Below are 54,928 nucleotides of genomic sequence, written 5' to 3' on the forward strand. Positions count from 1 at the left end.
CCGGCACTACCGATGATGGGCTGGCCTGCACCGGTATAATCGGGGCCTCTTCACTGCTGTGGCCGCCCCCCTTGAACGACACGCCCGAACCCGTCGTCTCCGAGCTGATCGATCTGCTCACGCTGGAGCGGCTGGAGGACAACCTGTTCCGCGGGCAGAGCCGCGACATCGGCACCAAGTACGTGTTCGGCGGGCAGGTGCTGGGCCAGGCGCTGGCCGCAGCGCAGGCCACGGTCGACAATGGCCGCCACGTGCACTCGCTGCATGCCTATTTCCTGCGCGCTGGCAACATCGACCACCCGATCGTCTACGACGTGGACCGCACCCGCGATGGCGGCAGCTTCTCGGTGCGCCGGGTCACCGCGATCCAGCACGGCAAGGTGATCTTCTTCTGCGCGGCCTCGTTCCAGCAGGCCGAGACCGGCGCCGAGCACCAGCACAAGATGCCCGAAGTGCCACAGCCGGAAGACATCGAGCCGAATCGTCCGCTGCCGGCGGAAGTGCTCGAACGCCTGCCGATCAAGGTGCAGCGCTGGCTGTCGCGCGGTGGCCCGTTCGAGTTCCGCCACGTGTACCCGCGCGACGAACTGAACCCGCCCAAGCGCCCGCCCTACCACCAGGTGTGGCTGCGCCTGAGCGAACCGGTGGGCGATGCGCCGGAGCTGCACCAGGCGCTGCTGGCCTACGCCTCCGACTTCCACCTGCTGGGCACGGCGACCTTCCCGCACGGTATCAGCTACTACCATCCGCACGTGCAGATGGCCTCGCTCGACCACGCGATCTGGTTCCACCGCCCGTTCCGTGCCGACGACTGGCTGCTGTATTCGCTGGACAGCCCCAGCGCGCAGGATTCGCGCGGCCTGGCCCGCGGCCAGTTCTTCACCCGCAATGGCGTGCTGGTGGCCAGCACCGCGCAGGAAGGCCTGATCCGCGTCGTTCCCGACCAGGCCGCGGCCGCTGCCGTGCCAGCCAAGGAGTAACCCCATGCGCCAGATCTTCAGCAGCCAGCGCGTGGAAACCGTCGAAGGCGTGGCCGAGCTCCTGCGCGAGCATGGCATCGACGTCAAGGTGACCAACGGGCGCTCGTACAAGACCCGCCGCCGCGGTCAGTTCAGCTATACCGACCTGGGCAACGCCAACGCCTATCCAGCGGTGTGGATCGTACGCGCCGACGATCAGCCGCGCGCGCGTGAAATCCTGCGCGAGGCGCGCCTGCTCGACACCACCCGTCGCGACCACCCGACCGCCGAGTTCGCCTTCCGCGACGCGCCGGAACCGGGCAGCGGCGGCGGCAGCTGGGCCTGGCGCATCCGCATCGCCCTGCTGGTGGTGATCGCCGGCGTGGCGTTGGTGATCGGCCTGCGCCATCGCGGTGCCCCGGCACCGGTCGCACCGGCCCCTGCGCCGCAGGCCCAGCCGCAGCAGGTACAGCCGGCACCGCAGGCCGCGCCGGAAGAGGAAGAAGAAGTCCGGGTCCGCATCCAGCCCTCAAAATGACGCACGGGTAGTGCCGGCCGCCGTCCGGCAGCCACAAAAAGGGGACGGAGGGGATTAAGTCGTTTGAGGCACAAACGACTTAATCCCCTCCGTCCCCTTTTTTGTCATGAGGATGGCGGCCAGCGGCCGGCACTACCGCACAGAAAGTCGGTCACATTGGGCGCGCGGCTCCGTCATGGGACACAATCCCAGCAGGAGAGCCGCCGCCATGACGACGTTCGCCGCATCGATCGACCAGACCCTGGAACGCGAACTGCCGGCCGCCGCCAGCGGTTGCCAGCACGCCTATGGCCGCATCGTGCTGGCTTGCCAGAACACGGTCACCGCCATCGCGCTGGCCATCACCCGCGACCGCCAGGCCAGCGAGGACATCGCCCAGGAAGCCTTCGTCAAGGGCTGGCAGCAGCTGCACCAGCTGCGCAGTTCGACCAGCTTCCTGCCCTGGCTTCGGCAGATCACCCGCAACCTGGCCCGCGATTGGCTGCGTGCACAACGTGGCCGGCCGCTGACCGGCGAGGCCGCCGAGGTGGCGATGGGCATGGCCGCCGACCCTTCACCGGGCGCGGCCGACCGCCTGCAGCGGGTGGAAGAAGAGGTCGCCGCCGAGGACATCATTTCAGCGTTGCCGGCCGACAGCCGCGAAGTCCTGCTGCTGTACTACCGCGAAGGGCAGCGCTCGCAACAGGTCGCCGATCTGCTCGGGCTCAGCGATGCGGCCGTGCGCAAGCGCCTGTCACGTGCACGTGCCCTGGTGCGCGACGGCCTGCTGCAGCGCTTCGGTGAGTTCGCGCGCAGCAGCGCGCCGAGCGCCGCATTCGCCACGGCGGTGGCTTCGATGGTACTGGTGGCCGCGCCCGGCACCGCCAGCGCCGCGATCCTGCTCGGCACCGGCGTCGGCGTGGGCGGCAGCAAGCTGGGCCTGGGCGGCGTCAGTGCCGCAGGCGGGGCTGCCATGGGTTCACTGACGGCCGCCGCCAGCCAGCTGCACCTGATTCCCGCCAGCGACTGGGCCACCGTTGCCGGTGGCGTCGTCGGCGGCATCATCGGCAGCTATCTGGGTGGCCGCTTCCTGCTGCGCTTCGCAGACACCCAGCAGGAACGAACAGCAGTGCGGCGCTTCGTGCACCTCAATACGTTCACCGCGATGGTCGTCTGCACCAGCCTGCTGATCTCGCAGATGCTGCAGGTGCCAATCTGGCTGCAACTTGCGATTCTCGTCATCGGCCTGGGTACGGTGAACTACCAGTGCCTGGTGCCGCTGCAGCGCGTGATGGCACCCATGATCGCGCGCGATTCAGCGCGGCGCGGCCGCAGCGGAACCAACTGGAAATATGAATCCGTGTACGGGCGCACCGGCATCATCGGGGCGAACGTATTCGTGATCGGCCTGGTGGTATATGCGCTGATGCGCAACGGAAACGTGTAACGGACAACGCCGGCAGTACGCCGGCGTTGTCATCAATCACTGCATTGAACCTCAGCGCTGCGGCTTCGGCGCAGCGCCATCACGCGGACCGCCATGGCGCGGGCCACCGTGCATCGGGCCCTTGGCAGCGTCGAACTCGGCCTTGCTCAGCTGGCCATCCTTGTTGGTGTCGGCGGCAGCGAACCAGGCATCACGATGCTGCTTCATGCGCAGCTCGCGGTCGGCCTTGTCCAGGTAGCCGTCCTTGTTCAGATCAAGCTGGTCGAAGCGCGCGGCCAGGCGCGGATCGGCCTTGGCTTCCTCGCGGCTGATGCGGCCGTCCTTGTTGACGTCCAGCTTGGCCCAGCGCTCACCGCCGTGGCCACGTCGCCCATGCTGCCAGCGCGGCAGCTCATCGCGCGAGAGCTTGCCGTCCTTGTTCTTGTCCAGCTCGTCGAACTTCGCGGCCAGGCGCGGGTTGGCGGCCGCCTCGCTGCGGTCGATGACGCCGTCGCCGTTGGTGTCCAGCCTGGCCGGGCGCGGCGCGGGCGTGGTCGGGGTGTCGGCGGCCAGCGCGATACCGGAAGCGGAGGTGCCCAGCAGCAGGGCCAGCAGCAGGGGGGTACGGATCATGAGGTCACTCCTGGGGATGGGAACAGCGTCGGGGTGATCACTTCACCCTCGGGGGACAACAACGCCCGGGCGCGACGTCGGTTGACGCTACTGCCGATTCCATTCATCCGCCGGACAGTCGCCGCCACTGCGACAACCTGGGGCTATGCTGTGCCCATGGCGATACATGGCGACAGAGACGACGAACTGCGACTTTTCCAGACCGGCGAGCACCCCTGCGGGTACTGGTCGGACCGGGTGGCACGCGACCTGGTGCTGGACCCGAACGACCGCCGCCTCGGTGCGCTCTATCCGCTGGCACTGAGCTGGGGCTTCCGCCGCAGCGGCGACTTGGTCTACCGGCCGCATTGCGCGCACTGCCAGGCCTGCGTGGCGGTGCGCATCCCGGTGGCGCGCTTCGCTCCGGACCGCAGCCAGCGCCGCTGCGCCGCCCGCAATGCCGACCTGGAGGTGCGGATCACCGCCGCCACCGCCCGCGACGACCTGTTCGCGCTGTATCACCGCTACCTCACCCACCGCCACGCCAACGGCGGCATGGACGACCATGGACCGCACGAGTTCGAGCAGTTCCTGATCGGCAGCTGGTCGCACACCCGCTTCATGGAAATGCGCCTGCCCGGCCACGACGGCCAGCCCAGCCAGCTGCTGGGGGTGGCGGTGACCGACGTCACCGAGCACGGGCTGTCGGCGGTCTACACCTTCTTCGACCCGGACCATGCCGCGCGCGGGCTGGGCACCTTCGCGATCCTGCAACAGATCGAATGGGCGCGCCGCGAGGGGCTGCCACACGTGTATCTGGGCTACTGGATCCGCGGCCACCAGAAGATGGACTACAAGCGTCGCTTCCATCCGCTGGAAGCCTACGATGGCCGCCGCTGGCACGATTTCGACAATGATCTGGACGGGCGCTGACAAACCGCTGACACCGGGCCGGGTGCACAATACGGCCCATGAACATGACCCGCCGCCCCCCCCTGATCCTCGCCCTGGCCCTGCTCTGCGGCGCCACCGCCCCTGCCTTCGCCACGTCCCCCGCGATGACCGAAAAGCCGTCCGCTGCGCTGCGCCTGGCCACCTACAACACCTCGCTGTACTCCGATGACGCCGGTGGCCTGATCAAGGAACTGGAAGGTGACAGCGAACACGCGCGCAAGATCGCCGCGGTGCTGCAGCAGGTGCGCCCGGACCTGGTACTGCTGAATGAGTTCGACTTCGACGACGCCCATCGCGCCGCCGACCTGTTCCAGAAGCGCTACCTGGAAGTGGCCCAGCCTGGCGGCGGCAAGCCGCTGCACTTCGCCTACCGCTACCTGGCACCGGTCAACACCGGCGTGCCCAGCGGGCTGGACCTGGACAACAACGGCGTGGTCGGTGGCGAAGGCCGCAGCCGCGGCAACGATGCATGGGGCTACGGCCTGCACCCGGGCCAGTACGGCATGCTGGTGCTGTCGCGCTACCCGATCGATGAAGCCAAGGTGCGCAGCTTCCAGCTGCTGAAGTGGAGCGCGATGCCCGGTGCGATCCGCCCGGTCGATCCGCGTACCGGCAAGAGCTTCTACAACGACCACGTGTGGTCGCAGCTGCGCCTGTCGTCGAAGTCGCATTGGGACGTGCCGGTGAAGACCCCGGCCGGCGTGGTGCATGCGCTGGTCTCGCATCCGACCCCGCCGGTGTTCGACGGTCCGGAGAAGCGCAACGCGGCGCGCAACCACGACGAACTGCGCCTGTGGCAGGAATACCTGTCCAAGGGTGACAAGCCGTGGCTGTGCGACGACAAGGGCCAGTGCGGCGGCCTGGCGCAGGACGCGCGCTTCGTGATCCTCGGCGACCTCAACAACGACCCGGTCGACGGCGACGGTCGCCATGAGGCGATCGTCGAGCTGATCGAGAACGCCCGCGTGCTGCGCTACCCCACCCCGCGCAGCGTCGGCGGCGAGCAGACCAGCCTGGCCTATGCGGCCAAGGGCATCGAGCGCAAGGGCGCACCGTTCCACGCCACCGGCGATTTCGGCCCGAAGTCCGGCACCATGCGCCTGGACTACGTGCTGCCCTCGACCGGTTTCGAATACGTCGGCAGCGGTATCTTCTGGCCGGCCAATGAAAGCCCGGAAGCGAAGATCGCCGACGGCAGCGACCATCATCTGGTGTGGGTGGACGTGCGGTAGAGCAGCGTACCGACCAACGGTCGGTACCCACCGGGTTTCGGTAGGCGACGACCGTTGGTCGTCGCTCCTTTTTCAGGGGCGCAGTTCGACGCCGATGGCTTCGGCGGCATCACGCGCGATGGCGCGTGCTTCGTCGATGGTTTCCGCGCGCGCCAGGGTCACGCCCACGCGACGATGACCGTGCACGCTCGGCTTGCCGAACAGGCGCACGGCGGTGTCCGGCACCTGCAGCGCGGCGGCGACGTTGTTGAAGTACGGCACGCCCTCGCCGTGTGCCAGCAATGCGCACGATGCCGACGGGCCGCTCTGGCGGATCACCGGAATCGGCAGGCCAAGGATGGCGCGCGCATGCAGCGCGAATTCGCTCAGTTCCTGCGATACCAGCGTCACCAGGCCGGTGTCGTGCGGGCGCGGCGACACTTCGCTGAACCACACCTCATCACCCTTCACGAACAGCTCGACGCCGAACAGGCCCCAGCCGCCAAGGTCGTCGGTGATCGCGCGCGAAATCTCTTCGGCACGCGCCAGCGCGGCGCTCGACATCGGCTGCGGCTGCCAGCTTTCGCGGTAATCACCATCCTTCTGCAGATGGCCGATCGGCGCGCAGAACGAGGTGCCGCCGGCATGGCGCACGGTCAGCAGGGTGATCTCGTAATCGAAATCGATGAAGCCTTCGACGATGCAGCGGCCGGCACCGGCACGGCCACCGGTCTGCGCGTACTCCCACGCCGGGGCGATGTCCGCCTCGCTGCGCAGGGTGCTCTGGCCCTTGCCCGAGGACGACATCACCGGCTTGACCACGCACGGCAGGCCGATGGCGGCCACGGCAGCACGGTATTCGGCCTCGGTATCGACGAAGCGGTACGGCGAGGTCGGCAGGCCCAGGGTCTCGGCGGCGAGGCGGCGGATGCCTTCGCGGTCCATGGTCAGGCGCGCAGCGCGCGCGGTCGGGATCACCCGCAGGCCCTGTTCCTGTTCCAGCTGGACCAGGGTTTCGGTGTGGATGGCCTCGATCTCCGGCACCACCAGGTGCGGCTGCTCCTGGGCGATCAGCGCACGCAGGGCCATCGCGTCGAGCATGTCGATCACGTGCGAGCGGTGCGCGACCTGCATGGCCGGCGCATCGGCATAGCGATCGGCGGCGATCACCTCCACGCCCAGCCGCTGCAGCTCGATGGCCACCTCCTTGCCGAGTTCGCCCGAGCCCAGCAGCAGCACGCGGGTGGCGGAGGGGGACAACGGAGTTCCAAGCTTGGCCATGGCGGTTCCAGCAGCGATGTGAAGGCGGGTGGGCATTCTAGCTGGCCGACCGCCCCGGCCACGGCATCCGACGAACGGTAGCCGACAAGTGATATCACTTTGATATCTTAATTCCGAACCCTCAAGGACGTACCGCCATGAAAGAGAAGTCGCTGTCTTCCCTCAACGGCCTCGGCACGCTGGCCGGCGCCCTGCTCGTCGCCCTCGCTGGCGCCGCCCTGTTCGTACTGGGAGTGGCAGCCAAGGCCAGTGCCGGCTCGCCCAACCTGTTGCTGATGCTGCTGGGCGCCCTGCTGGTGGCGCTGGGCGTGTTCATCCTGGCAGGCCTGTACACCATCCAGCCCAACCAGGCGGCCGTGCTGAGCCTGTTCGGCAAGTACGTGGGCACGGTCAAGGACAACGGCCTGCGCTGGAACAACCCCTTCTATGCCAAGCGCCGGGTCAGCCAGCGCGTGCGCAACTTCGAGAGCGGCAAGCTGAAGGTCAACGAGCTGGACGGCAGCCCCATCGAGATCGCCGCAGTGATCGTCTGGCAGGTGGTCGACGCCTCCGAAGCGGTCTACAACGTGGACGACTACGAGAGCTTCGTGCACATCCAGTCCGAATCCGCGCTGCGCGCGATGGCCACCAGCTATCCCTACGACCAGCACGAGGATGGCCAGCTGGCCCTGCGCAGCCACGCCAGCGAGATCTCCCAGCACCTGAAGAACGAGCTGGCCGAGCGTCTGGCCGACGCCGGCGTGCAGGTGATCGACGCACGCATCAGCCACCTGGCCTACGCCGCTGAAATTGCCCAGGCCATGCTGCAGCGTCAGCAGGCCAACGCGGTGATCGCCGCTCGCACGCGCATCGTGGCCGGTGCAGTCGGCATGGTCGAAATGGCCCTGGCCGAACTGCAGAAGAACGGCGTGGTTGAACTGGACGAGGAACGCAAGGCGCACATGGTCAGCAACCTGCTGACCGTGCTGTGCTCGGACCGCGGCACCCAACCGATCGTCAACGCCGGTTCGCTTTACTGAGCCATCCTCGCAACGGGGTGCCCCACCGCCCCGCCAGGAGTTTTCATGAGTGAGAAGAAAGCCTATCCGCTGCGCATCAATGCCGAGGTCCTGGCCGCGGCACAGCGCTGGGCTGACGACGAGCTGCGCAGCCTCAACGCGCAGATCGAATACGTACTGCGCGACGCCCTGCGCAAGGCAGGACGCCTGCCGAAACCCACGCCATCGCCGGAGGACAAGGAATGAGCAAGCGCTGGAGCTACCAGACCATCGAGGTCAAGACGTCCATGATGGGTGTACTCAAGCCCGAGGACGTGCAGGCCGAACTCAGCCGCCAGGGCCAACTGGGCTGGGAACTGGTCAACATCATCATCCCGGCGCCGATGCGCCCGGCGATGCTGGTGTTCAAGAAGGAGGCCTGAACCATGGGCGGCAGCGACCCGAAACCCTTTGACGTGGCCGAGAGCTCGCCGCTGCGCGTGCTCTGGATCGTGCTGCCGCTGCTGGCTGCCTTCGTGGCCTGCCTGTATGCGCAGCTGTACAAGGCACCGGCGAGCGCACCCTGGATCGAAGTAACGCTGTCGCCGCCCTGGTTCCGGATGGGCGGCAGTGCGGCATGGAGCCTGCTGGTGATTGCCCTGCTGGGCATTGGACTGGGCACGGCCTTCTTCCGCCGCCGGGTGGAACTGGCCGGCGATGTGCTGGACGTGCGTTCAACGATGTACCGGCGGCGGGTGCCGGTGGCGCAGTTGCGGCTGGACCAGGCCGAGGTGGTCGACCTGCAGCGTGACCGCCGCTACGGCATCCGTGTCAAAACCAATGGCTATTCAATGCCGGGCTTCTACTCGGGCCACTTTCGCCTGCAGGGAGGCGGCAAGGGCTTCGCCCTGGTCACCGACCGTGCGCGTGTGCTCGCCCTGCCGGTCAGTGATGGCAGCACGCTGCTGCTCAGTGTGGACCGGCCGCAGGCGCTGCTCGATGCGCTGCGCAAGGTGGCCGCGTCGGCGCCACGGCAGTAAGCTGCGGCGATGCAACGACGCGCCCCCCTGCTGATCAATACCGAGGCCATCGAATTGTGGCCCGCCGACTTGCTGCGCGCGCGCAGCAACCTGGACTCACGCCTGCTGTCACAGGCGCAGTGGGTGCTGCGGCGCAAGCGTGATGGCCGCTATCTGGCGGTGGTACTGGCGCAGGGTGTGCACGCCATGGTGCCGCGCCTGCCGCGCGAACCCGGGGTCGAGGAAGCATTGGCACTGCTGGATGCCGCAGCTGCACGGCCCTTCGGCGCCGGACTGGAAGATCAGTGGCTGCCGCTGGCCGGGTTGCAGCAGCGCCTGCAGCAGCTTGGCCTGGATGCACAGCGCTATGCCGACGACAGCGGCCTGCCGCTGGAATCCGAGCCGTGCCTGCTGCACTTCGCCGGTCGCGACCGCTTTGCACGCCCATTGTGGCTGCGCCGTGGCGCCGCGCAGGGCTGGCGGCGGATGCGACTGCACGCGGCACAGGATGGAATTGCGCTGGACGCCATCTCCGGCTTCCGCAGCCATGCCTACCAGTTGGGCATCTTCGAACGGAAGCTGGCGCGCGGCTTGAGCGTGGCCGAGATCCTGAAGGTGAATGCCGCACCGGGTTTCAGCGAACACCACAGCGGCCACGCGCTGGACATCGGCACACCGGGCGACGCCCCGGCCGAAGAATCATTCGAAACCACTGACGCGTTCGCGTGGCTGCAGGCGCATGCCGGCGGGCACGGCTTCCATCTGAGCTACCCGCGCGACAACCCGCACGGCATCGTCTACGAACCGTGGCATTGGTGCTGGAGACCGGCCAACGGCTGAGCCCCTCGTGGCGGCCGCAGGGCGAAATTCATGGAGCTGTCCGGGCGGATTCCGCGCGCGCCCTCCACGAGATGGAACAAGAAGGCAAAGACAGAAGCCGGTCGCTTCGCTCGAAGCCTCTATAAGGGATCAGCGCGCGGCTGTTGGGTCCGCCTTCAAGCGAGCCGAGCACCGCAGGTCCGGCGAGGGCGAAGAGGTGCGGGTGTCTGAGCGCAGCGAGTTCCCGCACCGCCCCTCGACGGGCCGAGGAGCGCAGGGGACCGGTGCACAGCACCGGCTCGCGGCCGGCGGCGCGTTTCTTTTGGTTACTTTTCTTTTCGCGCGAAAAGAAAAGTAACGCCCATGGACGGTGCAGATCGCATCAGCATGGATCGAAGAAACAACCTCGACTCAGTCACCGCCTCAACGCATTGATCGCCAGCAACACCCATCCGGCCATCATGCTGGTGCCCCCGATCGGCGCCATCCGCGTCGGCCACTGCCACAACGCACCACCCACCAGGCTGCCAGAAAACAGCAACACGCCCAGCAGCAGCACGTACAGCGCCAGGTGCGCGATCGCCCCCTGCGCACGCGGGCCAAGCGCCACCAGCACCGCGCCATGCGCGAACGCATACAGTGCCGCCATGTTCAGGTGCTGCTGTGCCAGCGGGTCGGCCACAGCGTGCGATGCGTAGGCGGACAGGCCGATCGAGGCCGCCGCCAGCAGCGCACCAAGACAGGCCAGCAGGGAAGGCTTACGTGCGCGACGTTCCAGGTTGAACATGGGGGCTCCTTGCACAGCGCCCTTTCCGGGCGCCAGATGAAAAAAAAACGCGCCGCAATGAGCGGCGCGTTTTCGTGTCCAACACTACATGGGTCAGCCGAGGCTTACTTGACGGCCCAGTAAATGTCGTAGGTACCTTCCGGGGTGAACGACTTGTCGATGCCATCCTTCCAGGTTTCGTACGGACGGTCGATCACTTCGTTGCCGGAGGTCACAGCCCAGGCGCGCAGGCCGTTGCGGGCAACGTCCAGACCCGCCATGTGGCCGGTGTAGGCCGCATGTGCCGAGCGGTGCGGAGCCACGTGCACATACTTCACCGGAGCGCCACCGTCGATCTTGACGGTCAGGGCTTCAGCGGTGGCACCTTCAGCACCCTTCTTCTTCACCGGCTGGGCGATGTCGAAGGCGTACTTCTCCTGGCCGAAGTCGGTGGTGATGATGCGGAACGGACCGGCGGCTTCAAGGCCATTGGCCTCCATCACGCGCTTGATCCACTCCTGGTTGTCCTTGATGGACTTGGTGATCGTGTCCTGACCGCGGTCCACGTTACCGGCGTTGACGACCAGCAGATCCTCAGCCGGCACATCGACGATGGCCAGATCGGTCAGCGGGGCTTCCGGCGTGCGGTAGTCGACGTTCGGGACGGTGGCCAGCATGTTGGCCATGCGCGACAGGCCCATCTTGATGTCGTCGCCGATCTGGCGGCTGACATACAGGCCTGCATAACGGCCGAACAGGTCGAAGCCGTACTTCACCGAGTAGTCCTGGGTGATCTTCACGTTGCGGCCACCCTTGCCGGTCGGCTCCAGGGTGAAGGTGGTGACCTTGTCGTGACCCTTGGTGGCGTCTTCGATGGCGATCGCAACGCGCTTGTTCTCTTCGGCGTCGGTGATCTTCCAGGAGCCGGTGCCCAGGTCCTTGGAGGTGAAGTCCAGGGTGGCACCCTTGCCGGAGGCCGGGCCGGACAGCTTCAGTTCAACGGCGGGATCGCGCAGTACCAGCGGGTTCCAGTCCTTGAAGCGGCGCAGGCTGCTGACCGTGTCGTACACGATCGTCATCTTGCGGTTGGTCTCGATGCTTTCGGTGATGTGACGCTCGCCCGGCAGACATACGCCAATGATGACGAACAGGCCAGCCACGATCCCCAAGGCGATCAGGAACTCGATAATACGGGTCATTCAGAGAGTCTCCGGGGCCGATCCCACGGCCGGGTTGATTGAAGCGAAGCGCCAATCCTAGCAGGCTTCGCGGGCATTGTTTATCGGGATTGGCGCACCGGTTTCCCTGCCGGCTGCGTATTTGTATGGACAAAGAATTCGAAGGGTAACGCATACCGCTGCCCGGCAAGTAGGGGGGCACCTTGGCCGGAACCCCCTGCCACCACCCAAGTCTTTGTACCGAAACGATTTTCCTCAGACCAGCTGGAGTTCGAACGCCTTCAGTACCGCGCGCGTACGGTCGCGCACACCCAGCTTGGAGAGGATGTTGGACACGTGGTTCTTGATGGTGCCCTCGGCCACGCCCAGCGAGTTGGCGATCTCCTTGTTGGAGAAGCCGCTGGCCATCAGCCGCAGGATCTCGGTCTCGCGGTCGGTCAGCGGGTCCGGGCGGTCCAGGCTGACGAACTCGTTGCGCATGTGCTCCAGGCCCGACAACAGGCGCTGGGTCACCGCCGGCTGTACCAGCGAACCACCCTCGGCCACGGTACGGATGGCACCGACCAGCTGTGCCAGGGTCACATCCTTGAGCAGGTAACCCTTGGCACCGGCCTTGAGGCCAGCCAGCACCAGCTGATCGTCATCGAAGGTGGTGAGGATGATGGTCGGCGGCAGCTGTTCCTGCCGCGACAGCACCTGCAGCGCTTCCAGTCCGGACATCACCGGCATGCGCATGTCCATCAGGACCACGTCGGGGCGCACCTGCGGGATCAGCTCGACCGCCTGCCGGCCATCGCCGGCCTCGGCCACCACCTCGATGCCATCGTCGAGCGCCAGCAGGGAGCGGATTCCCTGCCGCACCAGGGTTTGGTCATCGACCAGGCAGACGCGAATCATCAACGTACTCCTTCAGGAACCTTGGTAAGGGCGGCCACCAGCACCGTTGCCGGCACCGTTGCCCGCAGGCGGAAGCCTTCACCGGGACGGGTCTCGATCTGCAGCTGGCCACCACATTGTTGCAGGCGCTCGCGCATGCCGCGCAAGCCATTGCCCACATTGACCATGTCCGCGCCGACACCGTCGTCGCGGGCCTCCACCACCACCCGGTCCGGGGCTTCACGGTACACCTTGATCCACAGGTGGCGCGCACCGGCGTGGCGCACGGCGTTGGTGATGATCTCCTGCGTGCAGCGCAGCAGGACGTGGGCCCGCTGGGGATCTTCCACGTTCAGCGGATCCTCGATCTCCAGCTGGATGTCCAGCGAGGGCACGTTCTCGGTCAGCGGGCGCAGCGCCGCGGCCAGGTCGATCGCGCCGGTCTCGCGCAGCTGGCTGACCACCTCGCGCACGTTGCCCAGCAGCAGTTTGGCCAAGGTGTGGGAGCGCTTCACGTGCTCCAGCGCCTGCCCTTCGGCCAGGTGCCCGGCCACTTCCAGGTTCAGGGTCAGCGCGGTCAGCTGGTGGCCCAGCAGGTCATGCAGCTCGCGCGAGATGCGGGTGCGCTCATTGACGCGGGCACTCTCGGCAAGCAAGGCGCGGGTGGCACGCAGCTCTGAATTGAGCCGGCGCTGTTCGTCGCGCGCCTCGGTCTGCTGCCGGGCAACCAGGCTGGTCACGAAGATGAACATGGAAAAGCCGCCGTACAGCAGCGACTGCATCACCGCTTCGAACAACGGGAAGCGCAGCAGCAAGTAGTAGACCGGGGCCACCGCCAGTTGGCTGACCAGCAGCCACAGCACGCCCAGCCGCACCGACAGCATCCACGGGATGACCCCGGCGGCCACCATCATCAGGATGCTGCCCAGGCCCGAGCCGCTGAGGAAGCTGACGCCCAGCGCCGAAATCGTCAGCAACAGCAGCAGGCCGCGGTCCAGCCAGCTGGTGGGGCTGTCGCTGCGCAGGATGCGGGTCAGCCAGTAATAGGAGGTGCCGAAGGACAGGTAGGCGACGAACAGCAGGACCGCCCAGCCGCCCATGTCACCGCGGCTGTGCAGGTTCTCGAACTGCGAGTACGCCAGGGGCAGACCGACCATGACCCAGGTGAACAGGCCGGCCAGGCGAAGGACGCGGGTATGGCTGAGGACTCCCAACATGCCAGCACTCTACGGGCCCGGCCTGCACACCGCACCCCACGGAAGTCATGCCTGCCCGGTCGCCTGTTCATGCCGCAGCCCACCCCGGGCATGCAATAATCGTGCGCAGGGTCCCTTGATGGACCAACCGCGTTACCCCACGGAGTCACAATGTCGATTGTCATCCGCGACGTGCGCGAGCACGAGCTCGATTCCGTCCTGGCTTTGAACAACAACGCTGGCCTGGCCATCCTTCCCCTGGATGCGGCCCGCCTGCGCCTGTTCTATGAAACCGCTGAGTATTTCCGCGTCGCCGAGCGCGACGGCAACCTGGCCGGCTTCCTGATCGGCTTCGGCAGCGACAGCCAGCACGACAGCAGCAACTTCGCCTGGTTCAAGCAGCAGCTGGACACCCCCTTCTTCTACATCGACCGCATTGTGGTCGCCAGCCGCCGCCGCGGCGGTGGCGTCGGCCGTGCGTTCTATGCCGACGCGCAGAGCTTTGCCGAGCTGCGCTACCCGCAGATGACCTGCGAAGTCTTCCTCGACCACGGCGCCGATGCCGCCCTGCTCTTCCACGGCAGCTTCGGCTTCCGCGAGCTGGGCCAGAACACCATGGCCCAGGTCGATGTGCGTGCCAGCATGCTGGCCAAGGAACTGTGCAGCTACCCGTGGGTCCAGGAGACCTACGGCGGCAAGCTGCCGGATGTGGCATGGACACGCGCCCGGCAGCTGCCGGCGCAGGCACAGCGGCCGACGGGGACCTGAGCGTGGCGGTGAATTTCGATTACGAACAGGCCGGTGAACTGAAGATCGGCCAGGTGGGCATCGCCAACCTTCGCATCCGTACCCTTGATGTCGAACGCCTCGTGCAGGAAATGCGCGAGCGCGTGACCCGTGCGCCGAAGCTGTTCGGCCGCGCGGCGGTGATCCTCGATTTCGGCGGCCTGAGCCAGGTTCCGGACGTGGCCACCGCACAGGCGCTGGTCGATGGCCTGCGCAGCGCTGGCGTGCTGCCGGTGGCGCTGGCCTATGGCACCAGCGCGGTCGACCTGCTCTCGCAGCAGCTCGGCCTGCCGCTGCTGGCCAAGTTCCGCGCCCAGTACGAACGTGCCGAGGCCGAAGCGGCTCCGCCGCCGCCCGCGCCGGAACCGCGCCGCGCCGCGCGCGCCGAACCGAAGCCAGCCCCGGCCGCACCGGTAGCCAAGATCGCAGATGCAGCCGCGCCGCAGCCGGGCCGCATGCAGCTGGGCAACGTGCGTTCGGGCCAGCAGCTGTACGCGGAGAACTGCGACCTGACCGTGATGGCCACCGTCGGCGCCGGCGCCGAGGTCATCGCCGATGGCAGCATCCATATCTACGGCACCCTGCGCGGCCGCGCGCTGGCAGGGGCCCAGGGCAACACCGCGGCACGCATCTTCTGCCGTGATTTCCATGCGGAACTGGTGGCCATTGCAGGCCACTACAAGGTACTGGACGATGTTCCGGACAACCTGCGCGGCAAGGCCGTGCAGGTGTGGCTGGAACAGGACCAGATCAAGATCGCTGCGCTGGACTGACGCAGCCCCAAACTAATGCAGAACCAGGAGAAGTCCTTTGGCTGAAATCATCGTAGTCACCTCCGGCAAGGGCGGCGTGGGCAAGACCACTTCCAGCGCGAGCCTGGCCTGTGGCCTGGCGCGGCGCGGCAAGAAGGTGGCGGTGATCGACTTCGACGTCGGCCTGCGCAACCTCGACCTGATCATGGGGTGCGAACGCCGCGTGGTGTACGACTTCGTCAACGTCGTGCATGGCGAAGCCACCCTCAAGCAGGCCCTGATCAAGGACAAGCGCTTCGACAACCTGTATGTGTTGGCCGCCTCGCAGACCCGCGACAAGGACGCACTGACCCAGGAAGGCGTGGGCAAGGTCCTGAAGGACCTGGCCGCCGATGGCTTCGATTACATCATCTGCGACTCGCCGGCCGGCATCGAGAAGGGAGCATTCCTGGCGATGTACTTCGCCGACCGCGCCGTGGTGGTGGTGAACCCGGAAGTGTCCTCGGTGCGCGACTCCGACCGCATCATCGGCCTGCTGGACTCGAAGACCCACAAGGCCGAATCCGGCCAGAACGTGCCTGCCTTCCTGCTGCTGACCCGCTACACCCCGCTGCGTGTGGAAACCGGCGAGATGCTCAGCATCGCCGACGTCGAGGAAGTGCTGGGGCTGAAGGCCATCGGCGTGATCCCCGAATCGGGCGACGTGCTCAATGCCTCCAACAAGGGCGAACCGGTGATCCTGGATGTCGAATCCGCTGCCGGCCAGGCGTATGACGACGCCGTCGCGCGCATCCTCGGCGAAGATCGCCCGATGCGCTTCACCAGCGTCGAGAAGAAGGGCTTCTTCAGCAAGCTGTTCGGAGGGTAAGCATGGGCCTGTTCGATTTCCTCAAAGCGAAGAAGACCACCGCCGAAACCGCAAAGAACCGCCTGCAGATCATCATCGCGCAGGAACGCAGCCACCGCGGTGGCCCGGACTACCTGCCGCTGCTGCAGCGCGAGCTGCTGGAAGTGATCAAGAAGTACGTGAACATCGACGTCGATGCGGTGAAGGTCGACCTGGTGAAGGATGGCCAGCACGATGTGCTGGACATCTCCGTGGCGCTGCCTGAAGGCCCGGACAAACCCTGATGCCCCGCCCCGCCCGTGCCTGCATGGGCGGGGCCGCGTGACCTGCATGACCGATACGACAACCGCCGTGGACATCACCTGCGTGGGCGACATCGCCTTCGCCGACGCGCAGTGCCTGCTCGCCGCGCATGGCCTTCGCCTGCACCACGTGGCCGCAGGCGAACCGATTCCCGGCAGCTACTGGGGCGAGCCCGAGGCGGGCATCATCGCCAGCAATGTCTATGTGCGCGATGACACCCCGGTGCATTCGATGCTGCATGAAGCCTGCCACCTGATCGTATTGCCGCCGGAGCGGCGCGCGCAGGTGCACACCGACGCCACCGATTCGGTCGCCGAGGAAGATGCCACCTGCTACCTGCAGATCGTGCTGGCTGGGCGTTTGCCTGGTGTCGGCAGTGCGCGGTTGATGGCCGACATGGATGCCTGGGGGTACACGTATCGGCTGGGGTCGACACAGGCGTGGTTCGAGCAGGACGCCGAAGACGCGAAGGCGTGGTTGGTCGAACGCGGGTTGCCGGTGGCGTAAGGCCGCGGGCGCGGTTGGCCACGGGCGCGTGGCGACGCGCCGGACCTTGCGGCGCCCCTCTTTTCACTCGGCGCGGTTCGAGCAGGACGCCGAAGACGCGAAGGCGTGGCTGGTCGAACGCGGCTTGCCGGTTGCGTAAAGCCGCGGGCGCGGTTGGCCACGGGCGCGTGGCGACGCGCCTGACCTTGCGGCGCCCCTCTTTTCACTCGGCGCGGTTCGAGCAGGACGCCGAAGACGCGAAGGCGTGGTTGATCGAACGCGGGTTGCCGGTGGCGTAACGCATCGGTAGTGCCGGCCGCTGGCCGGCAACCTCACGAACCCGTGAAGCATCACCGGGTTGCCGGCCAGCGGCCGGCACTACCCCATCAGCCCTGCCCTGCCAGCGCGCGCAGGGTGATGCCGACGATGTAAGCCAGGTACGTGCCGGTGGCGTAGCCCATCGTGCCCAGCAGCACGCCCACCGGCGCCAGTGCCGGATGGAACGCCGCGGCCACCACCGGCGCCGAGGCCGGTCCACCGATGTTCGACTGCGAACCGATGGCGAAATAGAAGAACGGCACCTTCAGCAGCTTGCCCAGGCACCACAGCAGCACGATGTGCACGGCAATCCAGATCAGGCCGAGCAGGAACAGCCACGGGCGGTCCAGCAGCGCCACCAGATCCATCTGCATGCCGATGCAGGCGATCAGGAAGTACAGCAGCAGCGAGCCCAGGCGCGATGCGCCCGCGCCTTCCAGCGTGCGCGCACGGGTGAAGCTCAGGCTCAGGCCCAGCGTGGTCGACAGCACCACCACCCACACGAACGGCGCGTCCAGGCTGAACTGCGAGGCCCAGCTGACGTTGGCCTTGAACCATGCTGCGAGCGGCGCGCCGATGGCGTGCGAGAGGCCCACGCCGCCGAAGGCCACCGCCACGATCAGCATCAGGTCGGTGAGGCTGGGAATGCGCTCGTGTTCGGCCTGGAAGCGCGCGATGCGCTCCTTCAGTTCATCGATGGCCGAAGTATCGGCGCCACTGCGCGCGTCGATCTTCGCTGCCCGCCCCGCCAGGAAGATCAGTGCCGCCATCCACACGTAGCCGACACCGACATCGACCACCGCGAACTGGCCGAACGTGGTCGCATTGACGTCGAATACTTCGCGCATTGCCAGCATGTTGGCACCGCCACCGATCCAGCTGCCTGCCAATGCGGCCATGCCGGCCCAGGTGTCACCGGCCACGGTTTCCGGATGCAGCGCGCGCATCGCCAGGAACGCCACCACCGCACCGAGCATGATGCTGGCCGAGGCGCCCAGGTACATCAGCACCAGCTTCGGGCCCAGCCGCAGGATGCCCTTGATGTCCACCGCCAGGGTCAGCAGGATCAGCGCTGCCGGCAGCAGGATGTCGCGTGCGATCGGGTTGTAGAGCTTGGTGTTCTGCCCATCGATCAGGCCGACGGTGTTGTAGATGCCGGGAATCAGGTAGCACAGCAGCAGCGCCGGCACGAACGTGTAGAAGCGCTTCCACAGGCCCTGCTCGCGCGAGGCGGTCCAGAACACGGCGCCAAGGGTGGCGGCGATCAAACCGAAGACGACGATGTCGTTCTGGATCATGCAGGTGCTCTGGGTAGAGCCGGCCGCTGGCCGGCTGCTGTTGGCGGCGGATCATGAGGGTGTGCCGACCAACGGTCGGCCCCCACCGGTAAAGCAGATGGCGAAACAAAAGCGCCGCCCCGAAGGGCGGCGCTGCAGTCATCAGTTGCCGATGTGCTGCTTCAGCCAGGCATTGACGGTGTCATGCCACAGGATGCTGTTGTTCGGCTTCAGCACCCAGTGGTTTTCATCCGGGAAGTACATGAACTTCGATTCGATGCCCTGACGCTGGGCAGCGGTGAACGCGGCCAGGCCCTGCTCGACCGGAATGCGGAAGTCCTGCTGGCCGTGGATGACCAGGATCGGCTTCTTCCAGTCCGCCACGTGGTTGACCGGGTTGAACTTCTCGTAGTTCGCGGCCTTCTGGTACGGCGTGCCGCCCTGCTCCCACTCGGTGAACCACAGCTCTTCGGTGGCGTAGCCCATCATGCGCTGGTCGAACACGCCGTCGTGGTTGACCAGGCACTTGAACGGGCTGTTCCAGTTGCCGGCGATCCAGTTGACCATGAAGCCGCCGTAGCTGGCGCCCAGCGCACAGGCCTTGTCACCGTTGAGGAAGGAGTACTTCTTCAGCGCCGCGTCCCAGCCCTTCTGCAGGTCTTCCAGCGGGCGGTCGCCCCAGTGCTGGCTGATCGCATCGGTGAAGGCCTGTCCGTAGCCTGTGGAACCGTGGAAGTCGATCATCACCACGGCGTAGCCCTGGCCCGCGTAGGTCTGCGGATTCCAACGGTAGCTCCAGCCATTGCCGAAGCTGCCCTGCGGGCCACCGTGGATCAGGAACGCGACCGGGTAGGACTTGCCTTCCTGGTAGTTGTGCGGCTTGACCACATAGCCATGCACGGTGTCGTTGTTCCAGCCCTTGAACTCGAACTGCTCGTAGTCGCCGAAGCTGACGTCCTTCAGCACCTCACCAGCGGCCGGGGTCAGCGCGCGCAGTTCGCCGATGGCCTCGCCCGCAGCCGGCAGCAGGCCGACCAGCACCTGGTCGTTGCTCTTCAGGCTGTTGCGGGTGATCGCCACGCTGTTGCCGGCCACATCCACCGAGGTCACGCTGCCGTCGCCGATCAGCTTGGTGGCCTTGCCGCTGGCCACGTCGATCTGGAACAGCGGGTGTTCGCCAAGGTCATCGGCCGTGGTGTAGATGCTGGCACCATCGGCGGACAGGGTGATGCCGCCCGCCGAGCGATCCCACTGCGGCGCAATTTCGCGGGTCTTGCCGCTGGCCAGGTCCATCGCCATCAGGCCGAAGCGGTCGGCCTCGAAGCCCGGGCGCTTCATCGCACGGTAGAACAGGGTCTTGCCGTCCGCACTGAACACAGGGCCGGCATCCCAGGCCGGGTTGGAGGCGGTCAGGTTGACCGGTGCCTGCTTGCCGGCGGCGTCGAAGCGGTACAGGTCGAAGTTGGTCGACCACGGCTCCTGCTTGCCGGCCACGCGGATGCTGGCCACCACGCTGGCGCCGTCCGGCGACCACGCGAAGTCATCATTGCCGCCGAACGGCTTGGACGGCGCATCACCATCGATGGTCGCGCTCAGCGCCGACGCGCCCTTGACCGCACCGGCCTTGGCCGTCGGCAGCGGAGCGACGAACAGGGTGTTGCGGCGACCGTCGCTCCAGGTGTCCCAGTGGCGCACGAACAGCGAATCCCACACCTGGCCGCTGGCCTTGGCGTACTTCTTTTCCTTCAGTTTCTTCTCGGTGCAGGCCAGGTCCGAGGCACAGTCCTGGAACACGCCGGCGCTGAACAGCACGCGGTCGTCCTGCGGCGACACGTGGTAGCTGTCCACGTCGACCGGGAAATCGGTCAGCTGGCGCGGAGCACCGCCGCTGATCGGCTGCGCGTACAGCTGCTGGCTGCCGTTCCTGGCACTGAGGAAATACACGGTCTGGCCATCGGCCGACAGCGAAGCGGAATTGACGTTCCAGCCGGCCGGGGTGATCTGCTTCGGCGGCGCTGCATCGCGGGTGCGCAGGTTGCGCGCGAACAGCGCGGTGGAGGCCTTCAGGTTGGCATCGACGCTGCGCTTGGCGAACACCACGGTGCCACCGTCAGCGGTCAGCACCGGCGCGGAGACGCGGTCCATGGCCACCATGTCGCGGACTTCCAGGCCACGGGCAGCGGCGACGCTGGGCAGGGCGGCCAGCAGGCTCAGTGGCAGCAGGGCATGACGCAGTTTCATCGGGGTCTCCGCAGGACGGCAAAAACCCGATGGTAGGCCCGTGCGGCCGGGGCTGCCAAGGCCATCGGTCATGGCTGCAGACGGACAATCGCCAGAAACAGCAAACCCCGCCGAAGCGGGGTCTGCGGTAGTGCCGGCCGCTGGCCGGCAACCAGGGGTATCACGGGATTCCGGGATTGCCGGCCAGCGGCCGGCACTACCCGTTGAACCCAGGGGCAGAGCCCCCTTACGCCTTGGCGTACTTGCCGGTGCGGTAGATCAGCCAGCCGACCAGGAACAGCACGGCCAGGCCGATCCACTGCGCGCCCGGCAGGTGGAACGGCACGGCCAGCACGTCGGCGCGGCTGCTGACCACGATCGGAATCGCGATGGCGATGCCCATCAGCGCTTCGCCGGTGATCAGGCCGGCGGCGAACAGCACGCCCGGCTTGTGCACGCGGTCGCGGCCTTCTTCGTCATCGGCGCGCACCTTGTGGAAGCGCTCGACCAGGTGGGCGATCAGGCCGCCGAGGAAGATCGGCACCATCAGCTCCAGCGGCAGGTAGATGCCGATGGCGGCGGCCAGCACCGGCACGCGGAAGCGGGCGTTGCGCGCCTTCAGCCAGCTGTCGAAGGCGATGATGGCGGCACCGACCACGGCACCGATGCCGATGAAGGTCCACGGCAGTTCACCACCGAACAGGCCCTTGGCCACCGAGGCCATCAGGTTGGCCTGCGGCGCGGCCAGCGCGTTCGGGTGCAGCTCGGACTTCACGCCGATGCCGTAGGCGGTGGCCAGCAGGTTCAGCACCGGCGCCATGATCAGCGCACACGAGAAGGCACCGATGCCCAGCATCAGCTGCTGCTTCCACGGGGTGGCGCCGACGATGTAGCCGGCCTTGAGGTCCTGCAGGTTGTCACCACCAACCGCAGCGGCGCAGCACACCACCGCGCCGATCATGATGGCGGCCACGGCGCCCAGCGGCGCGCCGCCGGCACCGACCGGCTTCAGGCCGTCGGCGCCCAGCAGCACGACCAGCACGGCCGAGGCGAACAGGATGGTGGAGATGGTGATGCCCGACACCGGGTTGTTGGACGAACCGATCAGGCCGGCCAGGTAGGCCGAGACCGAAACGAACAGGAAGCCGGCGACGATCATGATGAGGGTCATCGGGATCGACACGTGCCACTGGCCGACGATGGCCTGGTACAGGGCCAGCAGCGGCAGCACGAAGACCACCAAGGCCACCAGCATCCACTTCATCGGCAGGTCGCGCTCGGTGTGCGCCAGCACCGGGCCACCGCTCTTGCGGGCGGCGGCAAAGCCGCTCTTGACGCCGTTGAGCAGCGACTTGCGCAGCGAGATCAGGGTCCAGATGCCACCGATCAGCATCGCGCCGACACCCAGGTAGCGCATCTTCGCGCCCCAGATGGCGAACGCCGCCTCGGTGGACGAAGCCGCGGCAACCGACGCGGCCAGTGCCGGATCGGTGTTCATGAAGAACGCCTGGTAGATCGGAATGGCGATGTGCCAGGTCAGGATCGAACCGGACACCACCACGATGCCGACGTTGAGGCCGACGATGTAGCCCACGCCCAGCAGTGCCGGCGACAGGTTGGTACCGATGAAGGCGGTGACCTTGGAGCTGCCGACGTAGGCCGAGGTGGCCCAGGCGTCCGGGATCAGGCGCATGCCGCTTTCCGCGGCCAGCTTGACGAAGGCACCGATCACCGCCGACAGGCCGAGGATCTTCAGGCCCGGGCCCGGATTCTCACCGGCCTTGAGCACTTCGGCCGCAGCCTTGCCTTCCGGGAACGGAAGCGGGTCTTCGACGATCATCGAACGACGCAGCGGCACCGAGAACAACACGCCCAGCAGGCCGCCGAGGCCGGCGATGCCCAGCACCCACCAGTACTTGAAGTCCGGCCAGTAGCCCATGATCACCAGCGCCGGGATGGTGAAGATCACACCGGCGGCGATCGACGAACCGGCCGAAGCGCCGGTCTGCACGATGTTGTTTTCAAGGATGGAGCCACCGCCCAGCAGGCGCAGCACGCCCATGGAAATCACCGCGGCGGGAATGGCGGTGGCGATGGTCAGGCCTGCGAACAGACCGAGGTAGGCGTTTGCGGCCGACAGCACCACCGCCAGCACGATGGCCAGGGCCACTGCGCGGAAGGTGAGCTGCTTGGGCGCAGCGTCGTGGTTCATGGAAGCCCCTGCTGGCAAAAAATCCCTTGCACGCTAGCGTTCAGGAGGCAGCAAGTCCAGTGCGGTTCGGGAGGGTTGCGGCCAGGTCGGCAGTGAGATAGTCGCTTCTGGCCAAACTCGGCCAACGCATCAAGCGCATGGGGCACATGCCGGAGGGCTGCCGGGCCTCGCGGTCTCTTTGTCCTGCAGGGGCCCGGCCAACCAGTACTGCAGCATTCCAGCCATCATCGTTTGAAGTGCCTCAACGCCCCGTGCATCGTGTTCATGATCTGAACCGATGACGCTGAGCCGCCCGATGAACAACCCACTGCGGATCCGCCCGATCAAATTACCGGTCGTGGCTGTCGTGACCCTGACCTGCCTGATGCCGCTTTGCGATTACGCATCTGCCTGGAGCCGCATTGGCGCAGTCGAGATCACCGACCACGCCGGCAAACCTTGTTTCGGACTACCCAGGAAGGAGCGCAAGCGTATCGGTAAAACTCCGGAGGTGTTTGGTGTGGAGGTGCATGACGCAATTACTCCACCGCTGCGGCGGCAATGGTCGTTCTACTTTGCCCATCCCGCATCAATCCCACTTCCACCCGGAGCCTGCGTGGTCTACGGAGAAGTGCCAGCCAACGCCATTTCAAGGCAGACGGCGATGCCGCTGCAGCCCGGACGCCTGTACGACGTTTCGCTGTCGGCCACCAGGACCGGCGCCACGCAACACCACAGCGCCCGATTCTGCTTGAAGGCCAACCCCGACGGGAGCCTGCGAGCGATCCAGGTCCACTACGACGAGGCGCTGGGCTGGAGCCCCTCGGTTTGCCTGCCCTGAGCCGACGCGCGCGCTCGTCGGAACCGCCCAGCACGCGCTGGAAAGACGTAATTGTTATGTTATATCCTGTCACGCCGACCGAACCTCGTACGTGGCCCCTTCCCCCACTACCCGCCTGGCCTCCATCGACCAGCTGCGCGGCACCGTGATGCTGTTGATGTTGCTCGACCACGTGCGCGAGACCTTCTTCCTGCAGCACCAGGTGAGCGACCCGATGGACGCGGCGACGGTCTCCCCCGCGCTGTTCGCCTGCCGTCTGCTGGCCCACCTGTGCGCACCCGTGTTCGTCCTGCTGACCGGCCTGTCGGCCTGGCTGTACGGCCAGCGCCAGGCGGATCCGCGCCGGGCCACGGCCGCGTTCCTGCTCAAGCGCGGGCTGTTCCTGGTCGTGCTGGAACTGACCCTGGTGAATTTCGCCTGGACCTTCCAGCTGCCGCCAGAAACCCTGTACCTGCAGGTGATCTGGGCCATCGGGCTGAGCATGATCGCGCTGGCCGGGCTGCTTTGGCTGCCGCGCCCGGCCCTGCTGGTGCTGGCAATCGCGGTGGTGGCCGGGCACAACCTGTTCGACGGCTTACGGGTGCAAGGCAATGGCCTGCTGGCGCTGTTGTGGAAAGTGCTGCACCAGCGCGACTGGATCGAGGCCGGCGCGCTGCGCCTGCGCACCTCCTATCCGGTGCTGCCATGGATCGGGGTGATCGCCCTGGGTTATCTGTTGGGACCGTGGTTCGCCCGCGAGCGCGACCCGACGCAGCGCCAGCACTGGCTGCTGTGGCCAGGCGTCGGTGCGCTGGCCATGTTCGCGCTGCTGCGGTTCGCCAACCAGTATGGAGATGCACCGTGGCAGTACCAGACCAGCGCGTTGCGCACCTGGATTAGCGTGCTCAACATCACCAAGTACCCGCCGTCGCTGCAGTTCCTGCTGTTGACCCTGGGCGTAGGGCTGTTGCTGCTGCGCCTGTACGAATGGCCGCCACTGGCGCGTGCGCTGCGCCCGCTGGCCGATATCGGCGCCGCGCCGATGTTCTTCTACCTGCTGCACCTGTATGTGCTGAAGGCGCTGTACCTGGGCGCGCTCGCGGCCTGGGGGCCGACCCATGGCGAGTTGTATGCCCTGGATTCGGTCAGCGGCCTGCTGCTGGTGGCCTGTGCGCTGGCGGTGGTGCTGTACCCGCCGACCCGGGCATTCGCGCGGTTCAAGGCGCGAAGGCGTGACCTGGCGTGGTTGCGGTACCTGTGATCGCCCAGGCCAGTCCGGCAATCCACGCATGGCGTGGATCTACTGAAAGCGGATCGGGCCACAGGCCTATAATTCCGCGATGAATTCCACCGCTATCGCTTCCGACGACTTCCTGGGCCACCCCAAAGGCGTCTATGTCTGCTTCTTCACCGAAATGTGGGAGCGCTTCTCCTTCTACGGCATGAAGGCGCTGTTGCTGCTGTACCTGACCAAGTACCACCTGTTCGGCGACAAGGCCGGCCTGGACCTGCTCGGCGCCTACGGTGGCCTGGTGTACTGCATCCCTGTATTCGGCGGCATGCTGGCCGACCGCTGGCTGGGCATGCGCCGGGCCGTGCTGTTCGGCGGCATCCTGCTGGTACTCGGCCACCTCGGCATGGCCTTCGAAGGCCACGCTGCGTACCGGGTGAACGGCGAAGTGGTGCGCGACACCTCGGCACTGGCGGTGACCTACCTGTCGCTGGCGCTGATCATCATGGGCGTCGGCTTCCTCAAGCCGAACATCTCCACCATTGTCGGCAAGCTGTACGCCAAGGACGATCCGCGCCGCGATTCGGGTTTCTCGCTGTTCTACGCCGGCATCAACCTGGGCGCGCTGTTCTCATCGCTGGTGTGCGGCTTCCTCGGCGAGGCCTACGGCTGGAAGTACGGTTTCGGTGCGGCCGGCATCGGCATGCTGGCCGGCCTGGCAATGTTCCTGTGGGGCCAGAAGTACCTGCAGGGCCACGCCGAGCCGCCGCAGCCGGCGGCGTTGAAGCAGAAGGTGCTGGGCCTGCCGCGCGAATGGCTCATCTATCTGTGCGCGGTGCTCGGTGTGTTGCCGGTGGCGTGGCTGATGTGGGCGGCCGGCAACGGCGCGTTCGCGCTGGGCGGTGAAATCAGCCTGGCACTGATGTTGATGGTGGTGGTGCTGGGCGGCGTGCTGGTCTGGTTCGCCTGGTTCACCGGCAGCAAGTGCACGCCGGTACAGCGCCAGCAGATGATCGCGCTGATGGTGCTGATCTTCATGGCGCTGGTGTTCTTCACCATGTACGAGCAGTCCTACGGCTCGTGGGTGACCTTCACCGACCGGCTGCTGACCAAGGACATCGTGCCCTCGCTGGTGATCACCGGCGGTACGCCGCTGCCGTGGTCGATCCTCTCACTGCTGCTGGCACCGCTGGGCTTCGTGGTCAGCGCGCGGTTGTCCGAGCGTCGTCCGGGTTCGGCTGCGCCGCGCACGTTCTTCGCCGCCATCGTCGTGCTGATGCTGGTGCTGCTGGTGCGCGACTGCCTGGTGATTCCGCAGACCGCCGGCTCGCTGACCTACCTCGGCGGCCTGTTCCTGGTGCTGCTGGCACCGGCCTTCGCCGCACTGTGGACGTGGATGGACCGCCGCGGCTGGGAACCGGGCAAGCCGGTCAAATCAGCCTGGGGCCTGGTGATCGGCGCACTGTCGTTCGTGCCGCTGGCCCTGGCCGCGCAGCAGGTGGGCGCTACCGGCGAGATGGCCAGCGTGTGGTGGCTGGTGCTGGCCTACTTCCTGCTGGCCAGTGGCGAGATGTGCCTGTCGCCGGTCGGCCTGTCGGCGGTGACCCAGTTGGCCGTGCCGCGGGTGATGAGCCTGATGATGGGCACCTGGTTCCTGGCCACCGCCTTCTCGGAGACGCTGGCCGCGCTGTTCGGCAAGCTGGCCGCGATCGAGGTGCCGGAAGGCGAATCGCTGGACATGGTGGCCGCCGCCGGTGCCTATGCGCACCTGTTCTGGCTGCTGATGTGGATCGGCCTGGGCTGTGCGCTGGCCGCTTTCATTGCCGCGCCACTGTTGAAGAAGATGATGCACGGGGTGAAGTAAGCCCACGCACAGGCAGGAACCGGGGCGGCGGTTGGATCATCCGCCGCCGTTGCGTTACGGCGCCCTGCCCTTGCCGTCCGCAGCCGCAGTCGTGGCGGTCTTGCCATCCAGGCTGCGCGACAGGAACGCCAGCAGCTTGCCGTAGTACTCGCTGCGATGGGCCTGGGTATAGAAGCCGTGCCCTTCGGTCTTGTAGTACAGGCTTTCCACCGGCGTACCGGCACGCTTGAGCGCCGCTTCCATGCGCTCGGTGTGCTGGATCGGGGCGCGCTTGTCCTGACCACCGGCCGCCAGGAACACCGGCACCTTGATCCGCTCGGCCAGGTTGACCGGCGAGACCGCACCCAGCGTGGCCGGATCACCCAGCCACTCGCGCAGGTAGCTCATTCCGGAATCGCGGTCCTGGATATCGCCGCCAGTAAACATCAGCGGCAGGTCGTAGACGCCCACATAGCCGGCCGCGCACTGGTACAGCCCCGGTTCGCGCGCGGCGCCCATCATCGCCGAGTAGGCGCCGTAGCTGGCACCGTAGATGCAGATGCGCCGGGCATCGGCGATGCCTTCGCTGATCGCCCAGCGCGTCGCGTCGGTCACGTCGTCCTGCATCGCGCGCCCCCACTGTTTCAGTGCTGCCCGGCTGTGCGCACGGCCGTAGTTGCCCGAGCCGCGGAAATTGATCTGCAGCACGGCGTAGCCGGCAGCGGCCAGCAACTGGTTCTCGTGGTCGAAACTGCCGTTGTCGAATATCCCGATCGGCCCACCATGCGGCACCACCACCATCGGCAGGTCACGGCCAGTACTGCCATGCGGGACTGTCAGGAATCCATGGAGCTCCAGCCCGTCACGCGCCTTCAGCAGGACCGGCCGCACCGACGCAGTGGTCTCCGGATCAATCCATTCGCTGCGCGCCATCAGGAAGCGCGCCTGGTTGCGGTCGCGGTCGTAGAGGTAGAACTCGCCCGGATTGGAACCGGACCCGGTTTCCACCAGCAGCCGGCGACCGTCGCGGGTACTGGAGGTGATGAATACTGCACGCCCGGGGAAGGCCGCCTCCAGGCTGCGGTACAACCGTGCCTCGTCCGAGCTTTCGTCGAAGAACCGGGTATGCGGCGTGTTTCCCAGGAACAGCGCGCCGACCGGCACGGTGCTGCCCGGGCTGCGGATCAGTCGTGCCGGATCGACAACCTCATCGCGCAGCACGACCCTGCGCTCCTGCGTGGCCGGGTTCCAGCTGACGATGGCATCGGGGCCGCTGGGCTGCTCGCTGAGCAGGTAGGCCAGCTGGCCGTCGACGGAAAAGCCCAGCGCCGCCTCGCTGCGACCACTCCGTTTCTCATCGTTGACCAGCGCCCAGTCGCCACCGTTGCGGTGGTAGAGCCGATGGATGTTGTCAGTACCGGCGCCCTGTACGAAACGTACGTCGCCGCGGGCATCCACCACATAGGAGGCACCCGGCATCGGCGCGCGGGCCAGCAGCCGCTGCTTGCCGCTTGCCAGTTCCAGCTGGGCCGCATAACCGTTGGCATCGAGCCGCGATCCGCCTACTGCGATGACCACGTGCGCATCATCGCCAGGCAGGGCGTCAATGAGGAACGCCGCGGCCGACGTCCGGTACTTGGGCCGCACGCGCAGGCCAAGGTCGCGGTAGCCCACCAGTAGTTCCGGTCGTCCGGTGCGTGCATCCAGTGTCAGCAGCTCGCCGGTGGCCCACGGCGCGTCGCGGGTACCGAACTTCTGCGCCAGACCGAACATCACCTGATCGTTGTTGACCCAGTGCAGGCCGAAGACATGCGAATTGAGTGGTGGGCGCAGGTTGCCCACCGGCGTGTTGTCGTCCGTACGAAGGATGATCACAGCGGTGAAGCCGTCCGCAGGCACGGTCGCGGCCAGATAATCGCCCCCGGGAGACAGCATGACATCGCCGAACTTGTCCGCTCGCACATAGGCGCCCAGATCGATCGCAGCAGCGGTTCCACACCAAAGTCCCGCCACGATGATGGCGGCCAGCCAGCGCTTGTGCATCCTTCTCTCCCCCTGCCTGGACCCCTTGTCCCGGCTGGCCGATTCTAGGCAGGCCAGTGCCCGGCCCGCCAGTGGCGCACAAAAAACGACGGCACCGTTGCCGGTGCCGTCGTTACCACTACCTTGGAGAGAGAGTCAGGACGTGGGTTCGGGGGGCGTGCGCCGGGTCAGTGGACCCCGCGCACCGCCAACGTGAGGGCCAGGATGCTGAGGATCACCGCGATGGTGCCGTCGAGCACGCGCCAGGTGCTGGGCTTGGTGAACAGCGGCGCCAGCAGGCGCGCGCCCAGGCCCTGCGCGGTCAGCCACAGGCAACTGGCGGTGACCACACCGGCAGCGAAGGCCATGCGGGCGTTGCCGAAGTTCTCGGCGATCGAACCGATCACCATCATGTCCAGCCAGAAGTGCGGGTTGATCAGCGAGAAACCGACCGCCGCCATCAGCACTGCGCGGCGGCTGCCGTCGTCGCTGTCAGCCTCGCCCATGCCGCCGCCACCGGCGATCGCGCGGCGCGCCGACTTCATCGCGTACCAGGCCAGGAACGCCACGCCCGTCCACAGCACGGCGGTGGTCAGCCACGGCAGCGCCGAAGTGAGCGTGCGCAGGCCGGCCACGCTGGCAAAGATGAAGATCGCATCGATGGCCGCACAGGTGGCGACCACCGGCACGATGTGCTTGCGCAGGATGCCCTGGCGCAGGATGAAGGCGCTCTGGGCGCCGACCACGGCGAACAGGCCGATGCCGGTAGCTGCACCAGAGAACCAGGCACCGAGGCCGGTGCTGGCGGAGATGACCGAGAACATGGGATTCACTGCCTTTACTTGCTTGGGGGGACGGTGCCTCGCGAAGGCGGACAGCACCGGAACGGGCGCCATTGTCGCGCCGCAACATGAAAAAGACGAGCTAAACTTCCTAAATCAACATTAGCGGAACTTAATTCGATGCGTATCGACCATGCCCAGCTGCGCGCCCTGGCCGCAGTGATCCGCGAAGGCAGCTTCGACCGCGCCGCGCAGTCGCTGAATGTCACCCCGTCCGCCATCTCGCAGCGGGTCAAGGCGCTGGAGGACCGGATCGGCCGGCTGCTGGTCAAGCGCGGCACCCCGGCCACCGCCACCGCCGAGGGGCAGTTGCTGGTGCAGCTGGCCGAGCAGACCGCCCTGCTCGAGCACGATGCGCTGCACCGGATGGGCCTGGCCGACGAGGATCTGCCACAGGCCAGCATCCCGGTGGCGGTGAACCACGACAGCCTGGAAACCTGGTTCCCGCAGGCGGCCTACCAGTTCGCGCAGACCACCGGCACTACGCTGGACCTGCGCGTGGAGGACCAGGACCACACCGTGGAGCTGCTGCGCCAGGGCACGGTGCTGGGCGCGGTGACCACCCTGGACGAGCCGGTGCAGGGCTGCCAGATCCATGCACTGGGCAGCATCCGCTACGCCGCCACCTGTACCCCCGAGTTCCGCGAGCGTCATTTCGCCAAGGGCGTGACCGCGCAGGCGCTGGCGCAGGCCCCGGTGCTGGTGTTCAACCGCAAGGACGACATGCAGTCGCGCTTCGCCCGGCGCATGGCCGGCGACGACCTGCCCAGCACCGCGCCGACCTGGTGGATTCCGTCCACGCGCGCCTTCGTGCAGGCCAACCTCGGCGGCATGGGCTGGACGATGAATCCGTTGCCGCTGGTCAAGCGGCACCTGGACGCGGGCCGCCTGGTCTACGTGCGCCAGCGCGCGTGGGAAGACGTGCCGCTGTACTGGCAGCATTGGAAGGGCGACGTGCAGACCATGGCCTTGCTGACCCGCGCGGTGCTGGAGGCCTCCTCGGCACTGATCCGGCGCAAGCGCTGAAAAGGGGACGGAGGGGATTAAGTCGTATAAGGCCCAAGCGACACATCGGGCAAAGACGACTTAATCCCCTCCGTCCCCTTTTTGCTCCATCCAATCTCCATCAACCCTCCACACCGGGTCCATGCGTGATGCGGATACTAGCGGGCCAATCACTACAAGGGTGTCCTGTATGCCGATAGCCGTGCGCGATGCGCGCCCCGAAGATGCCGCCGCCTGCATCGACCTGCGCGGGCGCACCCGCGAAAACGCCTTCAGCGCCGCGCAGTTGGCAGAGCTGGGCATCACCGAGGACAGCTGGGCGGCCGGCATCGCCCAGGGCGATTCGATCGGCCGCGTCGCCTGGGAGGGCGAGCGCATGGCCGGCTACTGCTTCGCCGACCGCGACAGCGGCGAGGTGCTGGTGCTGGCCCTGCTGCCCGAGTATGAAGGCCGCGGCATCGGTCGCCAGCTGCTGCAGGACGTGGTCAGCCTGACCCGCGATGCCGGCCACCAACGCCTGTTCCTGGCCTGTTCGGCCGACCCACGCTCGCGCTCGCATGGCTTCTACCGGCGCCTGGGCTGGCGCCCGACCGGCGAGATTGATGAGGCCGGCGACGAGATTCTTGAGCTGGTCTGAGTGAAGCTGTCGCCAGGGATGGCCTGACGCTGGCAAGGCTTCGTTCGCCGGGCATCACCCGGCGCTAGCGGGTGAGGATGGCGCGAAACGCCGGATGCTGCGTTGCATCAAAAACAGACCGGATCCGGTTAGAATCGCATATGGATGCTGCAAGGCGTTGTTTCTTCACGCCCTTTCCCTGCCCCACGCGCATCCTGACCCCTTCCCCTCCGCCAACGATCCCGCCCCCATGAAGAAATTTGGCAAGGCTCTTCTCGCCCTGCTCGTGCTGCTGTTGCTGGCCGCCGCGCTGTTCCTGTACTGGCCGCTGACCCAGCGCTCGGTGCCCGCCGCCAGCAACGACAAGCCCGTCGACGTTGTGCTGGTCGGCGCCGGCATCATGAGCATCACCCTGGCCACCTACCTGCAGGAACTGCAGCCGGACTGGAACATCCAGGTCTACGAACGCCTCGACGGCGTCGCCGGTGAAAGCTCCGACGGCTGGAACAACGCCGGCACCGGCCACTCGGCCTTCGCCGAACTGAACTACACACCGGAACTGCCCGACGGCAGCATCGAGACCAAGCGCGCGGTCGGCATCGCCGAATCGTTCGAGGTCTCGCGCCAGTTCTGGTCGCACCAGGTGAAGGAAGGCCGGCTGAGCCAGCCCAGCGACTTCATCAACCCGACCCCGCACATGAGCTTCGTCTGGGGCGATGACAACATTGCCTACCTGCACAAGCGCCAGCAGGCCCTGGTGAAGAATCCGCTGTTCTATGGCATGCAGTACTCCGAGGATCCGGCCCAGATCAAGCAGTGGGCCCCGCTGCTGATGGAAGGCCGTGACCCGAAGCAGAAGGTTGCCGCGACCTGGATGCCGCTGGGCACCGACGTCAACTTCGGCGTGATCACCCGCCAGCTGACCGCCGGCCTGCAGCGCAGCCCGAACTTCAGCCTGCACCTCAACCACGAAGTGAGCGCGCTGCGGCAGAACGCCGACAAGAGCTGGAACGTGACGGTGAAGGACCTCAAGGCCGGCACCGAGTCCACCACCCACGCCCGCTTCGTGTTCATCGGTGCCGGTGGCGCTGCACTGAAGCTGCTGCAGATGTCCGGCATTCCGGAATCGAAGGACTACGCCGGCTTCCCGGTCGGTGGCCAGTTCCTCGCCTTCCAGGGCCAGGACGTGACCTCGCGCCACGGCGTGAAGGCCTACGGCATGGCCGAGACCGGCTCGCCGCCGATGTCGGTGCCGCACCTGGATGCGCGCAAGCTGGACGGCAAGCCGGTGGTCCTGTTCGGGCCGTTCGCGCTGTACAGCACCAAGTTCCTCAAGCACGGCTCGTGGTGGGACCTGTACTCGTCGGTGAACCACAACAACGTCGGCCCGATGCTGGAAGTGGGCAAGGACAACCTGGACCTGGTGCAGTACCTGATGGGCCAGGCGCGCCTGAACGATGCCGACCGCCAGGCCGAGCTGGTCAAGTACTTCCCCACTGCCAAGCCGGGTGACTGGAAGCTGGTGACCGCCGGCCAGCGCGTGCAGATCATCAAGCGTGATCCGCTGAAGGGCCCGGTGCTGCAGTTCGGTACCGAGATCGTGACCGACAAGGACCACACCATCGCCGCCCTGCTCGGCGCTTCGCCGGGTGCGTCGACCTCGCCGCCGATCATGCTGGACCTGATGGCCAAGGCCTTCCCGGACCAGATGAAGGCCGGCTGGGAAGCCCGCCTGCGCGAGATCGTGCCGTCGTACGGGCGCAAGCTCAACGACAGCGCCGCGCTGGTCAACGAGATCCGTACGCTGACCAGCCAGACCCTGCATCTGCCGTATCTGGAGGTGCCGGTGGATGCGAACGCGGCATCGCCTGCTGCGGCTGCAGTGCCGGCAGCGGCCAAGGAAAAGCGCAACGCCAACGAGGAACTGCAGGCGCTGTAAGCCCGCAGTTTGCTTTCGATGGAGACGGACGGCCACCTTCGGGTGGCCGTTTGTTTTTGTGCGAAATGGGTCGGATTCCTCCCGCACGGGAGGGCTCTGACCTGCACCTGGCCGCCGATGATGGGGTCAGAGCCCATTGCCTGCGGCGACGGGATCCGACCCCGGCCCGCCACTGCTCTGCGCCGGAAAGTCCCTGCGAATGACGCGAATTGTAATGTTGTTAAGAATTATTTACATTTGCGTCCTGTGCAGTGATCGCACCTCCCCAGATGGACCTGACCGTGCCCGAAGCCGCCGCCCCGGGTGCTGGACGACTGTTGCCGCCCTTCCCCGCTTCCGAGCCTCGAGCCCACCATGTCCCTGATCCTCCGTAACCGCCTGCCCCGCCGCGCGTTGCTGCCGGCTGCCCTGCTTTCGTCGCTGACCCTGCTGGCCGCGCCCAGCGCGTTCGCCGCCGCCGATGGCACTGCCGATGCCAAGACCCTGGACAGGGTCAGCGTCCGCGCCGAACAGTCCGCACCACCGTCGAGCACCACGCGCCTGCCGATCACCCTGCAGGAGACCCCGCAGTCCGCCACCGCCATCAGCCTGCAGCGCCTGCAGGACGAATCACTGTTCAGCATCAACGATGTGATGCGCAATGTAACCGGCGTGAGCGTGTCCTTCTATGACACGCAGCGCCCGCTGTACTACGCGCGCGGCTTCGCCATCACCGACTTCCAGGTCGATGGCATTCCCACCTACAGCGGCTCCACCAACCAGGAGTACGACACCGCCTTCTACGACCGTATCGAAGTGATCCGCGGCGCCAACGGCCTGCTCAGCGGCGCCGGCGTGCCGTCGGCCACGGTCAACCTGCTGCGCAAGCGCCCGGGCAAGGAATTCGATGCGTCGTTCGCGGTCAGCGCCGGCAGCTGGGACTACCGTCGCATGGAGGCCGACGTGACCGCGCCACTGACCGCCGACGGCCGCTTCCGCAGCCGCGTGGTCGCCGCCTACACCGATCGTGGCCTGTATTACGACCGCTACGACGAGAACAAGATGGCCGGCATGGCGGTGCTGGAAGGCGACGTCACCGACAGCACCACGATCACCCTCGGTTACCAGAGCCAGGACAACAACCCCACCGGCTCGACCTGGGGCACCGTGCCGTTCTTCGACAACCAGGGCCATTTCGCGCACTTGCCGCGCTCGACCAACCTGTCGCCGAAATGGAGCTACTGGAAGCGCGAGAGCAACACCGCCTTCGCCAACCTGGAACAGCGTTTCGGCGACAACTGGCTGTTGAAGATCAACACCGCCTATACCCGTGGCAACGTGCAGAACGTGCGCCTGTACGGCACCGGCAACCCGGACCCGGTGACCGGCGCGGGCATCTACCTGCGCGCGGCCGCCGGTGATTCGAAGGACACCCGCCGCAATGTCGATGCCTACCTGACCGGCAGTTTCGATCTGTTCGGCCGCGACCACGACGTGACCCTCGGCGCACAGTGGTCGGACCTGGAAGGCACGACGAATACCCTGGCACTGAACTTCCCGAGCGACTGGGCGCGCTGCGGCGGCGAGCGCTGCTACTACATTCCCAACGTGTACAACTGGAACGGCGACATCTCCGAGGTGACCTACCGCCGCACCGGCGCGCGCCGCGTGGCCAAGACCACGCAGAGTGGCGTCTACCTGGCCACCCGCCTGCGCCTGGCCGATCCGCTGTCGCTGATTGCCGGCGCACGCCTGAGCCGCTGGGAAACCCTCACCCGCTCCTACAACGCCGCTGGCGCCTACACCGGCACCAGCGGCGCGTACAAGGTGAGCGATGAAGTCACTCCCTACGTGGGCCTGGTCTACGACATCACCCCGAACGTGTCGGCCTATGCCAGTTACACCGAGATCTTCAACCCGCAGAACTTCAAGGACCGCAACGAGAACCTGCTGGCACCGGTGCAGGGTTCGAACCTGGAAGCGGGCATCAAGACCCAGTGGCTGGACGGCCGCCTGACCGCCAACGCCGCCGTGTTCGAGGCCAAGCAGGACAACTACGCCGTGCGCGACATGGGCGTGCCGGAAGGTTCGCTGAGCGATGGCACCTCCGCCTACATCGGCGTCAACGGCACCAAGGCACGCGGCTGGGAAGTGGACGTCAACGGCGAGATCCTGCCGGGCTGGACGGTCAATGCCGGCTACACCCACGTCAAGGTCACCCGCGCGGCTACCGACCTGCTGTACGCCAACCCGCCGAAGGATCTGTTGCAGCTCAACACGCAGCTGCAGCTGCGCGGTGCGCTGGAACGCCTGAGCGTTGGCGGTGGCGTGCAGTGGCAGAGCAAGGTGCAGGGCTACAACATCGCCTATCCGCTGGGCGGCACGGTGACGGTGAACCAGCCGGCCTACATGCTGGTGCAGTTCAATGCCAACTACCGCATCAGCGACAGCTGGACCGCAACGCTGAGCGTGCGCAACGCACTGGACAAGACCTACTGGGCGAATCTGGACTACAACAACTACGGCGAACCGCGCTTCGTGTCGGCCAGCCTGCGCTGGAAGTTCTGAGCAAGCCGCGAACCGGTGGGTGCCTGCTGGGTGCCGACCGTTGGTCGGCACGCCCTCCGCCACGACCCACGGTCGTGGCCTACCTGAATGGGCCCGCCTCCGCGCGGGCCCTTCCTTTTGCTGCACTGCAGGTTGCGGCGTCCTTCGTAATTATGTCGTAATTACATCGACACCAATCGGAAGCCGGTCGATGAACCCGAGCTGGGATACGTTGGAACGCAGCCGCCAGGCCCGCCTGGAACGTGCCGCGCCGTGGGCCCGGGGACGCGAGGTCGCCGCCGGCGACGTAGGCGAGCTGCTGCACGCACTGCTGGAGCCAGGCGACAAGGTCTGCCTGGAGGGCAACAACCAGAAACAGGCCGATTTCCTCGCCCAGGCCCTGGCCGATCTTGACCCGGCCCGCGTGCACGACCTGCACATGGTGCAGTCGGTGCTGTCGCTGCCGTCGCACCTGGATGTATTCGAGCGTGGCATCGCGTCGAAGCTGGACTTCTCGTTCTCCGGCCCGCAGTCAGTGCGGTTGGCCAACCTGGTGGCTGAAGGGCGCATCCAGATCGGTGCCATCCACACCTACCTGGAACTGTTCGGCCGCTACTTCATCGACCTGACCCCGCGCGTGGCCCTGGTCGCCGCGCAGGCCGCAGATCGGCACGGCAACCTGTACACCGGGCCGAACACCGAAGACACGCCGGTGATCGTCGAAGCCACCGCCTTCGGTGGCGGCATCGTCATCGCCCAGGTCAACGAGATCGTCGACGCCCTCCCCCGCGTCGACATTCCCGCTGACTGGGTCAACTTCGTGGTGCAGGCGCCGAAGCCGAACCATATCGAACCGCTGTTCACCCGCGACCCGGCGCAGATCTCCGAGATCCAGGTGTTGATGGCGATGATGGCGATCAATGGCATCTACGCCGAGTACGGCGTGAACCGCCTCAACCATGGCATCGGCTTCGATACGGCGGCCATCGAACTGCTGCTCCCCACCTACGCCGAATCGCTCGGCCTGAAGGGAAAGATCTGCCAGCACTGGGCGTTGAACCCCCACCCGGCACTGATTCCGGCAATCGAATCGGGCTTCGTCAGATCGGTGCATTCGTTCGGTTCGGAACTGGGCATGGAGAAGTACATCGCCGCGCGAGGCGATGTGTTCTTCACCGGCGCCGATGGCTCGATGCGTTCCAACCGCGCCTTCTCGCAGACCGCCGGCCTGTATGCCTGCGACATGTTCATCGGTTCCACATTGCAGATCGACCTGCAGGGCAACAGCTCCACCGCCACCCGCGACCGCATTGCCGGCTTCGGTGGCGCACCGAACATGGGCTCGGACGCACGCGGCCGGCGCCATGCCAGCGAGGCCTGGATCAAGGCCGGCCAGCAGGCCGCGCGCCCGGGTGAGATGCCGCGTGGGCGCAAGCTGGTGGTGCAGATGGTGGAAACCTTCCGCGAGCACATGGCGCCGGCCTTCGTCGAGCGCCTCGATGCCTGGGACCTGGCCGAACGCGCGAACATGCCGCTGCCGCCGGTGATGATCTACGGCGACGACGTCAGCCATGTGCTGACCGAGGAAGGCATTGCCAACCTGCTGCTGTGCCGCACCCCTGAGGAGCGCGAACAGGCGATCCGTGGCGTGGCCGGCTATACCGCCGTGGGCATGGGGCGCGACCGCGCGATGGTGGAGAACCTGCGCGACCGCGGCGTGATCCGCCGTCCCGATGACCTCGGCATCTCCGTGCGCGATGCCAGCCGTGACCTGCTGGCGGCGCGTTCGGTGAAAGACCTGGTGCGCTGGTCCGGCGGCCTGTACGACCCGCCCAAGCGCTTCCGCAACTGGTAAGGGGCTGAGCATGGAAACCCTCGACTATCGATTCGAAGGACACGCTGCGGTGCAGTTTCCGCGCGATGCGGTGCTGGTCGGCGTGCTGGCCTCGGGCAACCTGGAAATCCTGCTGGAGCCGGCCGCACTGGACGGCGCGATGACGGTGCGCATCATCACAGCCGCGAAGGGCTTCGGCAGCGTGTGGCAAGCGGTGATCAGCGACTTCGCACAGCGTCATCCGCTGCGCGATGTACGCATCTCGATCAACGATGCCGGCGCGACCCCGGCGGTAGTCAGCCTGCGTCTGGACCAGGCCGTGGAAACCCTGCGTGCTGGAGATCCACGATGAACCGGACGCAGCGCTACAGCTACTACGAAGCCGATGCGCGCGAGCGTATCGCCAGCCTGGTCGACGCCGGTTCCTTCAGGGAATTCCTCGGCCCGGCGCGGCGGATGATGAGCCCGCACCTGGCACAGCTCGACCAGCCCGCGGCGTTCGACGACGGCATCGTTGTCGGCGAAGCCACGCTGCGTGGCCGACGCGTGCTGCTGGCCGCGCAGCAGGGTGAATTCATGGGCGGCGGCGTGGGCGAGGTGCACGGCGCCAAGCTGACCGGGCTGCTGCGCCGCGCAGCCGAAACACATCCCGAAGGTGTGCTTCTGCTGCTGGACACCGGTGGTGTGCGCCTGCACGAAGCCAATGCAGGGCTCATCGCCATTTCCGAGATCATGCGCGCCACCCTGGACGCGCGTGCAGCGGGTGTGCCGGTGATCGCGCTGATCGGCAGCGGCAACGGCGCCTTCGGCGGCATGGGCATCGTCGCCCGCTGCTGCAGCACGGTCATCATGTCCGAAGAGGGGCGCCTGTCGCTGTCCGGCCCGGAAGTGATCGAAACCGTGCGCGGCGTGGAAGAGTTCGATTCCCGCGATCGCGCGCTGGTCTGGCGCGTAACGGGAGGCAAGCACCGCTACCTGATCGACCAGGCACAGGTGCTGGTGCCCGATGCCATCGAGGCCTTCGCGCAGGCGGCCAGCAACGCGCTGCAGCCTGATACCAGCAGCACCGATCCGGATACTGCACTGGCTGCGCTGCAGGAACGCCATGCGGCATTGAAGGCGCGCGTGAAGGCCTGGGGCGATTGCCGCGATGGCCTGGAGATCTGGGCGCGGCTGGGCATTGCCCACCCCGAACGCCTGCCACTGCTCGACACCGATGAATTCCTCATCGCCACCGCCGACCGGAGCCTGCCATGAGCATGCCGTTGCAGACCCTGCTCGATGCGTTGTTCCCGCATGGGCATGCCGTTGCGGTGAACGATTCGGTGCTGACCGGCAGCGCTGCCACCGAGGATGGCGAGGTGACCGTGATCGGTACCGCCGACAAACTTGAAGTCGGCGTGGACCACGCACTGGCACTGGCCGAAACCGTGCTTGCCAGCACCGGCGCACATCCACAGCGACCGATCGTGATGCTGGTAGATACCGCCGGCCAGCGCCTGGCGCGGCGCGACGAACTGTTGGGCATCAATGGTTACTTTGCGCATCTCGCGCAGACGCTCGATCTGGCACGCCGCCGTGGTGCGCGCCTGATCACCCTGGTCTACGGCGAATCCGTCAGTGGCGGCTTCCTCTCATTCGGCCTGATGGCCGACCACATCCACGCCCTGCCCGATGCACAGGTGCGGGTGATGGACCTGCGCGCAATGGCGCGGGTGACCAAGCAACCGCTGGAGAAGCTGCAGGCGCTCAGCCAGAGCTCGCCGGTATTCGCGCCTGGCGTCGCCAACTACGTGGCGATGGGTGCGGTGGACTCGTTGTGGGAGGGCGATCTTGCCCAGCACCTGCTGCAGGCCCTGCGCACGCCCGCCGAAGGCGACCTGCGTGCCGCACGCGGCGCACAGCGCGGCGGTCGCATGCTGGCCGCACGCGTGGCTGAAGCGGTGAGTCAGGGCGATGCCTGAGCGGCTGCCCCGCCATACGCTGGTCTGGCTGTCAGCGCACGCCGGCTGGCAGGCGGACATCGCCGCGCATGAGTCGCGCCTGGCCGACTGGTTTGCGCAGGGCCGGCCGGCCATCGTCGCGCGGCGTGCCGCCGACGATGCCGATCCACGCCTGCGTCTCGGCGTGCCGCTGCCACCCGCCGAGGGCAAACTGCGCTTGGCCCTGCGCATGCCGGCACACGATGTGCTGCGCACCGCAGCGCCACCGACACTTCAGGCGGTGCTGGAAGGCGACCTTGTGCAGGACTGGCAGCGCCCGCTGCAGGCATTGCAGGACATCGCCGCAGCGCGTGTATTCGGTGCCTTCGCATGGCAGCACCTCACGGGCCTGCACTATGTGCACGCGCGCTCGGACATCGATCTGCTGTGGCGGATCGACACCGCCGCACAGGCCGATGCCCTGGTCGCACGGCTGCAGGCATGGGAGACCGAACACGGCCGGCGGGTCGATGGCGAACTGTGCCTGGTGGATGGTGGCGCGGTGAACTGGCGCGAATACGCCGGGCGCAGCCGCGAGGTACTGGTCAAGCGCCTTGATGGTGCCGCACTGGAACTACGTGATGCGTTGTTCGCCTCCACCGGGGTGAGCGCGTGAACGCCCTCGTGCAACCGGCGGTCAGGCCAGCTGCCGTCGACAGCGCGCGTCTGGGGCGCCTCGCCATCGCCAGCCTGCACGCCGAACTGGCCCTTGCACCCAAGCCAGGGTTGGTCACGCCATTCGACAGCGGCAGCCATCACGACATGGACGCCGGCACGTTCCTGCGCAGCCTGTTCACGCTGCGCCACTACTTCATCGCCGTGGCCGACGCCGGTGCCAGCGCGGCACCGTTCCAGACGTTGCGCCGGCACGGCATCGCTGCGGAGATATCGATGCTGCACGCCACTGCGGGCATCAACACTCATCGCGGCGCGATCTTCAGCCTTGGCCTGCTGGTGGCGGCTTCCGCTGCCTGTCGGGGCCGCGCGGGCGGTGCCATCGCAGCCGAGCAGGTCTGCCAGGAAGTGCGCCGCTGGGCTGCCGAGCTCGCCGGCGCACCGCTGGATGCGAACAGCCCTGGCCAGCGCGCGCGCGCACGGCACGGCGTGCAGGGTGTGCGCGAACAAGCGGCCGCCGGCTACCCGCTGCTGCGCGAGGTGGCACTGCCTACCCTGCGCCACGCGCTGGCCAGCGACCTGCCACGCGAGGCCGCGATGTGCCAGACGCTGATGCAGCTGATCGCGTGCGTGGATGACCTCAACCTGCTGCACCGTGGCGGCGCCAACGGCCTGCGCTGGGCCCAGCAACAGGCGCGAGGCTTCCTCGATGCCGGCGGCGTCTTCGTACCCGGCTGGCAGGCACGCCTGCACAGCATCGGTAATGGATTCGTCGCACGCCGGCTGAGCCCCGGCGGCAGTGCCGACCTGCTGGCCTGTGCCTGGTTCCTGCTGCAGCAGGAGGTCGCATGAGCCTTGCCCTGCTCTGCCCCGGCCAAGGTGCGCAGCATGCGGCGATGTTCGACCGCGTGCGCGATCTGCCTGCCGTGCGCGACGTACTGGAGACCGCCAGTGCAGTGCTTGGACGCGACGTGTTCGCGGCAGCGGCTGACGAATCGCGCTTCGACAATGCTCTGGCGCAGCCCTTGCTGTGTGCAGCCAGCCTCACGCACTGGCAGGGACTTCGCGAAGCGGTGCCTGCACCGGTGCTGGTGGCCGGCTACAGCATTGGCGAGCTCGTCGCGCACGCCATCGCCGGCAGCTTCGATGCCACCACCTGCCTGGCCCTGGCTGCGCAACGTGCGCAGTTGATGGGCAGCGCCAGCCCCGCCGATGCAGGCCTGCAGGCGGTGCTCGGGCTGGATCGCCGCAGCCTGCAGTCGCTGTGCGATGCGCAGGGCACCTACGTGGCCATCGCCAACGGGCAGGACCATTTCATCGTGGGCGGCACACACGCCTCGTTGCAGCGGCTGGCCGATGCAGCGCGGGCGCAGGGCGCGGACATCCGTCTGCTGCCGGTGCGCGTGCCCGCACACACACCATTGCTGGCGGCGGCGGTCGCACCGTTCGCTGCCGCACTCGATGCATCGCCACTGCAGGCCCCATGCCTGCCGCTGCTGGCCGGCATCGATGCGCGACCGGTGCGGGACCGCGCAACGGCAGTCAGCACGCTGTCGTTGCAACTGGCGCAGACCATCGAATGGGCGCAGGTGATGCGCCAGGCCTTCGAGCGCGGCGCGCGCGTGTTCCTGCAGCTGGGCCCGGGCAACGCGCTGGCGCGCATGGTCGCGCCGGCCTATCCGTGCTGCGAGGTGCGCGCGGTGGAAGAGTTCCAGAGCCTTGAAGGCGCCGCGGCCTGGGTCCGCAGCGCGCTGGAACGGCTGCAGTAACGGGTTCGAGCAGTACGTATCACGCAACACGCCGTACGTCGCCTTACCCCGGGATGGCGGGTCTCCATCCGTGCTGTACGTGAGTCACGTGTCTGGGAGGGCGCATGAGTCCACAAATCGCAACGATCATCGGTCTGGTGATCATGTTCATTGTTGCCACGGCGATGCCGATCAACATGGGCGCCGTCGCCTTCGCGCTGGCCTTCATCATCGGCGGGCTGTGGGTCGACATGGGCGGCAAGGAGGTCCTGGCCGGCTTTCCCGGCGATCTGTTCCTGACCCTGGTCGGCATCACCTACCTGTTCGCCATCGCGCAGAAGAACGGCACCATCGACCTGCTGGTGCACTGGGCAGTAAAAGCCGTGCGCGGCCATATCGTGGCCATTCCGTGGGTGATGTTCGTGATCACCGCGGTCCTCACCGCGTTCGGTGCGCTGGGCCCGGCGGCGGTCGCGATCATCGGTCCGGTCGCGCTGCGCTTTGCCAAGCAGTACAACATCAATCCACTGATGATGGGCCTGCTGGTCATCCATGGCGCGCAGGCCGGTGGCTTCTCGCCGATCAGCGTGTACGGCAGCATCACCAACGGCGTGGTGCAGAAAGCCGGGCTGGAAGTGACCGAGATGGCGGTATTCCTGACCAGCCTGGGCTTCAACTTCATGATGGCGACGATCTGCTTCTTCGCGTTCGGCGGCATCGCCCTGCTGCGGCGTGGCTCGATCACCGCGGCCGGAACGCTCGGCAATGCCGAGCTGGCGATGGCCGGTGGCCCACAGGCCTCGTCGCGCCAATTCGCCATCGAAGGCCATGGCGCGCTGGTCGCAGCCGGCGGCGGCACGCTCAGCAATGATCCGGCAGCACTGGATGCGGTGAGCCTGACCCGCGAGCGGCTGTTCACCCTGATCGGCCTGCTCGGCCTGGGCGTGGCCGCGCTGATCTACAACCTCAACGTCGGCCTGGTCTCGATCACCGTGGCTGTCGCGCTGGCACTGCTGTCGCCACAAAGCCAGAAGGGCGCGGTGGATGGCATCAGCTGGTCCACCGTGCTGCTGATCTGCGGTGTGGTGACCTACATCGGCGTGCTGGAACATGCCGGCGCGGTGGACTTCATCGGCAATGGCGTGTCCGACATCGGCATTCCGCTGCTCGGCGCGCTGCTGGTCTGCTACGTCGGCGGCATTGTCTCCGCATTCGCCTCGTCGGCTGCGGTGCTGGGCGCCACGATTCCGCTGGCGGTGCCGTTCCTGATGCAGGGTCACCTCAGCGCCGCCGGCGTGATCTGCGCGCTGGCGGTGTCGTCCACCATCGTCGATGTCAGCCCGTTCTCCACCAATGGCGCACTGGTGGTGGCTTCGGCAGCCAAGGAGGAACGCGAGACCCTGTTCCGCCGCTTCCTGGTCTACAGCGGACTGGTGGTGGCCCTGGGGCCGCTGCTGGCCTGGCTGGTATTCGTGGTACCGGGCTGGATGTAACCACCCAACGGTCGTGCCGGCCACTGGTCGGCACGACCTGGCGTTACACTCTGCGCATGGCCATTGCCCCTGCCCCGCGGTCACCGAAGAAGCGCGCACCTCTGTACGAAGAGGTGGCCGAACACGTGCGCGAGCGCATCTACGACTACCGGCTGCCGCCGGGTGAGTGGATCGACGAGCCCGCACTGTGCGAAGAACTGGGCATCAGCCGTACGCCGCTGCGGGAGGCGCTGAAGCTGCTGGCTGCCGAAGGCCTGGTGCAGATCGATGCCGGTCGTGGCTGCCGGGTCACCCGGTTGACGCTGGAAGACCTCAACCAACTGTTCCCGGTGATGGCCATGCTGGAAGGCCGCTGTGCGCACGAAGCGGTCAGGCACATCGACGATGCCGGCGTGCAGCAGCTGGAAGACCTGCATGCGGCGATGGAAACCGCGGCGGCCGAGGGCAACATCGCCGAGTACTACCGCAACAACTACCTGATCCACGAAACCGTGCAGCACTACGCCGGCAACCCGTGGCTGATCCGCATCACCCACGATCTGCATCGCATCCTGAAGATGCATCGCGGCCGCCAGCTGCTGACACCGGGGCGCACCGCGCAGTCGCTGGCCGAACATCGCGAGCTGATGGAGTGCTTCCGCCGCCGCGACGCGCAGGCTGCCGAACGCACCATGGAGCGCCATCTGCTCAGCCAGGGCCAGGCGCTGGCCGCCTATGTGGCGGCAGGCGGGCTGTTGAACGTGCCGGCGCCGTTGCCGACCGAAGGCGGCGGTTGAGCGGATGAGGTTGCCGGCCAGCGGCCGGCACTACCAGGACGTGACCTTGGCCGGCATCCTGGAACATCTCGTCAATCGCCACCACCGCAGCTGCCGCCGTCACCACCCCCACCGCTGTCGCCGCTTCCGCAGTCGGAGCTGCTGTAGCTGTGATGGCTGTGGTTGTCACTGGAATAGCCAACGGAGGTGTCATGGCTTCCGCCGCCATCCCCCCGGCTGCCCGAGCCATCGGCCGTGGCCACCGCCATGCACAGGATGGCGCCGACCAGCGGCAGCAGCCAGACCAGCAGCAACTGCACCGTCCGGCCGCCTGCCGAGAGGCCATCGCGCCTGACGATCACCACGGTAGCCACCACGTTCAGGCCCAGCACCAGCAGGACCAGCAGAAGGGCAACGATCAGCATTCGGCGGTTCCGTGCCTGGACTGGGGGCATTATGGCCTGCCTCCCCGGCAATGGCCCTGCCTGTCATGAAGATGGGACAATGTAGGGCGCGCCGGCCTGCTTCCGGGCCGCCGGCGCCCCCCGCACCACACGGAAGAAGAAGAACAACAACATGCTGAAAGTCATTTTCGATACCGACCCGGGCGTCGACGACGCCCTGGCCCTGCTGTACCTGCACAAGCACGCCCAGATCGACCTGATCGGCGTCACCACCACCTTCGGCAATGCCTCGGTGGAGTCGACCACGCACAATGCGCTGTACCTGAAGCAGGCCTGGGGCTTTGCCGCCCCGGTCGCACGCGGTGCCGGCGGCCCGCTGCAGCCGGAAGCCACCCCGGAAGCCTGGCCGGTGCACATCCATGGCCACAACGGCCTGGGCAACCACCCGGTGCCGGCCAGCCTGGACGTGGCGGCCGATGCGCGCCCGGCCCACCAGCTGATCATCGACCTGGTCCGCGCCCATCCGGGCGAGGTGACCCTGGTCGCGGTCGGCCGCATGACCAACCTGGCCCTGGCCCTGCAGCAGGCGCCGGACATCGCCGGCCTGGTGCGCGGCGTGGTGATCATGGGCGGCGCCTTCCACGTCAACGGCAACATCACCCCGGCCGCCGAGGCCAACATCTGGGGCGACGCCGAAGCGGCCGACGTGGTGTTCACCGCCAGCTGGCCGGTCACCGCCATCGGCCTGGACGTGACCACCCGCGTGGAAATGGACCGTGACGGCCTGGACAAGCTGGCCGCCATCGGCGGTGCCGATGCCGAACTGGTGCGTGCGCTGTCGCAGGATTACGTGGACTTCTACCTGCAGGCCGGCCACAAGGGCATGGTCGTGCACGACTGCTGCGCCTGCATCGCGCTGACCCGTCCGGAGCTGTTCCAGTTCGAGCGCGCCAGCGTGCGCGTGGCCACCGACGGCGTCGCCCGCGGCATGACCATTCCCAAGCCGGAAGGCCTGGCGTTCGGCCCCAGCGTGTGGGACGGCCACGTGGTGCAGTCGATTGCCATCGGCGTGGATGCGGCCGCCGTGCTGGCCGACATCGAGCAGACCCTGAAGGTCTGACCCGCTAGCGCTTGGCCCTGCCCGGGACCGTCTCGGGCAGGGTCCACAGCACCGGCAGCACCAGCACCGCCACCAGCGCGATCATCGCGCCTGGCGCTGCTGCCCAGCCGCTGCGTTCCACCCACCATTGCGCCAGCCATGGCGTTGCACCGCCGAACACGGCCGTGGCCATGGTCACCCCCAGTGCCAGCCCGCTGACCCGCCCTTCGCCGGGGAACTGCTCGGCCGTGGCCGGGGCCGCCACCGCGCTCACGCCACCGGCCACGCAGGCCAGCAACACCGCGGCCAGCGCGATGCCCAGCGGCGTCGCCTGCGCCATCCACGCGAACAAGGACAGCGGCAGCAGCGCTGCCAGCACGGTCAGGCCCAACAGCACCGGCCGTCTTCCGACACGGTCGGACAATGCGCCGCACAGGGGCGTGATCGCGATCACCGCCACGGCCGCAATCGTCGACAGCCACAGCGCATCGCCCTCATCGTGGCCCCGCGCATGCAGGAATGCGGGCTCATAGGTGATGCCGACGTAGTAAGTAATCGAGCCCAGCGCCGAGATCGCGAACGTGCGCGCCACCGCCAGCGGATGGTTGCGCAGCACATGCTTCAGCGGCGTCGCGGGAATGCTGCCCTCGCGGCGCTGCCGCTCGAACTCCGGCGACTCGTGCATGCCCGAGCGCGCGACCAGGATCACCAGTGCCAGCGCCGCGCCAACGAAGAACGGAATACGCCAGCCCCAGCTGTCCAGCTGCGCGGGCGCGAGCAGCGCCACGGTAACCGCGGAGATCGCCACCGCCAGCAACGCACCCACCTCGCTGGCTGCGGACGCCAGCGAGGTCACCAGGCCACGTCGCTGCGCCGGTGCGCTTTCCAGCAGGTACGCCACCACCCCGGTGTACTCACCGCCCACCGAAAACGCCATCACGCAGCGCAGTACCAGCAGCAGCACGCCCGCCGTGGTGCCTGCGGTGGCCGCGGTTGGCAGCAGCGCGGTGGCCAGCATTGCCGCCGCCATCAACGCCATCGAAGCCAGCAGCATCCAGCGCCGGCCCAGGCGGTCGCCAAGGTGGCCGAAGCACAGCGCGCCCAGCGGGCGCATCAGGTAGGACACCGCGAAGCCTGCCAGGGTGGCCAGCAGCGCCTGTTCGCCGCCGCCGAAGAACACCCGCGACAGCACCGTGGCGAAGTACAGGTAGAGAGTGAAGTCGTACCACTCCACTACAGTGGAAAGGCCCGCCACCCACATCGAGCGCTGCCGCGCGGCAGTCATTGCGTGTTCGCCTTCAACAGCCTCGATCCCGGTTGCGCAGGTTCCGCGCAGCGTGGCATGGACGGGGTGAAATACCGGTCATCGGCTGTCCGCTGCCTGCATGTACTGGGTTTCATGGCCGGTGAAACGCTCGCCGTCAAAGCCGAAGCAGAAGCGCCCCTCCTCGAACACGCGGTAGACCAGCAGCGCACCATCGAGGCAGAACTGCTGCTGGTCCACGCTCGTCTCCAGTGTCCCGTAGCCGGTGGCCTCTCCGCCCTTCCCCGCCGGGCCGGTGAAGGCATCGATCGGCAATGGCGTGGCGCGTCCGGTGCGGGTGTCGACCAGCACCAGCGTGCGCTGGAAGTACTCGGGTCGATCATCGACCTGCACCAGCAGGTAGTGCTTGTTGAAATTGGGTTTCTGATGCTGGAGGGCATCTTCGATGGCTCCGCGGTGCCGCGCATCGCAGAAGTCGACCGGGCTGTAGCGGTAGCTGCAACCGTCGTGGTCGTAGGGCAGGTTCATGCCGGAATAGCTGACGCCTGCCTGGCTGCCCAGATCGTCTCCCGGTTCCGGCGTGCTGCACAGCAGCCATGAGCGCTGCGCATCCTCGGGATCGGCCATCAGCTTCGGCTCGCGGCCCGCCTCGTACGCCGCACCACCGGGGAAGTCCTGCCCGAAACGCTGGCGGACGATGGGACGTGCCTTCTCCAGCGGCAGGCCGATCCTGGCCCCACGGAACGAAACGAACGTCATCGTCGGCAGGATCACCTCCTCCACCGGCAGCCCCTTCCATTGCCCCTGCACGCAGAACGTGGCGATTTCGTTCTCCCCGTCCTCCTTGCAGGGTTTCGGTGCATTCGTGGCCAGCCAGGGGTGGGCCGGGCGGGCGGTCTGCTGATCGATGTACCAGCCGTCCAGCGCGCAGGTCGGCAGGGCATCGAGCAGCGGAGAGAGGTCTGTTGCGGTGGCCGGGGCGGCAAGCGGTGCGCCCGCTGCGGGTGCCCCGGTCGGCGCATCCGGTGTGCGCTGGCATGCCGCCAGCGCGAGTAGACCGACCAGCAGCGCGGCGTGGCGCGGGCGCCGGATTGAATGCTGCGTTCCCTGCATTGCGTGTTTCCTGGTTTCGACACTCCCTGCAGATGATCGCCGATCCCGAAGCCGTGCAGGAACGTCGCAGATCCCACATCGGGGTCAGCGCCCTTCGCTCCCGCAAGGGATCCGACCCCGCCCGTTACCCCGGCAGCTGCAGTTCCGCCCGCAGGCCGCCGCCCTCGCGGTTGTGCAACCTCAGCGATCCGCCCAGCGACTGTGCCAGCTGCACCGCGATGGCCAGGCCCAGGCCAGTGCCGCCGGTATCGCGGTTGCGCGAGCTTTCCAGCCGATGGAACGGCGCCAGCACTGCCTGCAGCTGGTCCTCGGGAATGCCAGGGCCACGGTCGGAAATGCTGATCCACACTCTGCCGGCGTCATCACGGCCCGCCTCGACCTCGGCGGCACCCGCGTAACGCAACGCGTTGTCGACCAGATTGCCGACCACCCGGCGCAGCGGCTGCGGCCAGGTCTGCACGACCAGTCCAGCGGGCGCACCACCGCTGACCGGCTTGCCCATGTCCTCGTAATCGCCGACCACACTGGCCAGGAACGCGCCCAGGTCCATCGACACCGGTGCGCCACTGGCGACGTGGCTGCTGCGCGCATAGGCCACGCCCTCACGCACCAGTTGACCCAGGTGGTCGAGGTCGTCCAGCAACCGCTGCTGGGTGCTGTCTTCAGGCAGGGTCTCCACCCGAAGCTTCATGCGCGTGATGGGGGTCTGCAGGTCATGCGAGATCGCGGCCAGGATCTGCAGGCGCTCAGTGACATGGCCACGAATGCGTGCCTGCAGTGCGTTGAGCGCAGCCGCCGCGCCGCCCACTTCCGCCGGGCCATCTTCAGGCAGTTCGGGCCCGTCCTTGCCCGGCTGCAGATGCTCCACCGCACGCGACAGCTGCTGCAGCGGGCGCATGGCCAGGCGCACCGCCAGCCACGCGCACACCAGCAGCAGCGCCAGCTGCACCAGCAACACGGCGGGCAGCCAGCGCGCCAGCGGCAGGCCCGACGGGGTGACTTCGATGGTCAAGGGGGTGCCGTCGTGCAGGCGCAGTTCCACCTCGAACCGCTCCGGCAGGCGAGCCACCTGGCGCGCCTGCAACGGATAGCGGTGCTGCAGGCTGTCGTCGATGATCGCCGTGACCTGGCGTGCACGATCGGTCTGCAGCCCGGGTCCTGCGGCGGCCGGGCGCAGCAGGTAACGGTAGGTGCGCCGCTCCAGCCGCGGCACCCAGGCTGCGCGCTGGCCTGCGGGCAGGTGTTCCAGCAGCGCGACACTCACGGCCACGTCTTCATCGAGGTTGCGCAGCATCATGCTGCGCGTGGACTGGTAGCGTTCGAAGAACAGCAGGCCGAAGGACAGTGCGTGGGCCAGCGCCAATCCACCCAGCAGCACCAGCAGCAGCCGCGCCGACAGCGTGCGCGGCCAGCGTGGGCGGTGTGCGGTGGTGTTCATTCGTCCGGCCCCAGCAACTGCACCGGCACGCTGAACACATAGCCTTCGCTGCGCACGGTCTTGATGTAGGTCGGCTCGCGTGCGTCGTCACCCAGGCGCTGCCGCACGCGGCTGACCAGCAGATCGATCGAGCGGTCGAACAGTTCGGCATCGCGGCCCTGGGTGAGGCTGAGCAGCTGGTCACGGCTGAGCACCCGATTGGCGTGATCGAGGAACACGCGCAACAGGCGGAACTCGGCGCCACTGAGCGGATGCGCGGTGTCCTGCGCATCCAGCAGATGGCGTGCGGTGGTGTCCAGGCGCCACTCGCCGAAGGCCAGCTGGCGACCTGCTTCGCTCACCTGCAGATTCGGCGGCAGCATCTGCGTGCGGCGGATCACCGCATTGATGCGTGCCAGCAGTTCGCGCGAAGAGAAGGGCTTGGTCACATAGTCATCAGCGCCCATTTCCAGGCCGATGATGCGGTCGGTCTCGTCGTCGCGGGCGGTCAGCAGCACCACCGGCACCGCACGATGCTTGCCGGCGCGCAGGTTGCGGCACAGGCTCAGGCCGTCCTCGCCCGGCATCATCACGTCCAGCACCACCAGATCCACGGCATGGGTATCCATCAGCGCGCGCATGGCCCGGCCACCGTCGGCCTGGCTCACGCGCAGGCCGTTGCGCTGCAGGTAATCGGCCAGCATCTGGCGGATCTCGCTGTCATCGTCGACGACCAGGATATGCGGTACGTGGTTCATTGCGTTCTCGATGAAGACGGAGGTCAGGGCCGCGCTGCGCGGCCATGGTAGCGCGGCTCAGGGGTTGGCCAGCAGGCGCTGGATCTCGCTTTCGGTACGTGCGTAGTCGCCCTCGCCGTAATGGCGGTAGACCACCCGCCCCTGACGGTCGAGCAGGTACAGCGCGGGCCAGAAGCGGTTGCGCCAGGCGTTCCAGATCCGGTACTGGTTGTCCTGCACCACCGGCCAGGTGATGTCCAACCGTGCGATGGCCTTGCGCACGTTGCCGGGCAACCCTTCATAGGCGAACTCCGGCGTATGCACGCCGATCACCCTCAGGCCCTGCGACGCGTAGCGTGCATGCCACTGGTGGACATGCGGCGCCACGTTGAGGCAGTTGCGGCAGGTGTAGGTCCAGAACTCGACCAGCACCACCTGCCCCCGCAACTGCTTCAGTGTGAGCGGTGGGCTGTTGTGCCAGGGCCCGCCACCGTCGAACCCGGCGGCGGGAACGGCCTGTGCCGGCTGCGCATCGGCCTCCGGGCTGGGCCAGGCCATCAACAGCGCAGCCCCACCCAGCACGCCCATCAGCAACGGCAGCACGTACGCACGCAGGCCGGCCATCGCTCAGCCCCCCTGCTCGGCCAGTGGCAGTTCCGCCGGCTTCACCCCCGCAGCTTCCAGGATGCTGTCGGCCACCTGCGCCGGATGCGAAAGCAGCGACACATGGCTGCTGCCGATCGATTGCAGCTGCGCGCCAATGCGCTTTGCGGTGGCGGCCTGCAGCTGCGGCGACAGCATGCGATCGTCACGGCTGAGCACGTACCAGCTCGGCTTGCTGCGCCACGCCGCAACGTTCACTACTTCGCCCAGCGCGCTGGCCTTCAACGGGACCTGCGTGCTGTACAGCAGTGCGGCCGATTTTTTCATCACGTCCGGCGCGAAGTCCTGGGCGATGGCATCAGCCGGCAAGGTCAGGTAGCCGTCCCTTTCCTGCAGTCGGGCCAGACCCGGACCGACCGGGAAACCTTCGCCCTGTTGCGCCGAAGATTGCCCTGCATCCGGTGCGAACGCCGCCACGTACACCAGCGCCTGCACCTTCGGGTCATTGCCCGCTTCGGTGATGACCGTGCCACCCCAGCTGTGGCCGACCAGCACCACCTTGCCAGGCGCAGCGGCAATCGCACGACGGGTGGCGGCGACGTCGTCGGCCAACGAGGTGAGCGGATTCTGTACGGCCACCGCCGGCAGCTTCCAGTCATGCAGGGTACTGATGACCTTGCTCCAGCTGGAGCCATCGGCGAAGGCGCCGTGCACCAGGATGACGGTGGGCGGTGCAGCGGTATCGACCTGGCTGGCGAAGGCGGGGGCGGCTGCGCCGGCAAGGGCGAGAGCAGCGGCAAGCAACGAGGTACGGATCATGGGTGGCACTCCGGTGTTGGGAATGGCCATTTCCGCCTGCCGGTGTATCGGCGCTGTTTCTCCGCTGCGCGGAGTTGTACCGGACTGTAGGGCGCAGGCGGGTTTCTACAGTGGGATACATTCGCGCGCCGGTCCTGGCTGGGCGCTTTCGGGTGAATATCGCTCCCCGCACGCGGGCGCGCAACGCCCCGATGTGCGTCAACGCATCGTCTTTGTATCTGACTGTACGAAACCCCGGCCGCGACCACAGTCGCTGACAAAACCCCGGGCAACGGCACACGTTGCCGATACCTGCGCCGCCTGGAATGGCTTCCATCGACCACTGGCCCGCAGGACACCACCATGATCAGCACCGCTTCTTCCGTGTATACCCCCCGCCTGGACGCCGTCGGCCGCTGGCTCTCGCCATTGGCGTTGCGCACCCTGCTGGCCTGGGAGTTCTTCGAATCCGGCCGCGAAAAGCTGGGCGGCCAGAACTGGTTCGCCGACCTGGAAGGCCGCTTCCCGTTCCCGTTGTCCGCCCTGCCCGCATCGCTGAACTGGCAGCTGGCGACCTGGCTGGAACTGGTGGGCGCGGTGATGCTGCTGCTCGGCCTGGCCACGCGCTCGGTGGCCTACGTCTTCTGGGTCCTCACCATCGTCGCCATCGCCGCCGTGCACTGGCCCGACCAATGGAACGGCCTGGGTGAGCTCTGGCAGGGCTATGCGATCACCGACCAGGGCTACGGCAACTTCAAGCTGCCGCTGCTGTTCCTGGCCATGTTGCTGCCACTGATCCTCAACGGCGGTGGCGCGCTCAGCGTGGACCGGCTGTTGGCCGGCTCACAGCATGCCCCTGTCGGCAATGACGGCCTGGGCTGGGGCGTCAGCCTGATCGCCCTGCTGCTGCCGGTTGCCGCGCTGCTGCCCGGCATCGGCTTCGGCGGTGCCCTGCTCGGCGGCGTGCTGCTGCTGGGCTATCTGCTGCGCCGTCGCCACGCCGCCTGAGCTGAATCCCCTGTTCCCGCGCCTTTCGCTTTCCGTCGCCTCCTCGGCGGCGTCCATCCCGCACGCCCCGCGTGCTTTCCCAAGGAGTCATCACCATGTCCATCTCGACCAAGAACACCCCCTCCTCGCGCCTGCCGCGCATCGGTGCCATCGGCATTGCCCTGGCCGGTGGCCTGCTGCTGGCCGGCCAGGCCGCGGCGATCCAACCGCTGGCGATCAGCGCGGTGGCCATGAGCGCCGCCGCCGAAGGCAAGTGCGGTGAAGGCAAGTGCGGGGCCAACAAGGCCACCACCGGCAAGCCCGCCGGCAAGGCCAAGGTGGCCGAGGGCCAGTGTGGCGAAGGCAAGTGCGGCGACGCCTCGTTTGCCCGCACCGACCGCGACCACGACGGCAAGGTCTCGCGTGCCGAGTTCAACGCTGTGGCCGCCAAGCGCGCCGCCGAGTTCGACCGCATCGACACCGACCACGACGGTTACATCAGCGAGCAGGAAGCGCACGACTACCTGCGCAGCGTCTACACCGCCAACGGCAAGCCGATGCCGAAGGGCCTGTTCTCCCGCGTTGCCGATTGATCGACGTTCACCCGGCGCCGCCTTCAAGGCGGCGCCCTCTCTCTGGAGCATCCACCATGTCCCTGCCCCTGCCCGCCCATGCCGCCGGTCTTGGCCTGCGCCGTGGGCTGATCGACGAACTGCTGGCAATGCCGGCCGGAGCCATCGACTTTCTCGAAGTCTCCCCCGACAACTGGATCGGCATCGGCGGTGCACACGGCGCTGCGCTGCGCCAACTCAGCGAGCGCCACTCCTTGACCTGCCATGGCCTGTCGCTGTCGCTGGGCGGTCCTGATCCGCTGGACCGCACCCTGCTGGCACAGACCCGTGCCTTCCTCGACCTGCACCAGGTGCAGCTGTACAGCGAACACCTGAGCTACTGCGCCGCCGGCGGCCATGTCTACGACCTGCTGCCACTGCCGTTCACCGCCGAGGCCGTTCACCATGTCGCCGGCCGTATCGCCCAAGTGCAGGACATGCTGGGCCGACGCATCGCCGTGGAGAACATTTCCTACTACGCCATCGCCGGCGCGGACATGAGCGAGATCGACTTCATCAACGCCGTGCTCGCCGAAGCCGACTGCGACCTGCTGCTGGACGTCAACAACGTCTTCGTCAATGCCTGCAACAACGGTTACGACGCCTTCGAATTCCTGGCCCGCGTGCCGTCCCACCGTGTCGCCTCGCTGCACGTAGCGGGCCACTTCGATGAAGACGACGGCTTCAAGATCGATACCCATGGTGCGCCGGTGAAAGGCGTGGTCTGGGCGCTGTTGCGCGAGGCCTACATGCGGGTGGGCGTGCGCCCCACGCTGCTCGAACGCGACTTCAACTTCCCCCCGCTTGCCGAATTGCTGGCCGAGGTCGGGCAGATCCGCCAGGCGCAGGCCGAGGCACGTTGGCCCGAGGTGACCCATGGCTGAGTCGCTGGCTACCCTGCAACGGCGCTGGGCCGATCATGTGCGCGACCCTGCAAAGACCGCACCCGATGACATCGAGGCGCGGCGGATGGCGGTCTACCGCCGCCTGTGCATCGACAGCTTGGACAGCCTGCTGGCGGGCAGCCTGCCGCGACTGCAGCAACAGTTGGGCACGTCGCGCTGGCGCGACATCGTGGAGCACTACTATGCCAGCCACATCTGTCACACCCCGTTGTTCCCACGGATCGCCGGCGAGTTCGCGGCCTGGCTGGCGGTGCAGGACACGCTGGCGCTGCCGGGCTGGGCAGCGGAACTGGCGCACTACGAGAGCACGCAGCAGTCGCTGCACATTGAAGCGCGTGACGGCGGGCGGCCGCTGCAGCGCGCTCCCGTAGGCAATGATGTGCTGGCGGTTTCGCCATTGGTGCGGGTGCTTGGCTACCAGTGGCCAGTACATGAGGACGGGGCGCTGGAGCCGGTGTTGAGCACGGCTCCCACGCTGCTGGTGATCCAGCGCCTCGCCGATTTCAGCCTGCAGACCGAGGAACTGTCACCGCTGGCCTACGCGCTGCTGTCGGTGTTCGGTGACGACAGCGCGTCGGTGGATGAAGCACTGCAGCTGCTGTCCGAAACACATGGCGTGGCAGCGGACGCATTGCGCATGGCCTGCGTGCCTGTTCTGGGCGAGCTGTGCGCGGCGGGCGTGCTGGTTGCATTGCCTGCTTTCTGAGGGTGCCGGCCAGCGGCCGGCACTACCCGTTCCTTGGCCGGC

At 67.1% G+C, this 54,928-nt stretch carries 54 protein-coding genes; 36 read left to right on the top strand and 18 right to left on the bottom strand.

Going from position 1 to position 54,928, the window contains the following annotated elements; all coding sequences use genetic code 11:
- Positions 1 to 71: 71 nt before the first annotated feature.
- The 3 genes from tesB to AC5P78_RS04430 all read left to right on the top strand — a co-directional run bounded on the left by tesB (position 72) and on the right by AC5P78_RS04430 (position 2,923).
- Positions 72 to 980, top strand: coding sequence for an acyl-CoA thioesterase II (tesB, locus tag AC5P78_RS04420; RefSeq protein WP_005412623.1), 909 nt, complete (start codon positions 72 to 74; stop codon positions 978 to 980).
- Between the two features lie 4 nt (positions 981 to 984).
- A complete protein-coding gene (locus AC5P78_RS04425; protein ID WP_414489653.1) occupies positions 985 to 1,497 on the top strand; it encodes a pathogenicity-like protein in 513 nt (170 codons plus the stop codon).
- Between the two features lie 208 nt (positions 1,498 to 1,705).
- Positions 1,706 to 2,923 (top strand): RNA polymerase sigma factor, encoded by a 1,218-nt coding sequence (locus tag AC5P78_RS04430; RefSeq protein WP_414489654.1) that lies wholly within the window; start codon positions 1,706 to 1,708, stop codon positions 2,921 to 2,923.
- Positions 2,924 to 2,974: 51 nt separating this feature from the next.
- On the opposite strand, the gene AC5P78_RS04435 is transcribed toward AC5P78_RS04430, so the two are convergent.
- On the bottom strand, positions 2,975 to 3,535 hold the full coding sequence (locus tag AC5P78_RS04435) for an EF-hand domain-containing protein (RefSeq protein ID WP_005412620.1): 561 nt from the start codon (positions 3,533 to 3,535) through the stop codon (positions 2,975 to 2,977).
- A gap of 156 nt (positions 3,536 to 3,691) precedes the next feature.
- Here AC5P78_RS04435 and AC5P78_RS04440 point away from each other — a divergent pair, with 156 nt between their 5' ends.
- Together AC5P78_RS04440 and AC5P78_RS04445 are read left to right on the top strand one after the other, a co-directional pair.
- A complete protein-coding gene (locus AC5P78_RS04440; protein ID WP_005408547.1) occupies positions 3,692 to 4,447 on the top strand; it encodes an arginyltransferase in 756 nt (251 codons plus the stop codon).
- Positions 4,448 to 4,485: 38 nt separating this feature from the next.
- Positions 4,486 to 5,700, top strand: a complete 1,215-nt coding sequence (locus AC5P78_RS04445) for an endonuclease/exonuclease/phosphatase family protein (protein WP_044569657.1) — start codon at positions 4,486 to 4,488, stop codon at positions 5,698 to 5,700.
- A 72-nt stretch (positions 5,701 to 5,772) separates the two neighbouring features.
- On the opposite strand, the gene purT is transcribed toward AC5P78_RS04445, so the two are convergent.
- Positions 5,773 to 6,960 carry a formate-dependent phosphoribosylglycinamide formyltransferase gene (gene purT, locus AC5P78_RS04450; protein ID WP_005412617.1) on the bottom strand — a complete coding sequence of 396 codons (1,188 nt, stop codon included), beginning with the start codon at positions 6,958 to 6,960 and terminating at the stop codon, positions 5,773 to 5,775.
- A gap of 137 nt (positions 6,961 to 7,097) precedes the next feature.
- On the opposite strand from purT, the gene AC5P78_RS04455 reads away from it, so the two are divergent.
- The 5 genes from AC5P78_RS04455 to AC5P78_RS04475 are packed head-to-tail and all read left to right on the top strand — an operon-like array spanning position 7,098 to position 9,796.
- Entirely contained in the window at positions 7,098 to 7,979 is an 882-nt protein-coding gene (locus tag AC5P78_RS04455; RefSeq protein ID WP_005408544.1) for an SPFH domain-containing protein, read from the top strand.
- A gap of 45 nt (positions 7,980 to 8,024) precedes the next feature.
- Positions 8,025 to 8,204, top strand: a complete 180-nt coding sequence (locus tag AC5P78_RS04460; RefSeq protein WP_005408543.1) for a type II toxin-antitoxin system antitoxin — start codon at positions 8,025 to 8,027, stop codon at positions 8,202 to 8,204.
- Entirely contained in the window at positions 8,201 to 8,380 is a 180-nt protein-coding gene (locus tag AC5P78_RS04465) for a DUF4177 domain-containing protein (protein WP_005408542.1), read from the top strand. Before AC5P78_RS04460 ends, AC5P78_RS04465 begins: the two co-directional genes overlap by 4 nt.
- Before the next feature lie 3 nt (positions 8,381 to 8,383).
- Positions 8,384 to 8,977 (top strand): PH domain-containing protein, encoded by a 594-nt coding sequence (locus tag AC5P78_RS04470; protein WP_024956285.1) that lies wholly within the window; start codon positions 8,384 to 8,386, stop codon positions 8,975 to 8,977.
- Between the two features lie 9 nt (positions 8,978 to 8,986).
- On the top strand, positions 8,987 to 9,796 hold the full coding sequence (locus tag AC5P78_RS04475) for a M15 family metallopeptidase (RefSeq protein WP_099530014.1): 810 nt from the start codon (positions 8,987 to 8,989) through the stop codon (positions 9,794 to 9,796).
- A gap of 394 nt (positions 9,797 to 10,190) precedes the next feature.
- Here the strand turns inward: AC5P78_RS04475 and AC5P78_RS04480 are convergent, their stop codons facing one another.
- The 4 genes from AC5P78_RS04480 to AC5P78_RS04495 form a co-directional block, all read right to left on the bottom strand.
- The gene (locus tag AC5P78_RS04480) at positions 10,191 to 10,562 is read right to left on the bottom strand and encodes a DUF423 domain-containing protein (protein ID WP_005412612.1); all 372 of its coding nucleotides are present in this window, start codon (positions 10,560 to 10,562) and stop codon (positions 10,191 to 10,193) included.
- Between the two features lie 104 nt (positions 10,563 to 10,666).
- Entirely contained in the window at positions 10,667 to 11,740 is a 1,074-nt protein-coding gene (locus tag AC5P78_RS04485; protein ID WP_005408538.1) for a polyketide cyclase, read from the bottom strand.
- 234 nt (positions 11,741 to 11,974) lie between these two features.
- Positions 11,975 to 12,616, bottom strand: a complete 642-nt coding sequence (locus AC5P78_RS04490; protein ID WP_005408537.1) for a response regulator — start codon at positions 12,614 to 12,616, stop codon at positions 11,975 to 11,977.
- On the bottom strand, positions 12,616 to 13,812 hold the full coding sequence (locus AC5P78_RS04495; protein ID WP_005408536.1) for a sensor histidine kinase: 1,197 nt from the start codon (positions 13,810 to 13,812) through the stop codon (positions 12,616 to 12,618). The genes AC5P78_RS04490 and AC5P78_RS04495 overlap by 1 nt, the downstream gene beginning before the upstream one ends.
- A 150-nt stretch (positions 13,813 to 13,962) precedes the next feature.
- On the opposite strand from AC5P78_RS04495, the gene AC5P78_RS04500 reads away from it, so the two are divergent.
- Genes AC5P78_RS04500 through AC5P78_RS04520 form a run of 5 tightly spaced genes read left to right on the top strand, consistent with a single transcriptional unit; the run spans position 13,963 to position 16,986 of the window.
- Positions 13,963 to 14,559 carry a GNAT family N-acetyltransferase gene (locus AC5P78_RS04500; protein WP_005408535.1) on the top strand — a complete coding sequence of 199 codons (597 nt, stop codon included), beginning with the start codon at positions 13,963 to 13,965 and terminating at the stop codon, positions 14,557 to 14,559.
- A complete protein-coding gene (gene minC / locus AC5P78_RS04505) occupies positions 14,505 to 15,350 on the top strand; it encodes a septum site-determining protein MinC (protein WP_043034132.1) in 846 nt (281 codons plus the stop codon). Before AC5P78_RS04500 ends, minC begins: the two co-directional genes overlap by 55 nt.
- A 37-nt stretch (positions 15,351 to 15,387) precedes the next feature.
- On the top strand, positions 15,388 to 16,197 hold the full coding sequence (gene minD, locus AC5P78_RS04510) for a septum site-determining protein MinD (RefSeq protein WP_005408533.1): 810 nt from the start codon (positions 15,388 to 15,390) through the stop codon (positions 16,195 to 16,197).
- A 2-nt stretch (positions 16,198 to 16,199) separates the two neighbouring features.
- Positions 16,200 to 16,460, top strand: coding sequence for a cell division topological specificity factor MinE (minE, locus tag AC5P78_RS04515; RefSeq protein WP_005408532.1), 261 nt, complete (start codon positions 16,200 to 16,202; stop codon positions 16,458 to 16,460).
- 46 nt (positions 16,461 to 16,506) lie between these two features.
- The gene (locus AC5P78_RS04520; RefSeq protein ID WP_044569652.1) at positions 16,507 to 16,986 is read left to right on the top strand and encodes a hypothetical protein; all 480 of its coding nucleotides are present in this window, start codon (positions 16,507 to 16,509) and stop codon (positions 16,984 to 16,986) included.
- A 365-nt stretch (positions 16,987 to 17,351) separates the two neighbouring features.
- On the opposite strand, the gene AC5P78_RS04525 is transcribed toward AC5P78_RS04520, so the two are convergent.
- The 3 genes from AC5P78_RS04525 to AC5P78_RS04535 all read right to left on the bottom strand — a co-directional run bounded on the left by AC5P78_RS04525 (position 17,352) and on the right by AC5P78_RS04535 (position 22,992).
- Positions 17,352 to 18,581 carry a DUF819 family protein gene (locus AC5P78_RS04525; protein WP_012479439.1) on the bottom strand — a complete coding sequence of 410 codons (1,230 nt, stop codon included), beginning with the start codon at positions 18,579 to 18,581 and terminating at the stop codon, positions 17,352 to 17,354.
- Positions 18,582 to 18,722: 141 nt separating this feature from the next.
- On the bottom strand, positions 18,723 to 20,801 hold the full coding sequence (locus tag AC5P78_RS04530; protein WP_495217153.1) for a S9 family peptidase: 2,079 nt from the start codon (positions 20,799 to 20,801) through the stop codon (positions 18,723 to 18,725).
- A gap of 226 nt (positions 20,802 to 21,027) precedes the next feature.
- Positions 21,028 to 22,992: an OPT family oligopeptide transporter gene (locus tag AC5P78_RS04535; protein ID WP_005408528.1), complete on the bottom strand. Its 1,965-nt coding sequence runs from the start codon at positions 22,990 to 22,992 to the stop codon at positions 21,028 to 21,030.
- 277 nt (positions 22,993 to 23,269) lie between these two features.
- Here AC5P78_RS04535 and AC5P78_RS04540 point away from each other — a divergent pair, with 277 nt between their 5' ends.
- From AC5P78_RS04540 to AC5P78_RS04550, 3 genes are all read left to right on the top strand, one after another.
- Complete coding sequence (locus tag AC5P78_RS04540) at positions 23,270 to 23,812, top strand: hypothetical protein (RefSeq protein WP_224481830.1); 543 nt, start codon at positions 23,270 to 23,272, stop codon at positions 23,810 to 23,812.
- Between the two features lie 91 nt (positions 23,813 to 23,903).
- Complete coding sequence (locus AC5P78_RS04545) at positions 23,904 to 25,052, top strand: acetyltransferase domain-containing protein (protein ID WP_111174207.1); 1,149 nt, start codon at positions 23,904 to 23,906, stop codon at positions 25,050 to 25,052.
- 79 nt (positions 25,053 to 25,131) lie between these two features.
- Positions 25,132 to 26,886 (top strand): peptide MFS transporter, encoded by a 1,755-nt coding sequence (locus tag AC5P78_RS04550; RefSeq protein WP_033833344.1) that lies wholly within the window; start codon positions 25,132 to 25,134, stop codon positions 26,884 to 26,886.
- Between the two features lie 54 nt (positions 26,887 to 26,940).
- On the opposite strand, the gene AC5P78_RS04555 is transcribed toward AC5P78_RS04550, so the two are convergent.
- Positions 26,941 to 28,908 (bottom strand): alpha/beta hydrolase family protein, encoded by a 1,968-nt coding sequence (locus AC5P78_RS04555; RefSeq protein ID WP_414498310.1) that lies wholly within the window; start codon positions 28,906 to 28,908, stop codon positions 26,941 to 26,943.
- Positions 28,909 to 29,075: 167 nt separating this feature from the next.
- Positions 29,076 to 29,711: a LysE/ArgO family amino acid transporter gene (locus tag AC5P78_RS04560; protein ID WP_005408523.1), complete on the bottom strand. Its 636-nt coding sequence runs from the start codon at positions 29,709 to 29,711 to the stop codon at positions 29,076 to 29,078.
- Between the two features lie 138 nt (positions 29,712 to 29,849).
- On the opposite strand from AC5P78_RS04560, the gene AC5P78_RS04565 reads away from it, so the two are divergent.
- The 13 genes from AC5P78_RS04565 to AC5P78_RS04625 all read left to right on the top strand — a co-directional run bounded on the left by AC5P78_RS04565 (position 29,850) and on the right by AC5P78_RS04625 (position 44,263).
- Entirely contained in the window at positions 29,850 to 30,755 is a 906-nt protein-coding gene (locus AC5P78_RS04565) for a LysR family transcriptional regulator ArgP (protein ID WP_005408522.1), read from the top strand.
- 169 nt (positions 30,756 to 30,924) lie between these two features.
- Positions 30,925 to 31,371, top strand: coding sequence for a GNAT family N-acetyltransferase (locus AC5P78_RS04570; protein ID WP_005412603.1), 447 nt, complete (start codon positions 30,925 to 30,927; stop codon positions 31,369 to 31,371).
- A 229-nt stretch (positions 31,372 to 31,600) separates the two neighbouring features.
- On the top strand, positions 31,601 to 33,289 hold the full coding sequence (gene mqo, locus AC5P78_RS04575) for a malate dehydrogenase (quinone) (protein WP_087802937.1): 1,689 nt from the start codon (positions 31,601 to 31,603) through the stop codon (positions 33,287 to 33,289).
- 354 nt (positions 33,290 to 33,643) lie between these two features.
- Positions 33,644 to 35,836, top strand: a complete 2,193-nt coding sequence (locus AC5P78_RS04580) for a TonB-dependent siderophore receptor (protein WP_076738855.1) — start codon at positions 33,644 to 33,646, stop codon at positions 35,834 to 35,836.
- A gap of 190 nt (positions 35,837 to 36,026) precedes the next feature.
- Positions 36,027 to 37,670, top strand: coding sequence for a malonate decarboxylase subunit alpha (mdcA, locus tag AC5P78_RS04585; RefSeq protein WP_165710259.1), 1,644 nt, complete (start codon positions 36,027 to 36,029; stop codon positions 37,668 to 37,670).
- Positions 37,671 to 37,680: 10 nt separating this feature from the next.
- Positions 37,681 to 38,001: a malonate decarboxylase acyl carrier protein gene (gene mdcC / locus AC5P78_RS04590; RefSeq protein ID WP_099524220.1), complete on the top strand. Its 321-nt coding sequence runs from the start codon at positions 37,681 to 37,683 to the stop codon at positions 37,999 to 38,001.
- Positions 37,998 to 38,906 carry a biotin-independent malonate decarboxylase subunit beta gene (locus AC5P78_RS04595; protein ID WP_099524219.1) on the top strand — a complete coding sequence of 303 codons (909 nt, stop codon included), beginning with the start codon at positions 37,998 to 38,000 and terminating at the stop codon, positions 38,904 to 38,906. Before mdcC ends, AC5P78_RS04595 begins: the two co-directional genes overlap by 4 nt.
- Positions 38,907 to 38,908: 2 nt before the next feature.
- Positions 38,909 to 39,613, top strand: coding sequence for a biotin-independent malonate decarboxylase subunit gamma (gene mdcE, locus AC5P78_RS04600; RefSeq protein ID WP_414498315.1), 705 nt, complete (start codon positions 38,909 to 38,911; stop codon positions 39,611 to 39,613).
- The gene (gene mdcG / locus AC5P78_RS04605) at positions 39,606 to 40,247 is read left to right on the top strand and encodes a malonate decarboxylase holo-[acyl-carrier-protein] synthase (protein WP_005408513.1); all 642 of its coding nucleotides are present in this window, start codon (positions 39,606 to 39,608) and stop codon (positions 40,245 to 40,247) included. The genes mdcE and mdcG overlap by 8 nt, the downstream gene beginning before the upstream one ends.
- Positions 40,244 to 41,098, top strand: coding sequence for a triphosphoribosyl-dephospho-CoA synthase MdcB (gene mdcB, locus AC5P78_RS04610; protein WP_165931270.1), 855 nt, complete (start codon positions 40,244 to 40,246; stop codon positions 41,096 to 41,098). Before mdcG ends, mdcB begins: the two co-directional genes overlap by 4 nt.
- Positions 41,095 to 42,015: a malonate decarboxylase subunit epsilon gene (gene mdcH, locus AC5P78_RS04615; RefSeq protein WP_262101738.1), complete on the top strand. Its 921-nt coding sequence runs from the start codon at positions 41,095 to 41,097 to the stop codon at positions 42,013 to 42,015. Before mdcB ends, mdcH begins: the two co-directional genes overlap by 4 nt.
- 104 nt (positions 42,016 to 42,119) lie before the next feature.
- Complete coding sequence (locus tag AC5P78_RS04620) at positions 42,120 to 43,487, top strand: SLC13 family permease (protein WP_005408510.1); 1,368 nt, start codon at positions 42,120 to 42,122, stop codon at positions 43,485 to 43,487.
- 56 nt (positions 43,488 to 43,543) lie between these two features.
- A complete protein-coding gene (locus tag AC5P78_RS04625; protein WP_024957000.1) occupies positions 43,544 to 44,263 on the top strand; it encodes a GntR family transcriptional regulator in 720 nt (239 codons plus the stop codon).
- A 71-nt stretch (positions 44,264 to 44,334) separates the two neighbouring features.
- Here AC5P78_RS04625 and AC5P78_RS04630 read toward each other — a convergent pair whose 3' ends face one another.
- Positions 44,335 to 44,667 (bottom strand): hypothetical protein, encoded by a 333-nt coding sequence (locus AC5P78_RS04630; RefSeq protein ID WP_043034145.1) that lies wholly within the window; start codon positions 44,665 to 44,667, stop codon positions 44,335 to 44,337.
- A 151-nt stretch (positions 44,668 to 44,818) separates the two neighbouring features.
- Here AC5P78_RS04630 and AC5P78_RS04635 point away from each other — a divergent pair, with 151 nt between their 5' ends.
- Positions 44,819 to 45,766 carry a nucleoside hydrolase gene (locus tag AC5P78_RS04635; protein ID WP_004147861.1) on the top strand — a complete coding sequence of 316 codons (948 nt, stop codon included), beginning with the start codon at positions 44,819 to 44,821 and terminating at the stop codon, positions 45,764 to 45,766.
- A 4-nt stretch (positions 45,767 to 45,770) separates the two neighbouring features.
- Here the strand turns inward: AC5P78_RS04635 and AC5P78_RS04640 are convergent, their stop codons facing one another.
- The 6 genes from AC5P78_RS04640 to AC5P78_RS04665 all read right to left on the bottom strand — a co-directional run bounded on the left by AC5P78_RS04640 (position 45,771) and on the right by AC5P78_RS04665 (position 51,698).
- Complete coding sequence (locus tag AC5P78_RS04640) at positions 45,771 to 47,030, bottom strand: MFS transporter (protein ID WP_495217154.1); 1,260 nt, start codon at positions 47,028 to 47,030, stop codon at positions 45,771 to 45,773.
- Between the two features lie 78 nt (positions 47,031 to 47,108).
- Positions 47,109 to 48,122: a hypothetical protein gene (locus AC5P78_RS04645; protein WP_099527522.1), complete on the bottom strand. Its 1,014-nt coding sequence runs from the start codon at positions 48,120 to 48,122 to the stop codon at positions 47,109 to 47,111.
- A gap of 124 nt (positions 48,123 to 48,246) precedes the next feature.
- Positions 48,247 to 49,560, bottom strand: coding sequence for a sensor histidine kinase (locus tag AC5P78_RS04650; protein WP_099527523.1), 1,314 nt, complete (start codon positions 49,558 to 49,560; stop codon positions 48,247 to 48,249).
- Positions 49,557 to 50,297: a response regulator gene (locus AC5P78_RS04655; RefSeq protein WP_005408504.1), complete on the bottom strand. Its 741-nt coding sequence runs from the start codon at positions 50,295 to 50,297 to the stop codon at positions 49,557 to 49,559. The genes AC5P78_RS04650 and AC5P78_RS04655 overlap by 4 nt, the downstream gene beginning before the upstream one ends.
- Before the next feature lie 57 nt (positions 50,298 to 50,354).
- A complete protein-coding gene (locus tag AC5P78_RS04660; protein WP_049430390.1) occupies positions 50,355 to 50,900 on the bottom strand; it encodes a redoxin domain-containing protein in 546 nt (181 codons plus the stop codon).
- Positions 50,901 to 50,903: 3 nt separating this feature from the next.
- On the bottom strand, positions 50,904 to 51,698 hold the full coding sequence (locus AC5P78_RS04665; protein WP_099480422.1) for an alpha/beta fold hydrolase: 795 nt from the start codon (positions 51,696 to 51,698) through the stop codon (positions 50,904 to 50,906).
- A 342-nt stretch (positions 51,699 to 52,040) separates the two neighbouring features.
- Between AC5P78_RS04665 and AC5P78_RS04670 the strand changes: the two genes are divergently transcribed.
- From AC5P78_RS04670 to AC5P78_RS04685, 4 genes are all read left to right on the top strand, one after another.
- Positions 52,041 to 52,685, top strand: a complete 645-nt coding sequence (locus tag AC5P78_RS04670) for an HvfX family Cu-binding RiPP maturation protein (protein WP_005408501.1) — start codon at positions 52,041 to 52,043, stop codon at positions 52,683 to 52,685.
- Between the two features lie 95 nt (positions 52,686 to 52,780).
- Entirely contained in the window at positions 52,781 to 53,257 is a 477-nt protein-coding gene (locus tag AC5P78_RS04675; protein ID WP_005408500.1) for an HvfA family oxazolone/thioamide-modified RiPP metallophore, read from the top strand.
- A 56-nt stretch (positions 53,258 to 53,313) separates the two neighbouring features.
- Complete coding sequence (locus tag AC5P78_RS04680) at positions 53,314 to 54,159, top strand: HvfB family MNIO-type RiPP peptide maturase (protein WP_005408499.1); 846 nt, start codon at positions 53,314 to 53,316, stop codon at positions 54,157 to 54,159.
- A complete protein-coding gene (locus AC5P78_RS04685) occupies positions 54,152 to 54,886 on the top strand; it encodes an HvfC family RiPP maturation protein (protein WP_088431566.1) in 735 nt (244 codons plus the stop codon). Before AC5P78_RS04680 ends, AC5P78_RS04685 begins: the two co-directional genes overlap by 8 nt.
- Positions 54,887 to 54,928: the final 42 nt, after the last annotated feature.

The organism is Stenotrophomonas sp. YJH_SMC_133, assembly GCF_059370655.1.

What these genes read in the sequence shown, in the direction of transcription:
- AC5P78_RS04460 (WP_005408543.1), top strand. Translation starts at nt 8,025, where the DNA reads ATGAGTGAGAAGAAAGCCTATCCGCTGCGCATCAATGCCGAGGTCCTG.
- AC5P78_RS04540 (WP_224481830.1), top strand. Translation starts at nt 23,270, where the DNA reads ATGACGCTGAGCCGCCCGATGAACAACCCACTGCGGATCCGCCCGATC.
- AC5P78_RS04635 (WP_004147861.1), top strand. Translation starts at nt 44,819, where the DNA reads ATGCTGAAAGTCATTTTCGATACCGACCCGGGCGTCGACGACGCCCTG.
- AC5P78_RS04445 (WP_044569657.1), top strand. Translation starts at nt 4,486, where the DNA reads ATGAACATGACCCGCCGCCCCCCCCTGATCCTCGCCCTGGCCCTGCTC.
- AC5P78_RS04535 (WP_005408528.1), bottom strand. Translation starts at nt 22,992, where the DNA reads ATGAACCACGACGCTGCGCCCAAGCAGCTCACCTTCCGCGCAGTGGCC.
- mqo (WP_087802937.1), top strand. Translation starts at nt 31,601, where the DNA reads ATGAAGAAATTTGGCAAGGCTCTTCTCGCCCTGCTCGTGCTGCTGTTG.
- purT (WP_005412617.1), bottom strand. Translation starts at nt 6,960, where the DNA reads ATGGCCAAGCTTGGAACTCCGTTGTCCCCCTCCGCCACCCGCGTGCTG.
- AC5P78_RS04440 (WP_005408547.1), top strand. Translation starts at nt 3,692, where the DNA reads ATGGCGATACATGGCGACAGAGACGACGAACTGCGACTTTTCCAGACC.
- AC5P78_RS04680 (WP_005408499.1), top strand. Translation starts at nt 53,314, where the DNA reads ATGTCCCTGCCCCTGCCCGCCCATGCCGCCGGTCTTGGCCTGCGCCGT.
- AC5P78_RS04475 (WP_099530014.1), top strand. Translation starts at nt 8,987, where the DNA reads ATGCAACGACGCGCCCCCCTGCTGATCAATACCGAGGCCATCGAATTG.
- AC5P78_RS04550 (WP_033833344.1), top strand. Translation starts at nt 25,132, where the DNA reads ATGAATTCCACCGCTATCGCTTCCGACGACTTCCTGGGCCACCCCAAA.
- AC5P78_RS04520 (WP_044569652.1), top strand. Translation starts at nt 16,507, where the DNA reads ATGACCGATACGACAACCGCCGTGGACATCACCTGCGTGGGCGACATC.
- AC5P78_RS04485 (WP_005408538.1), bottom strand. Translation starts at nt 11,740, where the DNA reads ATGACCCGTATTATCGAGTTCCTGATCGCCTTGGGGATCGTGGCTGGC.
- AC5P78_RS04685 (WP_088431566.1), top strand. Translation starts at nt 54,152, where the DNA reads ATGGCTGAGTCGCTGGCTACCCTGCAACGGCGCTGGGCCGATCATGTG.
- AC5P78_RS04640 (WP_495217154.1), bottom strand. Translation starts at nt 47,030, where the DNA reads ATGACTGCCGCGCGGCAGCGCTCGATGTGGGTGGCGGGCCTTTCCACT.
- AC5P78_RS04595 (WP_099524219.1), top strand. Translation starts at nt 37,998, where the DNA reads ATGAACCGGACGCAGCGCTACAGCTACTACGAAGCCGATGCGCGCGAG.
- AC5P78_RS04435 (WP_005412620.1), bottom strand. Translation starts at nt 3,535, where the DNA reads ATGATCCGTACCCCCCTGCTGCTGGCCCTGCTGCTGGGCACCTCCGCT.
- AC5P78_RS04555 (WP_414498310.1), bottom strand. Translation starts at nt 28,908, where the DNA reads ATGCACAAGCGCTGGCTGGCCGCCATCATCGTGGCGGGACTTTGGTGT.
- AC5P78_RS04525 (WP_012479439.1), bottom strand. Translation starts at nt 18,581, where the DNA reads ATGATCCAGAACGACATCGTCGTCTTCGGTTTGATCGCCGCCACCCTT.
- AC5P78_RS04670 (WP_005408501.1), top strand. Translation starts at nt 52,041, where the DNA reads ATGATCAGCACCGCTTCTTCCGTGTATACCCCCCGCCTGGACGCCGTC.
- AC5P78_RS04660 (WP_049430390.1), bottom strand. Translation starts at nt 50,900, where the DNA reads ATGGCCGGCCTGCGTGCGTACGTGCTGCCGTTGCTGATGGGCGTGCTG.
- AC5P78_RS04560 (WP_005408523.1), bottom strand. Translation starts at nt 29,711, where the DNA reads ATGTTCTCGGTCATCTCCGCCAGCACCGGCCTCGGTGCCTGGTTCTCT.
- AC5P78_RS04655 (WP_005408504.1), bottom strand. Translation starts at nt 50,297, where the DNA reads ATGAACCACGTACCGCATATCCTGGTCGTCGACGATGACAGCGAGATC.
- AC5P78_RS04455 (WP_005408544.1), top strand. Translation starts at nt 7,098, where the DNA reads ATGAAAGAGAAGTCGCTGTCTTCCCTCAACGGCCTCGGCACGCTGGCC.
- minE (WP_005408532.1), top strand. Translation starts at nt 16,200, where the DNA reads ATGGGCCTGTTCGATTTCCTCAAAGCGAAGAAGACCACCGCCGAAACC.
- mdcC (WP_099524220.1), top strand. Translation starts at nt 37,681, where the DNA reads ATGGAAACCCTCGACTATCGATTCGAAGGACACGCTGCGGTGCAGTTT.
- AC5P78_RS04665 (WP_099480422.1), bottom strand. Translation starts at nt 51,698, where the DNA reads ATGATCCGTACCTCGTTGCTTGCCGCTGCTCTCGCCCTTGCCGGCGCA.
- AC5P78_RS04650 (WP_099527523.1), bottom strand. Translation starts at nt 49,560, where the DNA reads ATGAACACCACCGCACACCGCCCACGCTGGCCGCGCACGCTGTCGGCG.
- AC5P78_RS04580 (WP_076738855.1), top strand. Translation starts at nt 33,644, where the DNA reads ATGTCCCTGATCCTCCGTAACCGCCTGCCCCGCCGCGCGTTGCTGCCG.
- AC5P78_RS04480 (WP_005412612.1), bottom strand. Translation starts at nt 10,562, where the DNA reads ATGTTCAACCTGGAACGTCGCGCACGTAAGCCTTCCCTGCTGGCCTGT.
- AC5P78_RS04500 (WP_005408535.1), top strand. Translation starts at nt 13,963, where the DNA reads ATGTCGATTGTCATCCGCGACGTGCGCGAGCACGAGCTCGATTCCGTC.
- AC5P78_RS04630 (WP_043034145.1), bottom strand. Translation starts at nt 44,667, where the DNA reads ATGCTGATCGTTGCCCTTCTGCTGGTCCTGCTGGTGCTGGGCCTGAAC.
- AC5P78_RS04570 (WP_005412603.1), top strand. Translation starts at nt 30,925, where the DNA reads ATGCCGATAGCCGTGCGCGATGCGCGCCCCGAAGATGCCGCCGCCTGC.
- AC5P78_RS04430 (WP_414489654.1), top strand. Translation starts at nt 1,706, where the DNA reads ATGACGACGTTCGCCGCATCGATCGACCAGACCCTGGAACGCGAACTG.
- AC5P78_RS04565 (WP_005408522.1), top strand. Translation starts at nt 29,850, where the DNA reads ATGCGTATCGACCATGCCCAGCTGCGCGCCCTGGCCGCAGTGATCCGC.
- mdcG (WP_005408513.1), top strand. Translation starts at nt 39,606, where the DNA reads ATGCCTGAGCGGCTGCCCCGCCATACGCTGGTCTGGCTGTCAGCGCAC.
- AC5P78_RS04495 (WP_005408536.1), bottom strand. Translation starts at nt 13,812, where the DNA reads ATGTTGGGAGTCCTCAGCCATACCCGCGTCCTTCGCCTGGCCGGCCTG.
- mdcH (WP_262101738.1), top strand. Translation starts at nt 41,095, where the DNA reads ATGAGCCTTGCCCTGCTCTGCCCCGGCCAAGGTGCGCAGCATGCGGCG.
- AC5P78_RS04675 (WP_005408500.1), top strand. Translation starts at nt 52,781, where the DNA reads ATGTCCATCTCGACCAAGAACACCCCCTCCTCGCGCCTGCCGCGCATC.
- AC5P78_RS04470 (WP_024956285.1), top strand. Translation starts at nt 8,384, where the DNA reads ATGGGCGGCAGCGACCCGAAACCCTTTGACGTGGCCGAGAGCTCGCCG.
- mdcE (WP_414498315.1), top strand. Translation starts at nt 38,909, where the DNA reads ATGCCGTTGCAGACCCTGCTCGATGCGTTGTTCCCGCATGGGCATGCC.
- AC5P78_RS04625 (WP_024957000.1), top strand. Translation starts at nt 43,544, where the DNA reads ATGGCCATTGCCCCTGCCCCGCGGTCACCGAAGAAGCGCGCACCTCTG.
- AC5P78_RS04465 (WP_005408542.1), top strand. Translation starts at nt 8,201, where the DNA reads ATGAGCAAGCGCTGGAGCTACCAGACCATCGAGGTCAAGACGTCCATG.
- AC5P78_RS04645 (WP_099527522.1), bottom strand. Translation starts at nt 48,122, where the DNA reads ATGCAGGGAACGCAGCATTCAATCCGGCGCCCGCGCCACGCCGCGCTG.
- minC (WP_043034132.1), top strand. Translation starts at nt 14,505, where the DNA reads ATGGACACGCGCCCGGCAGCTGCCGGCGCAGGCACAGCGGCCGACGGG.
- mdcA (WP_165710259.1), top strand. Translation starts at nt 36,027, where the DNA reads ATGAACCCGAGCTGGGATACGTTGGAACGCAGCCGCCAGGCCCGCCTG.
- AC5P78_RS04530 (WP_495217153.1), bottom strand. Translation starts at nt 20,801, where the DNA reads ATGAAACTGCGTCATGCCCTGCTGCCACTGAGCCTGCTGGCCGCCCTG.
- AC5P78_RS04490 (WP_005408537.1), bottom strand. Translation starts at nt 12,616, where the DNA reads ATGATTCGCGTCTGCCTGGTCGATGACCAAACCCTGGTGCGGCAGGGA.
- AC5P78_RS04620 (WP_005408510.1), top strand. Translation starts at nt 42,120, where the DNA reads ATGAGTCCACAAATCGCAACGATCATCGGTCTGGTGATCATGTTCATT.
- AC5P78_RS04425 (WP_414489653.1), top strand. Translation starts at nt 985, where the DNA reads ATGCGCCAGATCTTCAGCAGCCAGCGCGTGGAAACCGTCGAAGGCGTG.